Raw genomic sequence first — 57,671 nt, forward strand, 5'->3', positions numbered from 1 at the left:
TCCGTCATTGGAGGTTTCATCTGTATTCTCAGTGCTGCCGGTATTTGAAGCATCATCTGCGGAAGCATCATCTGCGGAAGCATCATCTGTGGAAGCATCATCTGAAGAATCATCAGGCTCTGCTGTGAGAACTCCGCTCTGGGCTGTAACTACAAGCTCCTCGCCGTTCTCTTCCTGAGTTACTGATCCGCTGTTTGACTGCATAAGAGCAGCAAGGCCTGCGTCTCTGATATCTATAGCTGTTGCAGCATCTGCAATCTTACCGTCGGAAAGAACATACAGTGCCTTAACTACTGTTTCACTGCACTCCGCATTGCCCTCAAGGAATGCCTTTGCAAGGCTGAATGCCTGATACTGCTGGCTGATCTCCTGCTTCTTGGCCATAAGACCACTGAGAGCGGATAACTTATTTACAACCTCTGTCACACCGGCGCTGACCTGAGCTGAGCCTGTGGCAAGGGCTGCTGCACTGTTGACGATATCAGCCTGGTCCATTCCTGCCATGAGCTTGTCTGAACCGGCCTTGGCGTTTCCTGCGCCGGTTGCGAGAGCCTCAGCTCCCTCCTGGATTTTCTTGGTGGCAGCCAGGTAATCCCCAAGTCCGCCGTAAAGTGTATCTCCGCCTGCTGAAAGGGTCTTACTTCCCTCTGCCAGGTTCTTTGTTCCGGTTGCCAGTTCTTTGCTTCCATTGGCCAGCTGGGTTGTTCCGTTTGCAAGGTCCTTGCTTCCGGTCTCAAGCTGGGCTGTTCCGTTTGCCAGCTCCTTGCTTCCGCTTGCCAGCTGTGATGCTCCGTTTGCCAGCTCCTTGCTTCCGTCAGTCAGCTGTGCTGTTCCGCCTGCCAGCTCCTTGCTTCCGCTTGCCAGCTGTGAGCTTCCGTTTGCCAGTTCTCCTGTGCCCTGGGCCAGAGTCTTGGTTCCGTCGTATAAAGTTACGCTTCCGTCAGCCAGCTGCTGTGAACCGTCATAGAGCTTTGAAACGCCTTCTCTTAAATCACTTGTTCCGTCCTTAAGAGTTCTGCTGCCATCCACCAGCTTGTCAGAGCCGTCCTTAAGCTCTCCCATGTCATCCTTAAGGTCATTTATCTTGTCAGAGCCTGTGATCTCTGACATTCCAAAATCTGAAAGGATATCTGAGCTTGCCATGGTGATGGTCATTCCAAGTTCGAAGTCATTTACATCTGCAGTAACTTCAAAGTGATCTGAAAGCTTATCCTCGATCATTCCTTCTGAATCAAGCTCTTCCCACTTCTCATCGCTGATATCAAGGCTCTCCTTAAGTCCCGGAACTGCAACACCCATAACTACGATGTTGCCTCCATCTGAGATAACCTTACCGTTGGAAACCTCAACATTGCTGAACTTATCTGAATCAAGCATCATTCCTGATACCATGGCAAAAGGTGTATATACCTCAAAATCCTTGCCATCTACATTGACGATCTGCTTGTCCTTATTCTCATAGTCAAAACGGATGGTTACTTTTCCGCTCTTTCCAGCCAGCTCCTCAGGAGAAATCTCTTTTCCGTCCAGGGTGTAGCTGATCTTCATCTTAACGGGAAGCTCCTTATCGGTGGTTCCCTGATAGTAGATATCTGAACCTTCAGCGTCCCAGGTAACTGTTCCGTCTCCGTTCTCGGTGTAGGTCTCTGAGCCCTTGACGTTTACAATGTTCTGAAGCTGTGTGGAATCCTTGAGCTCCTGTGAAGTCTCTGCATTCTTAAGCCACTCGCTTACGATGACATCCCCAACTTCTCCGTTGGCATTGGCTGTAACATAAACTGTCTCAATCTTGCCCGCGTCTGAAGTAACTGCTCCTGCCTTGTTGGCAACTGTTACTATGGTGTTCTCAAGGGCCTTGTCCCGGGCTGATTCCTGAGTGATTGCTGCTGTTGTATCTGTGGCTGTGGTGGCGCCGCAGGCAACGGTCATAACTGCCAGCATAGCTGCCATAACAACTGTTAAAGTTTTCATAAGATTCTTTCTGATCATAGTTCTCCTCTTTTCCTATGTAACATTTACATATATGTATTTATGAAAAATCAGGCAACCTTGTGTCTGTGAATAAAACCGATGTGATGGTGATCGTCAGAACTCTTTTCATCGGAAAGATGCATTCCGAAGGTGGTCTTAACAATGAGTCCGTCGAAGATCATATACATTGCAGGAAGCACCAGAAGTACGGTAAACATACTGATGATGGCGCCTCTCGCCATGAGGTTACAAAGTGATCCGATCATATCGATGCTGGATATAAGTCCAACTCCGAAGGTAGCTGCAAAAAAGCTAAGGGCACTTACAATTACTGACTTCATGCTGGTTGTAAGGGCAATTCGGGTGGCTTCCTTCTTGTTGTGGCCGCTGTTTCTCTCATTCAGGTATCTGGTGGTCATGAGGATCGCATAGTCAACGGTGGCACCCAGCTGAATGGTTCCGATAACAACGGAAGAAATGAAAGGTATTGTTGTATGGGTGTAATAGGGAAGACCCATATTTACAAAGATCGCAAACTCAATTACTGAAACCAGGATAAAAGGAAGACTGGCTGACTTAAGTACAAAGGCAATGATGAGGAATACCAGTCCGATGGAAACGAAGTTAACAACCTGGAAGTCGTGATTGGTGATATTGATAAGGTCCTTGGTACAGGGCGCCTCACCTACAACCATGGCCTTGGGATCATAGCTTTTAACTATTCTGTCCACCTCAGTTATCTGAGCATTAATCTCGTCGGAAGCTATCTTATAATCTGTGGTCAAAAGAACCATCTTCCACTGGTCACTCTCAAGATCTGAAAGAAGATCATCGGGGATGAACTCTCTTGGGAAAGCAGGTCCTATGATGGAATCTGTGCCCAGAACCGAAAGGATTCCGTCGGTATCCTTAAGCTCTTTTATCATCTGATTCATGGAAGCTGTATCAAGGTTCCTATCAACCAGGAGCATGTAGGCTGAGTTCATTTCAAATTTCTCATCAACCTCATTGGCACCCTTGACACTGTCCAGGGAATCCGGCAGGGTCTGGGTCAGGTCGTAGTAAACACTGGTGTGGTTGTTTCCGTAAACCGCCGGAGTGATAAGGATAAGGAAGATCAAGAAAAATACCAGGTAATGCTTAGCCACAAAGTTAGGAATCTTCACGAATTCAGGCATCAGTGGTTTATGTCTTGTCTTCTCAATAAGCTTGTAAAAAACAAGGATCATGCTGGGAAGGATTGTTACACAGCCGATAACTCCGAATACAACGCCCTTTGCCATTACAACACCAAGGTCAAGGCCCAGTGTAAAGCTCATGAACATAAGAGCAATGAAGCCCGCAACTGTTGTAATTGAACTTCCGATAACCGACTGGAAGGTGGCTGTGATGGCATTGGCCATAGCCTCATTCTTGTCATCATTTTTTTCAAGTTCTTCCTGGAAGCTGTGCCAGAGGAAGATTGAGTAGTCCAGAGTAACCCCCAGCTGAAGCACTGCACTCAGGGACTGGGTGATAAAGGATATCTCTCCCTTAAACACATTGGTTCCCATGTTGTAAACAATAGCCATTCCTATACTAAGAAGGAAGAAAAGCGGGATCAGGTAGGAATCCATTGTCAGTGAAAGAACGATAACTGCAAGAAGAACTGCAATTCCTACATAAATAGGTGTCTCCTTCATGGCCAGGTTCTTGGTATCAGTAACAATGGCGCTCATACCGCTCATAAAGCACTGCTTATCGGAAATCCTTCTGATCTCTTCGATGGCATCCATGGTTCCGTCGGAGGAGGTTCCCTCGTCGAATACCACAAACATCATGGTGGCATCTCCGCTGTTAAAGGCCTCATATACATCCTTTGGAATCATCTCCATAGGAACTGAAATATCAAGAACCGAGTCATACCAGAGAACGTTGGCAACGTGGTCCACATTTTCTATCCTGGCCTTAAGGGCTGCCACATCCTTCTCCTCCATGCCCTCTGCCACATACAGAACAAAGGAGCCGGTTCCGAACTGATCCAGAAGTATATCCTGTCCCTTCATGGTCTCAATATCCTTAGGTAAATAAGTAAGGATATCGTAGTTAACTCTCGTATTGAAGTAACCGATTGCAGACGGAATCAGCAATGCGAAGGCTACTATCAATATGATGTACCTCAGTTTTACGATTAGTTGTGATAGTTTTTTCATAGCTCTGCCTCTTTTTTGAAATTTAAACTTGACTATTGGTCAGTTTCTATAGTATGGTATATCACGTTAATGACCGTTGGTCAATATTATTTTTAAAAAAACATTTCAAAAATACGTAAAACTGATATAATAAATGTATAATTATGAGGAAATTAAAATATGGGAAAAGCAGAACAAAACAAAAAAATTAAAATGGATAACCTGTTAAACACCTCTTTTGAGCTGTTTACCTCCAAGGGTCTGAACAAGACCTCTATATCTGACATTGTAGAGAAAGCAGGCGTTGCCAAGGGAACCTTTTATCTGTATTTCAAGGACAAATACGATATAAGGAACCGTCTTATTGCCCACAAGTCGAGTCTTCTGTTCATGCAGGCATACAAGGCCCTTCAGGAAGCCGCTATTGAGGGCTTTGTGGACAGGATAATCTTTATAATGGATTACGTTCTTGACGAGCTGGCAGCCAATAAAGGTCTTCTTGCATTTATATACAAAGATCTCAGTTGGGCAGTGTTCAAAAAAGCGTTAACAACCCCTATAAGCAGTGATGATGTGGACTTTGAAGAGGTCTACAGAAAAATGTTGGAAGAATCCGGGTTCGAATTCAGAGATCCTGAGGTAATGCTTTTCCTCATTATTGAGCTGGTGGGCTCAGCGGGCTACAGTTCTATAATGTACAACGATCCCGTCTCCCTCGAGGAGCTTAAACCTCATCTGGAACCCACTGTAAGAAGTATTATCCAGCAGCACATAGTCAAGTAAAAAATGCATTTTTATAAATCATTAAAAAATAATAAACTAGCGGAAAAATAAAATTCTTTTTCCGCTAGTTTATTTTGGTTTATATATAAATATGCAAATAGAGCTGATTAAGTGGTGATCTCAAAGCTGTAATCACTAAAGTCAGCCTTGAGAACAGCCTTGTTTTCGCCATTGGTCCATGCGAAGGTCATCACTGTGCCATCCACATCCACCTTGAGGTCTGCGTCAAAGCCAAAGGCCGGATTGGTATTTCTGAAGGTTAAGAGCTCCAGCTGCTTCTTAACCACATCCTTCTTCATGGCTTCTTCTATATCCTCAAGACTTAAGTTGGTCCTGTTGATCTCCTTGTGGCCGCCTGCTCCGGCGCGCTTAACTGCTTCATGGTCATTCTTTCCTGCGAAGAGGTCCAGATACCATACCTGGGGCTTACCGGGCATAAACATCTGAATGGCTCTTGCAAAGAGCATCTTCTTGTCATCCTCACCCAGAGCGCTGTAATAGGTGGCATTTACCTGATAGTACATGTTCTTGGCTCCGTGAAGATCCTTTACGAATCCGCCGCGGCCAACGATGGTATCGATCATCTTCTGGATATCTTCCTCAGGGAGGATTCCCTTCAGGTCAAGAAGCGGGATTCCGTCGTGGCAGCCCAGCATGTTAACTACTCTTATCTTCTTTTCCTGGATCTCCTCGGCCCACTTCTTAAGCAGTTCTCCGGACTTGCTCTCTATAGCGTAGATAAGAAGTCCCGGAAGGAAGAAGTCATAGGTCATGTAGCCCTTATTCGCCACAACCTCATAGATCTTCTCACTGTAGCTGGCGTGGATCTCGGGAAGAAGTGAAACACCGAACTCATCCGCAAGCTTTTTTACCTTTTCAAGAACATCCCAGGTATCGGGCTCATTCAGGAAGTTCTTCTTGCCGGGTTCCTTGGGAGCATAGGCAAAGGCGTCCAGTCTTACGATCCTTGCGCCGTAGCCTGACAGGCTCTTCAAGGTGTTTCTGTAGTGCTCCCAGACAAGGTCTGACTTGATATTAAGATCCATCTGGCCAAGATAGCGTCTTCCTGACTCCAGGAAGTCCACAGTCTTGTCCTTGTATTTCTCATAGCCTGTAAAATCTATCTCTGAAGGCTTCTTGCCCTCATCCAGCGCCTTGCAGACTCTCTCGGAAAGTCTCTGGGCTGAAAGATACTGAATATCCATTACCCCCATAAGATCCTGGGCGTCGGGGCGCTTGTACTGAACCTCCTGATAGAAGGTGTTCCAGTAAGGAATATCCTTGCCGTCGGGCATTCTCACCATAAGGATGGGAAGTCCCGGCTTTCTGAAAAACATGTCCTTGATATACTCCTGCCTGGGCTGGATATACCCTTCCGGAGTCATGTCTCCGCAGCCCTCCCAGAACTTGTTCCAGTTGATAAAAAAGTCTGCGTATTTGGACTTCTCACCGTTTTTTACAAGGTCCTGAAACTGGGGTGAAAGAACAGAAGCGTGGTTCAGGATAAAATCAAGCTTAAGGTCGATTCCAAGATCTCCCAGAGCATCGATGTCCTCTTTGCTTCCAAGCTCCTCATTGATACCGTAGTCAATTACGGAAAAGCCTCTGTCCAGATCGGTGTTGAAGATACTGGGCAGAATGTAAAAGGACTGAAAAACGTCCTCAAATTCCTTTTTGGAAAGAACAGAAACAATGTCCTTCAGAGTGCCGCCCATGCTGTCAGGATAAGCATTGAGCATAGGTCCGTTATCCACAAATTTTTTACTCATTGTCACCTCCTGATAACCTGTCAGTTCATGCCGTAAAGTTTCTTGAAATCGTCATAGCTGATAAGCTCGCCCGCCTTGGTGATGATAACCTTGGCCTTGTGAGCCTGATCCACCAGCTTTTGCTGCTCAAGCTCAAGAACCATCATGGTGAAAGGACTGTCAAGCTTGCCGTCTCTGTTTCTTGATCTTCTGTGCTCAAGGGTCTCCTGAGGAGTGCTGTTCAGAAGAACAGGAACATCAACCTGGCTCATGTAATCACTGTTGCCGTGGGTCCACTCAACAATAAGAACCTGAGTATTGGACATGTCTACCTGATCGTACCAAAGAGAAGCCTCGTCTCTTCCCATCCTCTTAAGGAAAAGATCCTTTGCTCCATCCTTGAAGGCCTTCATGATACTGTCTACTTCTTCGAAATCTGTTTCCTTGGGAGTTCCAAGGTAATCGTTAAGGGCCTTTTTGCCCCCTTCAAGATATGAACTGAACCATGTGTCAGTCTCTGCATGTGCCTTATTTGCGTCATCTTCAGCTATCTGCCACTCTTTTACCTTGGCATAGTTTTCTGAATTCATGACACCTGCGTCAACCATGGCGCGAATGCCTGCAACTCTAAATGTATGAAGTCTTTCAGCGTCATTATACATAGGAATACGGTGGGGATAATTGTCACCGGACATGGTGTAACTGCCTATTCCTGCGCTGTTCAGAAGATATGACAGGCATGACGCAATTTCAGATTTACCAACTCCGGAGCCTCCGCAAACTGCTACAACCGCTCTTGCGTAAGGGTTACTGTTCATGGCAGTTTTAAGCTCTTTAACAAGCTGTGGGAAAATGGTCTTAGCCTTGGCTCTGTGGCTGTCGCCGATCTCCACCTTATCACCGGGCATATCACCGTGGGGGATATCATCCGGGATGGTAATATTGGCAAGTTCCGCTACTGCCTTTTCAAGCTTTTCAAGAACCTGGTCTTTGTTTACTGAGATTTTTTCGTATTGGTTGTTCATAATTCTCCTCTTTTTTTGACAACTAAGGTCACACATGGTATTTTTGAAATAGAAAACTTTTGCGCATAAGCACAAAAAAATTTTCAAAAATGAAGTTTTATTTGAACACAAGATACAATAACTTTTTTTCTTTGTAAAGTCCAAAAAAATTATGATAACGATTAAAGAGATTGCAAGACAACTAAATATGAGCACTACGACGGTTTCAAATGTTATCCACGGAAAGACCGGCGAAGTGTCTAAGGAAACCCAAAAGATCGTCAGGGATTTTTTGAAAAAGGTTGATTATGTGCCAAACATTAGCGCGCGTAATCTCGCTCAGAACCAGTCCAAGATCATAGGTCTCGCCCTGAAGGCCAGGGCCGACAAGTATGAGAACCTTATCATGGATCCCTTTGTATCGGAGCTTATCGGCGGTGTGGAAGAAACCATACGAAATGCCGGATATTTTATGATGCTCTATATCTCCAGTGACATCAATGAGATCATGAGGCATGTTTCCACCTGGAATGTGGATGGTCTTATCCTCTTTGGTATGATCGGAGATGACGGAATCAGGGTCAGTGAGAAGTACAAAAAGCCCATTGTCTGCATAGACACCTACAGTATTGAGGGTCTTAAGCACTTCACCAATGTGGGGCTTGATGACGAACAGGGAACCTATGACATGGTGAACTACCTGATAAGCAAGGGACATCGCAAGATTGCTTTCCTGTCCGATAACACCACCGGCGTTGACCTGGCGAGGTTGACAGGCTACAAAAAAGCCCTGGAGGATGCGGGCATCAAGTTCAGGCAGAGCGACTTTTTGAAAATCAGACCAAGATCAGAGGAACTTCCGGACAGTTTGGAGGAGATCTGTGGCAAGGCCAAAAATTTCGACGCCATCATGTGCGTATCGGATCTCTATGCCGTCACCCTTATAGCCGCCCTCTCGGATCGAGGCATCAAGGTTCCGGAGGATATCTCCATTGCGGGCTTTGATGACAATATGCTGGGGCAGCTCCACCGCCCCGCCCTTACCACCGTTCATCAGGATGTCAAGGAAAAGGGCATAGTTGCAGCAGATACGCTGCTTAAACAGCTCAAGGGACAAAAGACTCCCAACCAGATCAAGCTTCCCACACATTTGGTAATCCGTGATACAGTAAGAGCTTAACCGTTTAAGGAGTCATATGTAAAAGTTGCCCAAAATAGCTTTTGCGCATAAGTAACATATCTTATCATTTTTACGAATATTTATGATATATTTTATAATTTTTTATGAATTTATTTATTAGCTGCAAAGCCGCATAAAATGGCTATTGCAGCTTTTCTTTTATTTTTCTTAATGATTTAATGACTGATTTTCACTTGCCTTTTGTGCATTTTTGTGTTAACGTGAACTTAGCGTACAACTTATGCGCAAAAGGTAATACCAAAACACAAAAACGTTACAGCATTATGCACAAAAGGAGGGTAACAAATGAAAAAGAAACTCATGTCTGTTCTTCTTGCAGGCACAATGGTTATGAGCCTTGCAGCTTGCGGAACAACAGGAACAACTGACACAACATCAACACCTGCAGATACAACTGCTACTGAGGCAGCTCCTGCAGATACACAGACTGCTGACGCAACAGCAGCTACTGAGACAGCTCCTGCTGCAGAGGAAACAGCAACTGCTTCAGTTGGTGCAGTAAGACTTCTCAATGGTAAGCCTGAGATCAACAACCAGATGCAGGATCTGGCTGCCAAGTACAAAGAAGAGACCGGCAACGAGCTCATCGTTGAGACCATCGGTGGTGACACCAATGCTTCTGACGAGCTTAAGAAAATGTTCCAGGCTGACAACATGCCTGACATCTTCGTTATCGAGGCTAACCAGGCAGCTAATTGGGACGGCATGCTTGCAGATCTTGCAGGTGAGGACTGGACCAACAAGACCGGTTTCGAACTTACCAATGATTCCATGGGAACAATCGGATTCCCTTACACTGTTGAGGCTACAGCTCTTGGATACAACGCTGATATCCTTAAGGCTGCAGGTGTAGATCCTGCTTCTCTTACATCTCCCGCTGCTTGGAAAGAGGCTTGCGAGACTCTTGAATCCAAGAAGGATGAGCTCGGATTCACAGCAGTATTCGGCTGGTGCGCAGAGCCTACAAACCTTGGCTGGTCTTCAGGTACACACGTATTTGGTCAGTACCTTGACGCAGGCCTTAAGGCTGACGACACAACATATATCGATCTTCTTAACGACGGCGGAAAGATCGATGAAGCAAGAATGAAGAACTTCGCTGAGTTCATCGGCATGATGAACCAGTATTCAGATCCTGCTCTTCTTATCGACGGAACCTATGACAATCAGGTTGCCGGCTTCAAGGAAGGCAAGTATGTATTCATCACACAGGGTAACTGGTGTGTAACTTCTCCTGACGACATCAGCTTCGAGGCTGGTTTTGCTCCTTATGCATTCGAAGATGGCATCAACACCATCATCGCCGGACCACCTTCATACTGGGTAGCTTATGCTAATGGTAATGTTGATGGCGCTAAGGCATTCTTCAACTGGTGTGCAGGCGACTCTGCTCAGAACATCCTTGTTAATGACGCAGGTCTTGTATCTCCTTTCGATGATTGCCAGTATGAGGCAGTTAACCCCTTCTACAAGAGCATGAAGAGCTACATCGATGCAGGCAACTACTCAGGATGGCACACAATGCTTAAGAAGGACGGTCTTCAGAACGAGACATGTAACGTATTTGCAGATTATGCAAAGGGCAAGCTCGATGCTGACGGATTCGTTTCAACAATGGCTAAAGTTATCGCCGGATACTACGCTCAGTAATTTGTAACATGCAGGCAGGGCATGCATGATGCCCTGCCTGTTTTTAACTGTATTTACCACGTTGCTTATTGTTTTCTTACTTTTTGAGAGGAGGACTACGAATGGGTACATTTTCTACCGGACGTAAGCTTGCATCATTCGGCTGCCTGATTCTGGGCCTGGTGCTTACAATCGCCGGACTTGCATTATCCATAACTAAAGCTGGTGATCTTATCTTATTCACTATACCCATGAACGGAACAGCCACACCTTTTATCTTAGGTAGAGGTGCCATGTTCGTATGCGGTATCATCCTGTTTTTTGTTGGGCTTTATCTTTTCCCTACCCTGAAATACCACCGCACAATTATAAATATTATTTTCCTGTTTCCTCTTCTGTTCGCTTTTGCAGTAACAGTTATCATACCTCTTTTCCTTGGTATCGGTTACTCCTTCACAGACTGGAACGGAATCAAGCTCACAGGCTTTGTTGGTCTTAACAACTACGCAAGAATGTTCAAACAGCCATCATTCCTGTGGTCAACGCTTCTTACTTTCTTATTCGTTGTATTTAACATGATCCTGGTTAATCTGATAGCTTTCCTTTTAGCTCTTCTTTGCACATCAAGGATCAAAGGCCTGGGATTCTTCAGAGCTGCTTACTTCCTCCCCAACCTTATCGGAGGAATCGTTCTTGGTTACATCTGGCAGTTCATTTTCAGTAACGTTGTTACCAAGTTCACAGGCACTTACTCAATGCTTTCGGACACACATACAGCTTTCCTGGCTATTATCATCGTATATATATGGCAGTATGCCGGTTATATCATGCTGATCTACATCACCGGACTTAACACCATCCCCGGCGACGTACTTGAGGCATCTGCGATTGACGGAGCAAGCCCCACACAGACTCTTTTCAACATCAAGCTTCCCATGATTGCACCAACAATCACAATTTGTACATTCCTTACACTTACATCAGCATTCAAACAGTTCGACGTAAACCTTGCTTTGACAAACGGTAAAGGATCAATCGATTTCCTTGGCAACTACATCGCCAACGGTACCGAGATGCTTGCCCTGAACATCTACACCACAGCGGTTATCAATAACGACTACGCTCTGGGCCAGGCAAAAGCGGTATTCTTCTTCATCATCCTTGCTGTTGTTTCAATCGTTCAGGTTCGTATATCAAATAAGAAGGAGGTGGAATTATAATGCATACCAAAGAGAAATCATCCACTATCGTTATAAGAATGATTATCGCAGTAATTATCGCTGCTTATGTATTATTCCCCTTTATTCTCCTTCTGATCAATTCAGGAAAAGAGACAGCTGACATCACCTCCAATCCTGTCAGCCTGGCAGGAGCAAGCTTCAGTCAGCTTCTTACAAACATTAAGGCAGTTATAAACGATCCCAACTTCCTCTTCTGGAAGTCCTTTGGATCATCAGCCCTTATCACTGTTTTGTCACTGGTTATGCTCTCTGTTTTCGGAGCAATGGCCGCATGGGTTATCTGCCGTAACAAGACCGCATGGTCAGCAGTTATTTACTTTACCTTCATCGCATCAATGATCATTCCTTTCCAGGTAGTTATGCTTCCACTTATTTCTACCTTCCGTGATGTAGGAAAATTCATTGGTATTCAGATGCTTCAGTCAGTACCGGGTCTGGTATTTGCTTACCTGGGATTCGGAGGAGCCATGACAGTGTTCATCCTTAACGGTTTCATCAAGGGAATCCCTTATACCCTTGAAGAAGCAGCAGCCATCGACGGATGCAGACCTGAGCAGACCTTCTTCCAGATTATCTTCCCGCTGCTGACCCCTGTAATCACCACAGTAACCATCCTGAACGGTATGTGGATCTGGAATGACTACCTTCTTCCTTCAATGATGCTTGGACAGAACGGTAAGGTAATGACCATTCCCATCGCCATTCAGAAGTTCGTTGGCTCCTACGTAAAGAGCTGGGACAGAATCCTTCCCGCAGCTCTCCTGGCCATCATTCCTATGATCATCATCTTCCTGATCGCCCAGAAGCAGATCATGGAAGGAATGATCGAAGGTGCCGTAAAGGGCTGATTTTTCTCCACTAAAATATTCAACATAATAAGACGCATGGCCAAATGCAGGTCATGCGTCTTTTCTTATATAAATATGATTTAAAGTTCGTATTTGATCTTATCCTGTACGTTGATGGCATCGCCTATCTGAACTTCGATGAGTCTGAGCTCAGTCTCCGCAAAGATGGTGTGCTTTGTTCCCGCAGGCATTTTGATGACATCGCCGGGGGCTACCATTCTCTCCTCACCGTCCACCACAGCCTTTCCTTTTCCGGAAATAACTGTCCAGACCTCATCTCTGTGCTGGTGGCTGTGATAGTTCATGGAGTGTCCCTGGTTAAGGGTTACCTTGATGGTCATGGATTCGTTCTCAACGTCGATGACCTTGAAATTGCCCCAGGACTTCTCCGCAAACATAATCTGCTGCTCAAAGGAATCCACAAAAGGCTTGATATAAGAACTCTGCTCCTTGTCCGATACCAGGATTCCCTCGGGAGATGCGGAAATGACCACATCCTTAAGTCCCATGGCAAGAACCGGAACATCCATCTCATTTACAATGTGAACACCCTCACACTTATCATTCAGGATACCCTTACCGATGACATTGTCTACCATGGCCTCTGTAAGAGTATTCCAGGTTCCCAGATCCTTCCATTCACCGTTAAATCTCATAACCTGGATCTTTTTCTCCTTCTCAACTACAGCGTAGTCAAAAGAGATCTTGGCGAGAGTATCATATTTTGCAAAAAGATCATTATAATCCTTGAAATCAATAAGCTCGTGGGCCTTATCAAGAACATAGGACAGCTTGTAGGCAAATACACCTCCGTTCCAGAGGGCTCCCTGGCTGATATATTCAGCCGCCACATCCGCTGTGGGCTTCTCCTTGAAGGTGTCCACTTCGCTGACCTCAGAGGCATCCTTGGGGATGATATAGCCGTATTTTTCAGAAGGATATGTGGGTTCTATGCCCATAAGTACCAGATTGGCCTCTCCCTTGTCAGCCTGTTCGGAAAGGTCCTTAATGGCCTCAAAATAGTCGTCATTGACGTAAGGGTCCACAGGGCAGACAACCACTGACTCCGAAGGGTCCACCCCCTGAACATCCACAAGATAAGCTGTAGCCAGGGCTATTGCCGGGAAAGTATCCCTTCTGCAGGGCTCTATGGATATTCCCACCTCGTCCCCCAGCTGATTGTGTATGGAGGAAACCTGGGTCTTGCTGGTGGCTATGGTAACTGTGGCTTCCTTGTCCACCTTTTTGATCTGACGGTAAACCCTCTGAACCATGGATTCATAGGAACCGTCCTCTTTTTTGAAGATCTTGATAAACTGTTTGGATCTGATGTCATTGGAAAGTGGCCAGAGACGTTTGCCCGAGCCACCTGATAATAATACAATATTCATATTTTTCAACCTATTATAGACATATAGTAAGAGTACAGACTTCTGTATGTAGCTGCGTTGTAATGAAGTCCGTCTGCCGTTGTAAAGCCAGCCTGCTGCAGATATGTGTATCCGTCGATCCACTGAACTCTTGAATCAAGTCCCGCCTGGAGCTGTGTATTGAAGCTCTCTATCTGGGCATTGGTGACAGTGGCTCCCGCTCCCACGGGAGTAACGGAGGCATAATAAACTGTGATGCCTGCATTGGTCCAGGTGTCCACATAGCTGTTCACAAGACTGATATATTTGCCTGCGTTGGCAAGATCGTTGACGCCGAAATTGATGATCATTTTGGTGCCCTTGCCGGCATAGACGGGAATAAGGGAAAGGGCTGTATTCTTGAACCAGCCGTAGCCCTCGCCGATCTTGGCTATATAAGCCTTGTCAGAGGAGCCCACAGCCATCTGGAGCTGTACAGTTCTTGAATCTCCCACAAATACATAAGGAGTTCCGGGAAGTTCATCCACAATATATTCTCCTTTTATAAAAGCGGTGGTTCCCTTGAAGGATACCTCATACCATTCGTTGTCCGTCTCTCCGGTAACCTCTACAGTGCTGCCCCAGGCCAGCTTGCCCACCTTGTCGTAATCGGTACCTGCTCCGGATCTGACATTGACTGTGTCGCTGGCATATTTGGTAACCGGTTTATCGTACTCCGTCACGGTAAAAACGGTTCTGGTAAGCTCCACCGTAGCCTCCTGCTGAGATACGCTTATGGTCTTGACTATCTCATTTACGTCCGTTTCTGTCTCTGCCACTGCCCTGCCTATATCCTCCGATATGGCTGTGGCCACAGAGCTGCTGGAGAGCTCCAATGTCGAGAAATCTTCAACCTTATCGGCTGCTATCATCCCAATGGCAAGAAAGACAGAAAAGAAAGCTGCGAATGCTATGAGTATGATGAAGTTTCTTTTTTTAGAGGTGATTATCTTCATATCGTAGAAATTTTACATTAGGGTAAAAAATATGTCAAATCAGTCAATTTGACTATTACTTTCCTTATTATTATAATGACTAGTGATTATGCATGAATGTAAATCATAAACAGACGGAGATCATATGTGCGGAATTATAGGTTATATCGGTAAAAAAACTACTAAAGATATCTTATTGGATTCACTGGAGCTTCTGGAGTACAGAGGCTACGACAGTGCAGGCATTGCTCTTTTTGCAGAGCCTTCACAGGGTCCTGTTGTAAGGAAGGTGGCAGGAAGAGTTTCTGCCCTTCGCTCTGTATGCGAGGATCTTCCTTCAGATTCCTGTGCAGGTATCGGCCACACCCGTTGGGCAACCCACGGCGGCGTAAGCGATGCCAACGCTCATCCCCATCAGCAGGGAAGAGTTACCCTGGTTCACAACGGAATCATCGAGAACTACAAGGAACTTATCAAGGAATACAACCTCAAGGACAAGCTTGTTTCCGAGACCGACACAGAGGTTGCCGCAGCGGTTCTTGACACACTCTATGAGGGTGATCCTGAAGCTGCCCTTCGCAAGCTTGTAAGTGTTCTCAAGGGAACCTTTGCTTTTGCGGTTCTTTTCTCAGATAAGCCCGGCAACATCTACGCCATCAGAAACGTAAGCCCCATCGTTGTAGCTATGACAGAGCACGGCGCTCTTCTTGCTTCCGACGTGGCTGCTCTTGGTGTACATGCCAAGGAGTATGCATTCCTTCCCGAATACCAGGTAGCTTGCCTCTCAGCCAAGGGAATCCTTGTTCACGACGAAAAGAAGCGTGAGGTTCCTCTCCAGCTCATGGAGATCGACTGGGATACCAGCCGCGGCGGCAAGGACGGATATCCTTTCTATATGGAAAAAGAGATCCACGAACAGCCCGATGCCATCAGAAATACCATCGAGCCCCATATCGTTAACGGCAAGACCTCTTTTGCAGAGGAGCAGATCCCTGATTCACTTTTCAGAGAGAATCAGAATATCGTGGTTATTGCCTGCGGTACAGCCATGCATGCAGGACTTATCGGCCAGCAGCTGTTCCACACTCTTGCCAACATCCACACCGATGTGGCCATGGCTTCAGAGTTTACTTATACCAATCCTGTTATAAAGCCCGGCACTCTGGTGATCGCAGTTTCCCAGTCCGGTGAGACCATCGATACCTTAGAGGCCATCAAATACGCCAAAAAGCGCGGTGCCAAGGTTCTTTCCATTGTTAACGTCAAGGGTTCAACCATCGCCGATAACAGTGACTACTGCATTTACACCCACGCAGGCCCGGAGATCGCCGTAGCCAGCACCAAGGCCTTTACAAGCCAGGCTTCCGTATTCTATCTCCTGGCAATACACGCAGCAAGACTCAACGGACTTCTTTCTCTCGAGGAGGTAGCAGGTTACCTTGCAGATCTTCAGAAGATCCCTGAGGTCATCGGCAAGATCCTCGACAGGAAGGATTTCATCAAGAGCATGACCAGGAACCTTTTATCCTCAGATCAGTGCTTCATGATAGGCCGTGGTCTTGACTACTCACTGCTTCTGGAAGGCTCCCTCAAGCTCAAGGAGATTTCCTACATCCACTCAGAGGCCTATGCTTCCGGCGAGCTTAAGCACGGAACAATTGCTCTTATCACCGACGGAATCCCTGTTGTGGCTCTTGTTACCCAGTCACTTCTGGCTTCCAAGGAGTATTCAAATATCAGAGAGGTTCAGTCAAGAGGCGGAAATGTGCTTCTTATAACCAAGCAGTCTCTGTATAAGGACATGAATATCGCAGAGGAGGATACCTTTATTCTTCCCGAGCTGGAGGATATGTTCATGCCATTCCCCGCTGCAGTTGTTATGCAGCTGATAGCCTACTATACATCAGCAGCCAAGGGCTATGACGTGGATAAGCCACGTAACCTTGCCAAGGTTGTTACCGTAGAATAAAGCGAAAACCCGTAGATGAAAGTAAACATCTACGGGTTTTCTTTATATTAAATATGCAAATAGATTACGCTGAAATCTCTACTCCCAGCTTATCACTTCTTTTCTTCATTACGTAAGTGATATAGTCTGTGGAGAAATTGTTAAGAGTGATGCCGACAGCCTCATGTCCGCTGAGCTTGAATACTCTTGCAACAGTTCCGGTTACATCGATACGGCCGTTATGTCTGTCCTTATAGAACATAACTCTTACGGTGTCACCAAGATTATACTTGGAGTAGCCACCGGTCATAAATGCAAGTCCGCGAAGAGATATATCATGAATGGTGACACTGGCAGGAACCTTACCATTGATATGTACAGTTCCCTGCGCATTGATCTCGTATCTTGCGGCCTTTCTTTTGTTATTCTCTGTAGTGATCTCGTTTCCTGATACTACGTTGAATTCCGCACCTGCGAAATTGACACTTCTAAGTCTGTCGACTTTGAAAATATGCTTGGCACCGGTTATGCTATCCTCATATTCTACGCTGGCGCTCTTGCACAAATCCACTAACTCGCCGTCACAATATACGGGAGTTATCAAAACGCCGTCCTCATAGTTGGTGAGCACAGTGGCCTCAGCCTTACACATTTTTTCCTTATGAATCATGCTGATGATGATTTTTTTGCCCTGTTTCATCTGCTGTATTTTCATAAGGACAGTTTATAAATGTGCGGTGAACAGTTTGTGTTGTAAATGTGAAAAAAATGTGTTCTTGACGTTTTTTTGAATATTTATTTCATTGGAAACCTTTCCGGCATATTCAGTTCCCATTAAATTTTATATAAATTTCATAATTAGCCAACTTCAAGACCTTCAATCTGAGCTGTATAGAGATGATAATAATCACCCTTCTTTGCCATAAGCTCGTCATGGCTTCCACACTCTGTAATGCCTCCATCATTGATATACATGATCTTATCGCACTTGGTGATGGTGGAAAGTCTGTGGGCTATGATAAAGCTTGTTCTTCCCGCCAGCATGGCGTCAAGGCCCTGCTGCAGCGCTTTTTCCGTCTGAACATCGATACTGGAAGTGGCTTCGTCCAGCACCAGGATGGAAGGATCCGACAAAAGAGTTCTCGCAAATGATATAAGCTGCTTTTGTCCCTGGGACAAAAGTGCACCTCTCTCCTTAACCTCTGTTCTGTAGCCTCCGGACATGCCCTTGATAAAGTCGTGGGCACATACCGTCTTGCTGGCGCGTCTGATTTCAGCCTCTGTGGCGTCCAGCTTGCCGTATCTGATATTGTCCTCAATGGTTCCCGAGAAAATAAAGCTGTCCTGAAGCATGATTCCCATCTGGGAGCGAAGGCTCTTTAAGGTGACCTTGGAGATGTCCTGACCGTCTATGAGGATCCTGCCGCTGTCCACGTTGTAGAACCTGGAAATAAGGCTCACGATGGTACTCTTTCCTGCTCCGGTGGGGCCTACAAGGGCTACACTCTCTCCGGGCTTAACAGTAAAGGATACGTTGTGAAGGACCTCTTTTCCCTTCTCGTAGGAAAAAGATACGTTCTCAAAGGTGACCTCGCCCACGAGCTTTTTCATCTCTACGGCATCCGGAGCATCATCCACGGTAACAGGCTCATCCATGGCCTCAAAGATTCTCTCAAGGTAAGCCATGTTGTTGATAAAGCCGTTGAAGATATTACCAAGGTTCATAATAGGCTGCCAGAACCTTGCTGCGTAGCTGGATATGGCTACGATGGTTCCCAGGGTCTCATTGCCACCGGCGAATATAACCAGACCGAAAATGTATATAGCTGCCCTTACAAGGACTGAAATGATATCGATTCCGGGCCATACCATGGTTGAATAGCTGACAGCTGTCATCCAGGTCTTACGGCAGTTATTGGAAAGTGTTTTGAAGATGTCTGCGTTCTCATCTTCTCTGGCGAAGATCTGTGTGATTCTCGCACCTACGATATTTTCCTGAAGGTAGGCATTTAAGTTGGAGTTCTTGTTGGAAACCGCCTGCCAGGCCTTTCTCTGCTTATTCTTGATCCAGAACATAAATACCATCAGGAAAGGGACACCGGCCAGAACCACAAGGCTCAGCTTCACATCCACCGCGAACATGAAGGCCACAATGAATATCAGGTTGATGATCTCCAGAATGACGTTGATAAGGCCGTTACTGAGCATATCCGACACGGAGTTTACGTAGTTGACCACCCTTACAAGGATCTTGCCGTGGGGCCTGTCGTCGTAGTACTGGAATGGAAGCTTCTGCAAATGCTTGAACAAGTCAGTTCGGATCTGATAAATAATGTCCTGGCTGACATTGACCATTACTCTTGATCTGATGGTGGTAAAAAGGACGCTTATGATATAAAAGCAGGATGCGAAAACAACCAGCCTGTACAGCATCTGTACATCCTTCTGGGGTATTGCCACGTCCAGGGCCTTTCTTACGATAATGGGGCTCACCAGGGCCGCTGCTCCTCCCATAGCTGAAAGGCACAGTGCCAGAGCCATTTTCCCCGCATGTTTCTTGATATATACCCATGCCCTCAGGAGATGTTTTATGTCAAAGGGCTCTTCTAACAGTTCGTCTTCTTTATATGTATTTCGTCTTGCCATTTTTCCTACCTCCTTTCTCAGGCACCGGCCTGGAGCTTAACAAGCTCTGCGTAATAGCCGCCTTGTTTTATCAGTTCCTCGTGGGTTCCACGCTCTGTTATCTCGCCGTGCTGCATGATAAGGATCTGATCCGCATCCTTGGTTGTTGAGATACGCTGAGCGATGATGATCTTGGTGCAGGGGAAGTCCAGATTGCGAAGACTCTCCTGGATCTCTTTTTCCGTCTCAAGATCCACCGCAGAGGTGGTGTCATCCAGGATAAGGATGGCCGGGCGCACCGCCAGGGCTCTTGCCAGGGAGATTCTCTGCTTCTGTCCGCCGGAAAGGCCAACGCCTCTCTCTCCGACAATGGTGTCATATCCTTCGGGCATCTTTGCGATGAAATCCGAAGCTGCCGAGTATTTTGCAAATTTCAGAACCTGCTCCTTGGTAAGCTCACTGTCACCGTAGGCGATATTGCCGTCGATGGTGTCAGAATAAAGAAGTACGTCCTGGGTTGCCAGACCTATATTTTTGCGAAGCTGAGAGAGCTTTAGCTTGTTAACATTGACTCCATCCACCAGAACTTCTCCCTCAATGGGCTCGTAGAACCTTGGAATAAGGTGGATAAGGGAGGTCTTGCCGCAGCCGGTCTCTCCCATGATTGCAATAGTCTGTCCGGGCTTGGCGGTAAAAGAGATATGCTCAAGCACAGGGAGCTTGCCGTCGGAGTACATAAAGGAAACGTTCCTGAACTCCACCTCGCCTCTGAAGCGCTCCGGCATATCCACGGCATCGGGAGCATCCTTGATCTCAGGCTCGGAGTAGTAGATCTCCATAACCTTGGCTGAGGCTGCGGAGAATCGTTGGAACTCGTTCATAACGTTACCAAGCTGTCTCATGGGGTTGGCAATGGCCCAGATAAGTCCTGAAAATGCCACATATTCGCCCATGGAGAGCTGTCCGTTTATAAGGAAAAGACCGCCCGCCAGGATCAGGATAACAGACAGAAGGTTGGCCAGCGTCTCCACGAAGGGATAGAAACGAAGCCATACGTAAGCTGTCTTTTTATTGGTATCTCTGTAGTCCGTATTGCATTCATCGAACTTCTTTATCTCATAATCTTCTCTGGCAAAAGCCTTAACAACACGGTTTCCGGCGATATTCTCCTGAGCCACGGTGTTCATGTAAGCAAGCTTCTCACGAAGAAGGGCATGCATGGGAGCCACCAGAAGCTTAAACACATAGATGATAAAAAAGATAAGCGGGGCCACGATAAGAAGACTGAAGGCCAGCTGCCAGTCCATGGCTATGAAGTACACAGCCGTTGCTGTAACCAGGGAAAAGGCCTCCACTACCATTCTTATAACCCAGGCTACCATGTGTCTTACGGCGTCCAGGTCTCCGGTAACTCTTGTCATCAGATCGCCGGTTCTGTAGGTGGAATAGAACTTCATATCCTGCCTCTGGATCTTGTCATAGAGGAAATTCCTGACACGGAAAAGAACGGACTGGGACACCTTCTCATAGGCCATACAGTCCAGATATACAATGGCGCATCTTAAGACAGTAAGAAATACCATCAGGAAAAGGAGTCTTACAAACTCATCCATGTGAGTCTGAAGGTAGCCCCTGGCCTCTTCTCCGGACAGGAACTTATCAACGATCTGGCCGGAAAAAAACGGCACAGTCAGCTGCATCATGTTGTAGACTACTGTGCCAATTATTGCAAATACATAAAGGAGCCTCGCCCCCTCCATATTGTCCCAGAGCCACTGTAGCCTGGTTCTGGGATACTTCCATTTTGAGTTATTAGTTTTCATAAAAACATGTCTCCCACTCATAGAATTTATGCCCCTTAATAAGGGGCATAACATGATTTTATTACTCGCTTTTATTTAAAACAATTCAGTTTCCGTTTGAAGGCTTCTCATTTTTTGCTCTTCTGTGTCACCACAAATTCATAGGAGGCTGTAGCGCCTTTACCTGCGCGGTCTGTAGCGGAAACTGTAACGGTGAAGCGGTTTTTGGCTTCGTCATAGTCAAGGCAATAGCCCTTCTTTACTGTTATCACACCATTTTTTACGGAGACGTATTTAAGAAGCTCCTCATTGTCAGAGGAAATGGTGTACTTAACCCCTGCCTTGGTGGGCTTATAATCCCTGCCATGTATGGTGGACTTGCAGGTCACCTTAAACTTCCCGGTGGCTGCCTTGCCTGCTGACTTAATGATAGTAGTATCAGCAGAAGTAATCTCGATGGCGGTTACCGGCGCTTTGACAGTAAACTTTAATTTGGCAGCCTTGCCCTCTCCGACAGGATAAGCTGTGAGTGTGTACTTGCCGGGATAGAGCCTCTCACTGTCCGAAAGACTTATAAGACCATTCACGTTGTCGATACCGATGATACTGTTTTTATCCTCTGAACTGTACTTATCCTTTTCGGAGGAACCTTCAATCGTTACCCTGGCAATCCTCCTGCAGTTTGTAGCCTTGGAAAAAGAGGCTGCTGCCAGGGCCACGTTTTTTTCGCCCCAATAGAATGCTTTAGTCCCGGGGCTTAGCTTAAGCTTTTTCTCATAATAACAAGGACTTGTGCCACTGACAGGTATTGTTAATACCTCGCTCTTTGAAAGAACATTGAGAGATACCATATTTCCCGAATTATTGCTAAGGTTGTCCCTGAACTGACATAAAGATATTCTTATCTCATAATTTCCATCGTCAAATCCTAAGAGCCATTTTTGGGGAAGCCAAACTGATATTTCTGTTATGCCTTCCTTAGCTTCATATCTCTGCATTATGTCGGGTCTGTTCATTCCCCAGTCATCTTCCCTGTCAGAAGGATCACGCATCGATACACAGTAATATAGGTTCTTAAGCCCATAAGCCTCCTTTGGACGCAAAGCCGCCAATGTAAATCCTTCATTGGTAATATCAACAATCCCGGCCTGCAACTTGCCAAACTTGGCAGCAACCGGCTCTATGGTATACTTATCACCAATCATATTACCGGCGCTATCCTGGAAATAAAAGTATACAGGATACTCTGAAAGCCTGTTTCCCTTAAAAGTATCGACTGTAACAGTTCTTCTCTCCGGGTCATAGCTAAGGCCTGCATTCTTCTCGCCTGACAAGTCGCAGAAGAACTTAAGATCCCTGTAATCAGCCCCTTTATCTATCGAAACCTTGTAGGAAACACTGCTTCCATAGGTCTGGGAAGCCTTGTTATTCTTAAAGCCCTGAACAGAGACCTTGGTTATAGGGCGATAAATCGAAAAACTTATCTTCTTTTCTTTTTTAAGCCCATCGCAGCTTAAGGCCACAGATATGGTCTTCTTTATGTCGGCAGCTTTGCTGCAGGCAATGGTCACCTTTTTCTTATCCGAAGAAAGCGTTGAAAAGCCCGGGTGTTTGGATAGTCCTGTAACAGAAACCTTATTAATTGGCAGAATATCATTACCCTTTTTGACATATAGCTCATAAACCTCATAGGAAGCTGCTTTAAGACGGGCTGCGGACTCGCAGACAACCTCACTTGCTTTCTTATCGGATACCTTTTGGTAACACAGATAAGAAAGGGCTTCCGAAGATATGGAAATTTCCGTATCCGCCTTCAGTTTAAGAGTCACTGCTCCATCCTTCAGCTTAACTGCTTTACTTCCATCCTGAACTACCTTCGCGGTTTCATACTTATCTTTAGAAGAAACATAGAGCTTAACACTGCTCTGTTTGGGAATCTGATATAAATAGCGCCCCTGCTCCCGTGCTTGATTCTTAAGATAAATCCCGTCTGCCACCGCTCTTACCGATGATATTCCTTCATCCGAAGAGATCTTCACCTCATAGTAATCTCTCTCCTCCCCGGGTTCGTCGGGTTCGCTCGGTTCATCGGGATCTGACAAAGCCTTTATTACCGGCTTGATCACCACGTCCTTGGTAACGTTTTTCAGCACATAGTAACTGTCCTTGCCATCATTTTGGGGAATGAGCTTTTTCCCGTTGCAGGTTACGCTGGTAACCTTTTTCTTTATATAGCTGCGAAGATCTTTGTCATCCACTTTAAAATACAGATCATCGCCATCCAGCACTTCATTTTCTGTATGACCAGATACCTTTCTGTAAGATAGCAATAATGGGTCATATTGATAAAAATCGCAAAAATCTCCGTCGCCGGAAATATCATAGGTGATTGTATGTTTGGGCATATTTATATAAAGATATATGCTTATTGGCAGAGCCTTGGAAACTGCCTTTTTTACATCCTTTCTGTCGACAGCTGCCACATAACTGAATGGGATCCCACTGTTATGATCACGCCAAAATATGTTTTCAACCTTCGCATTACCATATTTGTATACTACCTTGTCAAACTCGTCTTTTTCGTTTCCCTGAACCCCTAAATAAATATAGTGGTAGACACCGCCAGTTGCTTTGGTGGTATAGTACTTTTTTGCCTTCTTGTCATAAGCAAATCCTTCTATAACCGTCATATTGGAAGGAAGCTCAGTAAGCTCTTTATTATTATAAAAAAACTTAACTTCAACAGGATCCAAAACAGGCCCGCTAAACTTCCCGGAGGTGATTTTTACAGTAGTGTCCTTGGTAACCGTCATACTGTACTTAAAGTTCTCATTGGCCACAAGCTCATTTGAATCACAGGTAACCGATCTGACTTCATACCCATCTCTTGTTTCAATTTCAAATACCAGAGGTTTTTCACCTCTCACCAGTACCGTTTTTTCAGTTTCATCGGCAGAGCCATACCCATTTACGTCTACATAGTATATTTGCTTGTAATTGCAGGAAAATGTCACCTTTTTATACTGCCTGACCACAGGGCTTATGACCACATTTCCAATAACCGGATTCCCATCCTTATCCAAAGGAAAATCTACTGAAACCGTAATAATATCATCAAAATCATCGTACCTGGTTGTTACATCGTCCGTTTTGGAACCACTTATTGTAGCACTGACCTGACACTCATATTCATCGTCATCTCTGTAAGGCACATAATATCCTTTTTTCAGCTTATAGGAGAGTGTGACTCCTGTGACATTCTTTCTGACATAGCACTTGTCATTTGCAAATACACAACCATCCAGCTCATAATCTTCGTCAGAAGTGATAAGGGTCATAAGATTTGAGTTACAGGAAACAGTATAGTTGGACTTATCTGAGCCTGTAGTGATAACAACTTTAGCATCAGCCCCGACTACAAGCTTATATTTTCCGGTTTTATCCGGCTTCAATTCCGATGAGCCATACTTGACCGACTTAACTTCGTAACCATCATTAGTTTCTATAGTAAAATAATGCTTGGTACCTTCAAGCCATTTTAAAGCACCATCCTCTTCTTTTACCAATTCAATGGTCTCGCCATCAATCTCAATGTCAGAAACATGTTTGGAATTATATGAAAAAACCATATTTCTGAAGGGCTTGATAACAGGAGCTATAGTTACATTTCCCAGAATAGTATTTGTCTTATCATCTGTAGGAAAGCTGATAGTAACTTCCAAAGTGCTCGTTTCGGCGTCAAAATAACAGTTTACATCTTCGGGCTTAGAGCCTTTTATGGACACATTGGCATCAGCATTACCAGCTTCATCCACAGGAACGCCATAGCCGGATTTCACCTTAAAAGACAAGCTGATTGAACTGTAATCCTTCCTCACATAACACTTACCGTCTATATAAAGACATCCTCCAAGTCCGGAGGTAATAAGGGTCAGATATTTGGTATCCCAGGATACAGTGTAAGGTGATTTGTCTGAAGCAGTGGTAATCTCGATCTTGCCATCACCTGTAACTACAAATTGGTATACATCATCATCCTCATTAGCTTTAAGGACGGATGTGCCATACTTTACTCCCGTTACTTCATATCCGTCTTTTAATTCCAGGTCAAATTTGTGCTCTGTACCCTCCAGCCATTCGAAGGTCTTCTTGTTATCCTCAACAACATTGATGTCTTCATCCACACATATTTCTGATATATGATCATAATTGCAGGAAAAAGTAACTTTTTTGTAGGTTACAAAAACAGGACTTATCACCACATTTCCAATAATAGGCTCATCATGATCATCCCAGGGGAAACTGACATTAATAGATGCCTGCGAGGTTTCTTCATCCGCATCAAAGGAAAAATCACTGGTCTCAACACCGTCTATGGTTACCTTTACCTCAAATTCATCCTCTTTATTCCGGGCCACAAAATACCCCTTACCAAGCTTAAAGGGCAGGGAAATTTCAGAAGCATTTCCGCAGATGTAACACTTGCCGTTTTCATATATTATCCCATCCATATCCTCTGTCGCCGAAGTATCCAATGACATTTTTGAGGAGTCAAAGGAGACTGTATATGAAGTTTTGAGGGAAACAAAGGTCACCTTAATGGAAATATCCTGAAGCACAACTTTTTTGGCTTTGCCAAGTACATCAGAATAATTAAACGAAAACTCTAACTCTTCATCATAATTTTCAAATTTGTATTGTCCGGGTTTAAGGGCAGTGTTACCATACATAACCTCTACCATCTCTTTGCCCTTATCATCCTTTGCAACGGTGTATCCGTTTTTTACACGAAAACCGGCTGATATGCTCCGGTCTTCATAGCCATAGAAATATTTGCCGTCAATCAGAGTCAGCCCCAGGAGGTCTTCCTCATCAGTATCCATGGTCATGACAGTGGTATTTCCGCATTTACCGGAAAAAGAAAAGGTCTTCTTCACTTCTGTTTTGATATCCACTGCAAAATTGCCCAGTATGATGTTATGCTTACTATCCTCGTCGAAGTAATAATTTATTTTGACCCGGTCATCCTCAACCGTAACCTCGATATCAGAACCGGGAATTTTTTTGCCGCCAAGGGTAGCAGAGATATCATAAGCATCTTCGGAAGCATAAGCGAGCATATACTTGGGATCGATCTTAAAAGTAACATCTATTGAATCTGTTCCCTCTGCAATATAGTAGCCTTTTCCGGAAACCTTCACAATGCCATAAGGTTCTTCCTCCGGGTCTATGCTGACGTTGCCGCTATATTTGAATGTGTATTTGCTGGGTGTGGAAGGTGTTTCTTCCTCTCCTTCATCTCCATCATCTTCATCCTCCGCAAATACTTCTTCAGCCTCTATTACAGATTCTGTCTCAAATTCACTTGCATTGGCCGTAAAAGGAATAGACGTCAGAATAGTTGACGCAGAAAGAAAAGCGCAGAAAATGCGCCCAAGAGCCCCAAACGTTTTTTTCATACTGTTCCTCCAAAAATACAAATTCTTCTTCCCCTCGCAGAATTCGCACCATTAGTATATCGTCTATCCCCTTTACCCGCAAGAGTGTTTGCAGGTTGTGCCTTGATAAATGTTATAACTTTTTATAATTTTTTATTGACAAAAATATACCAGCTTTGTTATACTTACAATTGTGACTGATTCAAGTCAAGCTGTTGTAGCACAGTCGGTAGTGCGTCGCATTGGTAGTGCGGAGGTCACGAGTTCGATTCTCGTCAGCAGCTTTGCCGTAACCCGTTTGGGTTACGGCTTTTTTTGTGTTGTTTCCTACCGATTGTTCTTAGATTCTGAGCAGGAGGTTATAACTAGCCACTGCTTTAGCAGGGCTTGCCCTTTACGGGTTCTGGTGGAAACGCTACAATGCTGTTACGCGACGGTGTGCCATTTAGCTGTTCCCATCATCTTCACCGTCGGCAAAACCTGACATGCGTTTCCAGCAGGTTCCGTCAAGGGTGGCGTCCCTTGTCCACAACATAGATGGTTGGTTATCCTGGAATTTATTGAAATGATCCACTAACCCCGTCCCCGTAGCTCACTTCTTTGTAGGTGTAGTTGCCGGATTCGTAATCGTAGCCATCGCCGTCGTCATCATAGAAGGTGTAGGTGGCTGTGGCGCCGTCTTCTGCAAAGCGCTTGTATTCAATGGCGCCAGTCTGCTCCTTTGTAGAAAGAGCTGGCTCTCTAACCGGAACAAGGCTTCCACCACGGACAAAAACTGGGATTACGTCAAGAGGAGCTTCTACATCAGCACTGCTGCCGCCCTCGTACTTCTCGCCTGTATAGAAGTCGTACCAGTCGCAGCCTTCTGGGAAGTAAACGCGTCTAGCCTTAGGCACGTCTCTAAGCTCCTGGCCTTCCTGGTCATAATACATAGGCTTAAGCACTGGGCAGACCATGAGGCTATCGCCAAACATGAACTGATCAGTGATGTTCCAGGTCTTTTTATCCTGTCCAAAGTCAAAGGCAAGGAATTTGATCATGGAGTTATCATCGCGCCAGACCTTGCCTGCCTCGGAGTAGATGTAAGGCATCAGGCTGTATCTAAGCTTATTGGTCTTGCGAAGTGCCTCCTTAAACTTGCCCTCGAAGGTCCAGGGCTCTCTTCTAAAGTCTGTGCCGTGGGCCCTGAACATTGGAAGGAAGGCTCCGAACTGATACCAGCGAACGTAGAGCTCGCAGTAGCCCTTATTATCTGCACAGGCATCGTACCTGCCGTTCCAGTACCAGGTATTGGATTTTTTAACAAAGAATGCCCCGATGTCCATGGTCCAGAAAGGCATTCCGGAAGCGCTAAAGTGCAGTCCAATTGCCACCTGATCCTGGAGCGTCTCCCAGCTTGCCGCCGTATCTCCAGACCACATGACGGTTCCGTATCTTTGCTGTCCGGTAAAAGAGCTACGGGTTAAGTTGCAGACTCTTTTCTCAGGCCCCATGCCCTCTGCCATGGCCTTCCTCTGGTTCTCATAAATGCCCATGGCATGGTACAGCGGATAACTATTGGTATATTCATAGGGAACGCGAAGTCCCATTTCCTTGCAGAAGTCCTGAAAAAGAGTTCCCTCTTCCATCCTGAAGCTATGATTCCACTCAGGAGTTATGGGCTCGCTGCTATCACACCACCAGGCATCAGTGCCGTAACTAAAGTGAGTTCTCTTAAGCTGCTCAAAGTAAAGCTCTCTTGCCTCTTTACTGAGGGCGTTATACACTGTGCAAGCCGGTAAAAAGAGATTTCTTTTTGCAAATTCGTTGTGATTGTCAGTGCCAGTAGCCATGGTGGGCCAGATGGAGATCATGAAATGAACGTTCTCATCATGAAGCTCACTGATCATCTTGGATGGCTCTGGGAATCTTGCTTCATCGTAGGATTTCTGCCCCCATTCATTGTCCTTCCAACTCATCCAGTCAAGAACGATGCAGTCAAGGCCAAAGCCCTCTTCTCTGCACCTGCGTGCCACCTCAAGGATTTCCTCCTGAGTCTCGTAGCGCTCCTGGGACTGAACATAGCCAAAGGCCCACTTGGGTAAAAGAGCTGCCTTTCCAGTCAGGAGACGATAGCCTTTTATAACATTGTTCATGGCTGTGGTGTGACAAGTGGCAGCGGATGTTTCTCTACTATTCCCTGTGCCTAATTCTCCAGCAATGAAATAATAATCAAGCTCCTGATCAGCTTCCACATATATGTAGGTGCCGTTGTGATTGTCATTAAAGATCATGGGGCTGTAGGTATCAACCAGGATTCCGTAGCCCTTTGTGGATGTAAATAGAGAAGCTGCAATCTTCCTGTTGGCCTGGTGGATATAGAGTGTCCTGCCGCGAAGGGAACCAAAGCCCTTCTCCTGCTGCCCAAGGCCGTACAGTGCCTCCTCCTGAAGGTCAAAATGTAGGCGGACATGGTAGTTCTTTCCTGCAAAGACATTAAGGGGTTCCTCCACAACCTCTTTTACACCATCTGCAGTCTGTATGGTTCTGGTCTTCTGCTCCACATCTGCAAGACGGTAGGTGTCAAATTCCTCAAAGTCTCTGGGATCATCCTGATTCTCTGTGAAGATCAACCCCTTTTCGTTGTCGTAATAGCTGATGGCTGAGGTAGCTCTTTTAACATGTACCGTGAGGTTCGGAAGGCATAGCCTGACCTCATCGTCGTCTTCTTCATAGGTCCAATCGGAAAAAGAGCTATCGTAGATAACACCTGGCTTTTCCTTGTCGGATCTTTTGTTCTGAGTTGAAAATGTGGCGCGAACTATTGTCTCAGTCTTAGACTCTAAGAAAAGCGTGCCATAATCTGAAACAAGCGCAAGAACATCTCCCCTTCTCTCAACATGTTTTACTTCTCTGCTGACTGACTTAACTGCTTCTAACATATTCTCCTCCATTAGACTTACATATCACTTATGATACTATGTCCAAAGGCAGAAAAAAAGAGACTTTTACTAAAAACAAAAGGCCCATATCATTTGATATGAGCCTAGTGCATCTAATTTTTTTTGCCACACAATAAACTTGCATCGTATAAATAAGCATCAAAACAAAAAAACAAAGGAGATTAAAAAAATGAGAATTTTAGGAAATATACTTTGGATAATTTGTGGTGGCTTTATTAGTTGGTTTGCATGGATGATCGCAGGATGCATCTGGTGCTTAACTATTGTAGGAATCCCTGTTGGATTACAGTGCTTCAAGCTTGCTTCTATTTCACTTAATCCTTTTGGAAAAGAAGTAGAGTCCGATGGCGGATGCTTTTCATTCATCATGAATGTGATCTGGTTCTTCGTAAGCGGCATTGAGCTTGCATTGATCAACTTTATACTTGGATGCCTTCTTTGCATCACTATCGTAGGAATTCCTTTTGGAAAGCAGTTCTTCAAGATTGCTAAAGTATCACTCATGCCTTTTGGAACAGTTGTAAGAAGAGTTCATTTCGCATAAGATTAAACACATTTATATTATCGTTTTTTAGACTTGCTTTTTTACATCATTAGTTGTTGAATTATGAACTGATATACTTCCTGGTTCTTGGTCTGCCAGTTGTCGCAGATGCTCTGGGCAATCTCCTCTGTGGGAACAGAGAGCTGAAGGTCCATGAGGTTCTGGCCGTTCTCCCTGGCGATGAGGCTTACGGTGTACTCGTTGTCTCCGGTCTTGGTGTAATCGCCGAGAATGGAAGACTCGTTTCGAAGCTTCATGCTGTTGGAGCGAAGGTACTCATCAATCTCATGCTTGATGGCGGGATTGATCCTGTTGCCAAAGAACTTCAGGGTCTCATCCCCCTCCGGGGTGATCTCCAGGTAGGTTCTGTTGGCCATGGTCTTTTCCACGATAAGCTCGGAAGAAGCCAGCTCAGCAAAAACCTCCTGAAGAGTCAGGAAATTGGTATATTCTTTTTCAAGAATGAAATCATAGATCTGGGACTTGCTAAGGGACACCTCGCAGCGCTTCAGCATGTACAGAACTATCATCTTATACAAAGTTAGATATTGTGAACTCACAGATATCCTCCAAATAAATCAAAATCTAAATTACTATTACTTCTGCTGTGCGTAGCAGTCTCTTACTGCAGCTGACACAACGTCTGCAACTCTTGGATCAAAGGCTGCAGGAAGGATGTTAACATCGGAAAGCTCCTCGTCGGGAACAAGGGAAGCTACTGCTGTTGCGGCAGAGAGCTTCATCTCCTCGGTGATCTGAGTTGCGCCGCACTCCAGGGCACCCTTGAAGATTCCTGGGAATACAAGAACGTTGTTAACCTGGTTCGGGAAGTCTGAGCGGCCGGTTCCGATAACTCTTACGCCGGCATCCCTGGCAAGGTCAGGCATGATCTCGGGAACAGGATTGGCCATGGCAAACATGATGGCATCCTTGTTCATGGCTGCTGCCATCTCCTTGGTCACAATGCCGGGAGCAGAAACGCCTACGAATACGTCTGCGCCCTTCAGGGCATCCGCAAGGCTTCCTGAAAGCTGCTCAGGATTGGTGACATCCATCATCTTCTCCTGCATCCAGTTAAGACCCTCGGTGTTCTTGTTGAGGATTCCAACCTTGTCGCAAAGAGTTACGTTCTTAAAACCATATCGAAGGAGGAGCTTGGTAATGGCAATTCCCGCGCTGCCGGCACCGTTGACGATGACCTTGCAGTCCTCTTTCTTTTTGCCCACAACCTTAAGGCCGTTGATGACGCCTGCAAGAACGATGATGGCTGTTCCGTGCTGATCGTCGTGGAATACGGGAATATCAAGCTTTTCCTTGAGTCTTTCCTCTATTTCAAAGCATCTTGGAGCTGAGATATCCTCTAAGTTGATACCGCCAAAGCCGGGAGCAAGATATGTTACGGCTTTGATGATCTCCTCGGTATCCTGGGTATCGAGACAGATAGGCACTGCATTCACGCCGCCGAATTCCTTGAAGAGAACTGCTTTTCCCTCCATAACAGGCATTGCGGCATAGGGTCCGATGTTACCAAGGCCAAGAACCGCGCTGCCGTCTGATACTACAGCGATGGTGTTCTGCTTAATGGTGTATTTGTAAGCAAGGCTCTTATCCTCTGCAATAAGCTTGCAGGGCTCAGCAACTCCGGGAGTGTAAGCCAGGGCCAGATCCTCTTTTGACTTAACCTCTGCCTTGGACTTTATCTCCAGTTTTCCCTGCCATTCTTCGTGCAATTTCAGTGCTTTTTCTGCGTTTGTCATAATGTGCTCCTTATCTTTATTCCTCATGTATGTTCGGTCCTCAAGGTTTCATTTATATGTCTGCAAGCAGCCATAAATGAAACTTTTCGTCCCTATATCACTAAAAATGTTTCCCTACAATATCATACGCAAATGATACTACCTCATTTCGCCTGTCGGTATCAATATATTTAAAGACATTCCAGATAGTTTTTTTATGACCGCCGGTGGTCTGAAGTCCCAGGGCCAGTCCCAGGGCCGCGATCTCATCGCCGGCATCTGTCTGTCTTGAAAGCATAAGAGCATCTATGTGGCCGTTGTTGACCATCTTGGTGTAGGCATAGGCAAAGGCCGCAGCCTGCAGCGCCTCTCCCGAGGTTGAGGAATAACCGATCTCACTGAGGATGATGGATCTCATATTGCCCTCAGCGGTTCTCATGGCATCTGTCTGCATGTAGTTGGTGAGAACCTCGATATTGTCCATGGTGATAACGGGACTGGAATAATCGTGGGTCACGTACTTGGATGCGTTCCAGAAAGCCGTATTTCCGTTGGGGAAGGAATAGGGGTGAGCCGCAAGGCCCCAGTTGATATCTCCGTATTCCTTAATGGATGAGGCAAAAATGTCTAAGACATCCTTGGCATCATAATCTCCGGTCTTGGATGTATTGTAGGTCCAGCGCTGGTCGATGGGAATATAGACCTTGGCTGCTGAATTCTGACTCTTGATGGCGTTGTAGAATACTCTGAAACCTCTGGTAAAAGCGGCTGTGTAGGTATTTACGTCAACGAAGGGCATGTAGTTATACTCTTTTCTAGCGTTAACCTCGTTGGCGATGATCCACATGCTGACGTTGCCATGGCCGGAGCCGGAATAGCGGTTTGCCAAAAAGCTTCCGATGGCTGCCAGGGCCTTGACGCCGCTCTCTGTGTTGGCGTTGAACATACGGTAAGGAGCTGTGGAGCCGCCTCTTGCGTCGGGATGTGATATCTCCGGGAAAGCTGACACGGAAGCATCATTAAGAATGATGGCCGCAACGTCGATTCCCATATTGTTGAGTCTGATAAACAGATTGTCGTAATTGTTGATGATTCCTGCGTTGAAATGGTAGGTAACGCCGCCGTAGCTGTAGGCAATCCCCCCTGAAGTTGTGAGGATATGGGACAGAGGCATGTTGTAGGTGGCATACTCAACACCAAGATCAGCCAGCTCTCCGATTCTGAGAGGGTCAGGCAATATTCCCTTGATGGACTTGTGGGACATACCGCCGTAGCTGTAGCCGGCGCAGGCACCGGGATTGGTGATGTATCTGGGGTGGCTGATGGCGGTGTATTTGCCGTCCAGCTTAACTCCCACGCTGAATTTGGAAAAGAGCCTTGAATCTGCTCCGCCCTTGTTCAGATTGATGGTAAAAGAGGTATCGTCTCCCTTGTAGATCTTGGCGATGGGCTCAGCCTCCTCAGAGAGGTTGTCCTCATAGGTGGGCTGCTGGAAAAGATAGTAGTACTTGTCATCGCTCTTGGGGATACCATCGCTGGTGACATCAATCTTAACCTTGGAGGAATCAACGATAAGACAGTCATTTATCCTGGCAAAGGTTGATCTGTTCTCCGCTGTCATCTCCACTGTGGCGGGTCTTTCGGAAAGGGCCTGTGAAACGGCCTTACCACCGCTGACAATGTGGTTGATGACGTTCTCGTTTATGTACTCTGAAACAGTCTCGGGAACGTAGGGCTCCACAGAGGCCTCAAAGATGGAGGCATCCTCCCGGGCCAAATCTGTTCCTGCGTTCTGTCCGAATATAACCCACAGGAGCATACCCAGAACAAACAAAGATGCTGCTCCTGCGGTAATGCCTGTGATTATCATGGTTCTTCTATTTTTACGGGCTCTGGCCCCACTGTAAACACGTTTCTTTTTCTTCATTTCCCCTGAATGTTCCTTGCTATATTGTCAGAGCCCCTCACTTACCCTCTTCATCCCTGTGACGGCTCTTTAATTTCTTCATATGATCCCTGATCTTTTGCTCATATCCGTTGCCTGTGGGGCTGTAAAATTCCTTGCCGTTGAGCTCATAGGGCAGATACTGCTGTTCCACATAGTGATCGGGATAGTCATGGGCATATTTGTAGCCTATGCCGTGGCCAAGCTTGGCCGCTGACTTGTAATGCGCATCCTGAAGATGAGTCGGTATCGGAAGATTCCCGGTCTCCCGAACTGTCGCCATGGCATCGTCTATGGCGATTATTGCTGCGTTACTCTTAGGTGCAGAAGCTATATAACTGGCTGCCTGGGCAAGAGTTATCCTTGCTTCCGGCATTCCCAGGCGCTCCACCGCAAGAGATGCGGCCACAGCCACCTGAAGGGCCTGCGGATCGGCGTTTCCCACATCCTCTGATGCACAGACCATCATTCTTCTTACTATAAACTTGGGATCCTCTCCGGCGTTGAGCATACGGGCAAGATAATAAACCGCTGCATCCGGGTCGGAGCCTCTCATACTCTTGATAAAAGCGGAAATTGTATCATAGTGGTTGTCCCCGTCCTTGTCATAGCGGGCAACCTTCTTCTGGATACATTCCTCCGCAACCTCTTTTGTAATATGGATAAGACCGTCCTCGCTGCGCTCAGTGGTCATGATACCCAGTTCTATGGCATTGAGAGCGTGACGGGCATCGCCGTCAGCCAGGTCCGCAAGAAAATCTGCCGCGTCAGGCTCAAGAACTGCATTGTAAGCCCCCATGCCTCTTTCTCTGTCAGTGACAGCCCTGTTAAGAAGCTCCTTGATATCATCAGAAGTCAGGGGCCTCAGCTCAAATATCACAGACCTGGAAATAAGAGCTCCGTTAACCTCAAAGTAAGGGTTCTCGGTGGTGGCACCGATAAGGATCACGGTTCCGTCCTCCACAAAAGGAAGGAGGTAGTCCTGCTGCCCCTTATTGAATCTGTGGATCTCGTCTATAAAAAGGATGGTGCGCTTGCCGTACATTCCAAGGTCATCCTTGGCTTTTTTGACGACTTCTTCCATGTCCTTTTTGCCTGCTATTGTGGCATTTATCTGTGTAAACTGGGCCTTGGTGGAATTTGCGATGACTTTTGCAAGAGTGGTCTTACCTGTTCCGGGTGGGCCATAGAAAATAATTGAGCTCAGCTTGTCGGCTGATATTGCACGATAAAGAAGCTTGTCCCTGGCGATGATATGCTGCTGTCCGACGACCTCATCAAGGGTCCTGGGACGCATCCTGGCGGCAAGCGGTGATTCCTTTTCTTTATTGTTTTCTCTCATATATTGAAATAAGTCCATAGTATTCTAATCATACTATTTTTGCTCTAAAAATGCTAGTGCGCATTTCGCTGTCAGCATGTTCAAAACCCGCTTTTTGTCAGTAACCCAGAGGGGTTCGATAAGGAGGGCTCTGGGGCCGTCACCGGTCATGCGATGGACCACAGTTTCTTTTGGAAGAAGGGCCAGGCACTCTGCGATGAGGTCTGTGTACTCCTCCATGGACATGATATGAAATGGAAATTCCGCATCCTCAGGATTTTTGAGATAATCCTCATATTCCCGGGCCATAACGGTGCCCTTGAGGATATTCAGGTTCTGGAGCTTGATGCCGTCAAGGGCCGGGGACAGCTCTGCCAAAAAGCGCACGGTCTCCAGCATATCCTCCTTTGTTTCCCCGGGAAGCCCCAGGATCACATGGACGATCACCGTTATGCCGGCTTCCTTGAGCCTTCTGTAGGTATCCTGAAAAACAGAGAGCTCATACCCTCTGTTTATGTGCTTTGCAGTCCTCTCGTGGATGGTCTGAAGTCCCAGCTCCACCCAGACAGGCTTTATGGCATTCAGCTTTTTTAACATATCAAGGATATCTTCGGAAATGCAGTCAGGTCTTGTTCCGATGGAGAGGATCTCGATATCATCCCGCTCTATAACCTCCTTGTACAGGGCATAGAGCCTGTCAGGGTCCCCATAGGTATTGGTGTAGGACTGAAAATAGGCGATAAAGCGCCTTGCATCGGTTTTTTCCGCAATCCTCGCCTTGGCCTTTTCCAGCTGCCCGGCTATTTCCTCAGGCTCTTTTATCATCTGAGCAAATTCCCCGCTGCCGCCCTCAGAGCAGAAGGTGCAGCCACCGTAGGAGGGCTTTCCGTCAGCCATAATAAGGCTCCCGTCCCGGTTCGGACAGGAGCAGCCTGATGAAAGGGAAAGACGATATATCTTTTCCCCATATGTATTTTTCAGATAGGTCGACAACTTAATCGGCATGGTTACGCCGCCTTTACTATATTTCTCACCCAGACTCCGCTTCTTACCAGGCAGAAGCCCACGGTGCACTTTATAAGCTCAAGAAGGTTCACGATCCAATATACATTGGCCACATTTATATCGGTGTATCTGCTAAGAAGGAAAGCTGCCGGCACTGATACTACCCAGGAAAAGCAGCTGTCAAACAGGAAGGTGATAAGGGTCTTTCCACCGGACCTGATTGTAAAATATGATACGTGAGCATAGGCAAAGATTGGCATGCACATGGACACGATCCTGATATATCTTGTGGCCAGCTCTTTTATCTCAGGCTCAACGTTGTAAAACTGCGGAATTATGGGAGCTACAATTGAAAGAAGAGATCCCATGACTATGGTGCTCATAATGCTGAGGGTTGCCATTCTCCAGGCTGTGCGCCTTGCAGAGACCAGACGGTCTGCTCCCAGTTCCTGTCCCACCACAATACCGGCGGAATTACCTACAGACAGAAATACTTCGTTAAAGATCTGGGATATGGTACCGCTGATATTCATGGCTGCGATAACAGCTATACCTCTTACGGAGTAGGCCTGAAGCAGTGTTGCCTGGGCAAGGCTCCACAAAAACTCGTTGGCAAGAAGGGGCAGGGACTTGGACAGGATGGGCCAGATAAGATCCACCGGGATCCTGAAGTTCCTGTACAGCCCCTTAAAGAACTTGTACCTGCTGTTGCTTCTATGGGCTCCGTAAAGCACGATGAAAAGCTCCACAAATCTTGAGATCACAGTGGCTATGGCTGCTCCGAGAACTCCCATCTTAGGAAAGCCAAAAAGTCCGAAGATAAGCAGGGCGTTAAACACAAAGTTCACTACCATTGCTGTCATGCCCGCGATCATGGGAAGGGAGGTTTTACCGGACTCCCTCATGGCACTGGCATAGCACTGGGTAATGCTGAAGGGAATAAGTCCCACCAGCATGATATGCATGTATTTTATACCGTAGGTCAGGGTGGTGAGCCTGTCAGCCTCCGGAGTGTCTTTTGCAATGTACAGAGAAACCAGATTCCCGGCGTTAAAATACAAAATACAAAGAGCTATGGCCATGATGGTCATGGCTATAACCAGCTTAAACCTGATGGAAGACCTGACGCCCTCCATATCTCCTTTTCCGAAAAACTGCGTACTGAATATACCTGCGCCTCCAAAGGAGCCCCAGATGCACAGATAAAAGATGAAAAGGATCTGATTGACGATGGCCACCGAGGACATGGAGAGGGTTCCCACCTGTCCCACCATGATATTGTCCAGAAGTCCCACCACATTGCTGAGGGTGTTCTGGATGATCATTGGAAGCACTATCATCGCAACCTTTTTATAAAATTCCACATCTCCAAAGAGACATTCCTTCAATGGAAGTTTAACCTTAATTGCCTCTTCTCTGTTTCCTGTTTCTATTATAGACATAAGATATTTCCTGCACTTGCGTTAGTTTTGGGGTCAGACCCCACATTTGATTATAGCTTACTTTCAGGGCAAAAAGAAAGCCCGCGTCACCGCAGGCCTTCTTGAATAATGCTTACTTTTTGGATGTACTTCTGCTGATCTCCAGGATCTCTCGAAGTATACCTTCCGTTGTCTTCATGTCGCTTTCGCAGTCGCGGCTTATCTCAATGCTGGACGTCGCGGAAGCTGCAACCTCCTGAGAAGTTGCAGACAGATTGCTGATGGCATCCATAACCTTGGTGTTGGCATTTACACAGTCGTCAACACTGTCGGAAATCGTGCCGGCTCTGTCTGTGAGCTCTGTTACCTTGGCGAGGATGTCCTCGAATTTAGCTCCCGTCTCAACGATCATCTCGCCCTGCTGATTGGCGGATTCAACGGATTTCTGCATATTTGCAGAGGCTGTATCAACTTTTTCAATAAGATCGTCAATTGTGGATGCGATCTGCTCTGCAGATTCCTTGGTGGTCTCTGAAAGAGCTCTGATCTCATCGGCAACAACAGCGAAGCCTTTGCCCGCTTCTCCGGCTCTGGCGGCCTCGATGGAGGCGTTAAGAGCAAGAAGGTTGGTCTGGCCCGAAATACTGAGGATGGTCTTAACAATATCTTTTACAGTGCCTGCGGACTGCTGGAGGTTGCCGGTCATCTCGGCGGTCTCTGCGTTGATGGCTGAGGACTCCTCGGACTTGGTCCTCAGGTCTTTTACAAGTCTGTTACCGTCATTGATGTTCTCTGTAACCTCATCTGCATTCTTGCGCATAGCCCCTGCCTGGTCCGCGATATTATCAAGAGCCTCGGTGATATTGGAGTTCATCTCGGTCTGAGTCTGGATGGACTCTGCGGTAAGGGTGATGGACTGGGATATCTGCTCAGAGGCCTCGGCACTGGAGGTAACCTTCTCCGCCAGGGCTTCCATGGCTTCATTGGCATCCTCGAGCTTGGCTGCGATCTGATTGCCCACAGAGAGCATCATCTCCGCATCCTTTTGCTGCTGAACCGCTGCGGCCTGGATCTCTTCGACGGATTCCTTGTTGTGTCTGCCGTTAAGGCGCACATAGAAGATTGCCATCAGAGATAACAAAATAGCATATACCAGGTCGGTAAATACCATGTTCTGTCTGTCCGCGGGATCCGGATAATAGGCAAAAAACAGCGGAATATAAATGGCATTTATACCGATTACAATTCCCGAAACCACTACTGTAAGCGTAAGATCGGCATACAAAAGTGACAGTATAAGCAGTGCCGGTCCGAAGGCCCAAAGATAGGGAACGTGGATATTTCCCAGCATAACCACCAGATAACCGAAGCACATACAAATCATCAGAAAATATTTGCCCTTGGCACTTTTGCTGTACAACGCATAGCTTGCAATGGTGCCGACTATGGCCAGTACCTGAAGCACCGTCATGGAAATTGTGGTCATAAAGCCCACACGGCCTGCGCCGTACACATATGTGGATACAAGCTCAAAAACCTGAATGATCAGCGCAAATTTAAAGGCCAGATTATTTCTTTCATAGACATGTCTATCCGCCAGATTCATATCAGTGTTCTCCTTTACTTTAGTTTAATTATTAACTGTTTTTTGGCCACTTTTCAATTAAAAATTCGTAAATTTTGTATCAATTTACGGTTATATAATATTCTGAATATATGCAGATATCCGCTGTCTTGCTACAATATAATCAGAGCCGATGATATGATTTTTCAAAAAAGAGGAAATCTAAATGATAAATACTGTCAGAATAGGCGATATGGACTCTCTTTTCCGTATGATCTCAGAGCAGGAATACAGAGAGGACCTTGGAAGAAACAGAAATCTTTTCGTATACAGAGGGCAGCCCGATGCGGACTTTTCCCTGGTGACAAGCCTTATGCGCAACTGCAAGGACAAAAGGAAGGCCCTGGAGCCCTGCATTCTCCGGAACTTCACCAAATATGCCGCCATGGAGGAGCCCTCCATTGAAAGAAGCGTCTGGTGGCAGATGATCTTTGGCCAGCACCACGGCCTTCCCACAAGGCTTCTGGACTGGTCCTACTCTCCGCTGATTGGCCTTCACTTTTCCACTGCAGAGACCAACATGGACATGATGGATAAGCACGACAGCGTTGTCTGGAGAATCGACATCCATGAACTCCACGACCTTCTTCCGGATAAATATCTCCGGGAGGCGAAAAAAATGAATACCACAGTTTTTTCTGTGGACATGCTGGCGGATGTGTGCGACAGTCTTGAGCAGTATGATGAGGATATGGGTGATAAGGCCATGCTGATCTTAGAGCCCCCGTCTGTGGACCGAAGGATCGTCAATCAGTATTCCTTCTTCTCCGTAATTCCCAGCGACATGAATGACATTGAGGGCTTTTTGAACGCCAATACCCATAAGACCTACAAGTATGTCATCGCCAAGGAGCTTCGCTGGGCAGTGAGGGACATGCTGGATCATCAGAACATATCTGAAAGAATTGTATATCCGGGCCTTGACGGCTTGTCCAGATGGCTTGGAAGACACTATTTTGTCAAACAATAAAAGACCCAAAGGAGTTTCATTACACAAATGGCATTAGACAGAAAAAGAGTGCTGGAGCAGTTCGCCACCTACACAAGAAATTACGATCCAAAGGATCCCAAGATTGCTCTTAAGATAGCACACACCTACAGGGTTGCGGACCACTGTGAAAAGATTGCCCAGTCCCTGGGTTTATCCCCGGAGGAAGTGGATTTTGCCTGGCTTTCCGGGATGCTCCACGATATCGGCAGGTTCGAGCAGGTAAAAAGATACAACACCTTCATAGATTCCCAGTCCGTGGACCACGCGGAGTTCGGGGCAGATCTCCTTTTTAAGGAGGAGCGGCTCATAGAGGCTTTTTCCGATGACAGAACCGCAGATGCGATGCTGGAAAACGTCATCAGACAGCACAACAAGTACCGCATCAGAGAAGACATCACGGGAAAAGAGCTGGTTTTTTGCAATATCCTTCGAGATGCGGACAAGGTGGACATTCTGAAGGTCAACGTGGACACCCCCATGGAGGAGATCTACAACGTCTCCAAAGAGGAACTGGAAAATTCCGGGGTTACCCCCGCTGTCATGGAGCAGGTCAGGCAGCACATAGCTGTTTTCAGGGATGTGATGGAGACTCCCGCCGATCACCTGATAGGACATATCGCCCTGGCCTTTGAGCTGGTCTATCCCAAGAGCTGGGAGATAGCCAAGGCACAGGGATATCTGGAAAAAATGTACAGCTTCCCCACCAAGAATCAATCCATGAAGGAAGCTTTGGCCGAAACTCAAAGAGAGCTTGAAGCTTTTTATCGCTTGTTATCTGATATTAGAAATCGGAATACTTATCATAATATTCTTCAAAGGTAAGTCCCGCATCTTCGGGGTTAAAGTCCACATCCTTAGCATGGGCCTTCGCTTCGTCCTTATCGGAGAAAAAGAAGTAAGCGATGTTATGGACTTCCCACTCGTACACCATGTCATCGACGGTTCTGTAGTTTACCATGTCCCTGCCGTGGATAGGATGCTCATTTATAAGAGCCTGACAGATAATGGTCATGTCCTCAATGCTGTTGATATCATAGGAATCCCTTATCTTCCAGTGGTCCGGAGTGTAGATGGCGGTATACTGCCTGTCATCATAGGTGAAAGTATAGTTTTTTCCATCTGCACTTGAAAGCCCTATATCCTCAATGGAGGAAAGAAGCGGTACTATCTCAGGTTCTGAGGAGCTTTCAGATGCTGCTGCCTCAGCTTCCTGTTCAGCCAGTTCCTTCTGTATGCTCTCTTCCTCAAAGCCTGTGAGCCTCATAACTTCATCAAAAAATTCCTGTTCCTCTTCTCTTCTGTAATCAGTGGAATAGGAAAATTCTTTTCCGCCATCATATTTTACTTCGAATGAGAACTCAATCCTGGTGGCTGGACTCTCAGGGGGTATTTGCTTATGCTTATCCCTTCGGATTTGCGTATACATGCGGCTTGACTGCTCACAGGACAATTCAAAAATAGTCTCAAGAGCGGAAGGATCAATTTCTTTTTCTGAAAGTACTTTTTCCGAAAAATCCTCATAAGTAGCGCTGTATCCGGCACCTTTGGGAAAAATCCTGATAAATCTTGAAACCCGTTCTTCCCCTACATTGGCACTATATAGCTCCATGCTCTCAATATTCTCCGGAGTAAGGAATCCGGAAGCCTCCTCGGCCTTCTTTTCCTTAATTGAAGCGATAAGAAAAATAAGTACGATGACAGCCAGCACAATGGCCAGGTTCCGAAGCCCCTTTATTAATTTCTTAGGATCATACTCTTTGTATTCCATAGGCAATAATTATTTCTTAAAGAACACCTGCAGTGCATGATAAAGGTGAAGCTCCCAGGCCTTCATGTCGTGAACGCCGCCGGGGATAATGAAGAAATCATAGTTCTCGCCGGGCACAAGAAGGTCAGTCTTTTCAACAGCTTTTCCCATGATATCCTTGTGCTCCTCGAAAGCAATGTCCTTATCTCCGTTGCAGCAGAGCATGAACTTAAGGTCATAGCCCTGAGCCTTGCCATCAGCCAGAGTCTTGCAGATGCGCTCCACCTCTTTGTCGTGGTCACCGAAAGGTCCGCAGCATCCGGAGAATGGTCCGTAGTAAGCAAAAAGATCGAAGTTGTTGTAGAATGCTGCTCTGTAGGTGGTCATGGAGCCCAGTGAAAGTCCCGCGAAGGCTCTGTGGTCTCTGGTTGCAATGAGATTTTTCTCGGAAACATCTCCCTTGCTGTAGCCGGCGTACTTGCTCTCAACAGCAGGGATCAGATCATTACGAAGCTCAAATCTGAAATTCTCGCATCTTGACTCGTCGTTTGAATTCTTGTCATCTTCGTCGTGGTAAAAGGTTGGTGTAACAACGATAACCGGCTTGGACAGGCCCTGGGCGATCATGTTGTCAAGAATGGTTACGGTCTCAGGAAAGAGCTTCAGCCACCAGTCCTGTGTGTATCCGCCCCCGTGTAAAAGATAAAGAATGTCATATTTTTCATTCTCGTCATAGCCATAGGGAAGATAAACCCAGGCAGCCTTATGAAGGTCCCTGTTTTCATCATCATATGTCTTGGAATCATACTCCAAAAGCTCTACTGTCCCCTTTTTGTCAGTATCCTCAAGCATTGCCTGAGGCATTTCAAATACATACTCCATCTGTGTTTGCCTCCAACAAACGTTTTTACTTTTTTCTTTTTCTGTCAGCTCCAGGGAGTCTGCTATATAACAGCTAAACCCATTTGCGCTGCAGTAATCCTGTATTTCTGCGGCAAGTGCCTCATCCGTGGTGTACTCAAGAAGGTATATCTTTATCCCCATTTTTCCAAACTTCTCGATGTACTCCGTGAAATACTCATGGTCCTCAGCTTCGGCTCTTGTAAAGGAATTATCATCCCAATTCACCGCCGTAAAGACGCATTCCTGATTGATTCCCGTCACCACGTCGCTGCAGTTACCATATCTATCATAATAGTCATAAAGAAAGTTATCACCACCGTTTATTATGATTTTCTTCTTAGTGGCCTTCAGTGACTTCATGATATTGCAAAGCCCCTGGAAAATCCGCTCTTCCTTGTAGTTGTAGTAAACGTCACAGTTATCTACAAAAAAGCCGTCGATATCTTTTTCCAAAAGAGAAGGTGCCAGAATATTTAGAATAAACTCCTGCCACCTTGTATCTGAGACATCGATCCAGACCTCATCCTCCCAGTGCTCATACACTCCCAGGGAAAGGTCCTTGTAATCATCATAGTAATCCCGGAAATTCTCCAGGGAGCCCACATTGATGTAGCTGTAAACCCTGTGGCCTTCTTTTCTGAAGGCATCTATCTGTTCCTGACTGTAGTACTGAGCATCGATCACCACAGTATCATAGTCAGATAAAAAACTCATATCAGATGTGGAACCTATGAAAACGCCGTAGGTTCCGGGCTCTTCAGATGCGCTTCCACAGCCCGTCAGCAATATGAGCACCTGAAGAAATATTCCGCATAACAGTAATAGCTTGTTGTGATTTGCTCCCCATTTCATAATTTCTGCCTTACTCTCCGCTGCAAACCCTGTCTTTTCCCTGGTTCTTGGCAGTGTACATCAGCTCATCAACACGATTGATGGTCTGAAGAACACTTTCATCTGCATGGTGGCTTGTAACACCAACACTGATGGTAACAGGCCATTCGGATTTATTCTCCTTTTTTACCATAGAAGCTATGGTCTGAGCGATTTCCTCAACTTCCGAAAGAGTGCGATCTTGAACATAGATCATAAATTCCTCACCACCCCAGCGGCCGGCATGTACACCTTTAAGATCTGATATATACCGTGATAAACTTGCGGCCGTACAGCGAAGTATATTGTCGCCCTCAACATGACCACACTTGTCATTTATAAGCTTAAAATCATCCATGTCAAACATTATCAAATGCCAATCTGTAGCTTCGGTCTCATAGATAATTCGCTCAATTGCACCGCGGTTAAGCAGCCCTGTCAGTGCATCATGGGATGCCTTATAAAGAAGGTCGCTTAGCTGCGCATTTTTTTCCATAAGCTCATCTGTAATTGTATTGATAAAAATCGCCAACCTGGCTGTAATAGGCATGTTCTCCGGCTGCTGGATTCCATCGATATCAAGCTCCACCACTTCCCCGGCAGGGCCCTCTCTCATGGCCACTGTCACGATGGAAAGGTTGTTAAGAAGACTTGTGCCCTTGTAACGCTGAATCTCACCAAGAGCGCTAAAGCCCGTGGTTACCATGTGTTTGGAGATCTCTGCGATCTCCACATTCTCTTTTCCTCCCCAGAAAAGCTTGCGGCCCATACAGTTGATAATGCTGACCACCTGGGGCGCGAAATCCCGCACCAGACGGCAGGTCTCCTTGGTGTGCTCAATGATCCTTCTGGGATCTCCGTAGGTCAGTCTTATCTTGCTGCCCTGGGGGATATTGGTGGACATGACGATGGAACCGTCGGGATTCACGGACTTGGCGTGTCTTATATAGCCTGTGTTCTCGTTGGCCTCCACCTCCCAGGGAAATTCCAGGGCGTCATAGAAAAAGTTCCTGCCCTGCTTTATCTGAAGGTAATGATTGTAAACATCATAGGCGGGCTTGCCGTCCAGCTCGTAAACCACCGGTCCCTGGGACCTGGTTACTTCGATTGGGTATCCTATGGCCTTCCAGCCAAACATTCTGTTGGTCTGGATGTGAAGCTCGGGGCCGCAGTAAAAGACCGCGGCAGAGCCGTTCATACTAAGCTCATAGCCATCTGCAAACACAAAGGAAGGGTACGTCTCATCCCCCACCGCAACACCGCCAAAAATCTCAATATTCTCAGGCAGCTCATCTATTACTTTTCCCATATTCTCCAATGGCTGATAGGGAGCAGCGGTGATGATCTCGATTCCCTTAAGATCGGGCATATTCTTGGCATAGCTCAAAAGCCACTGGGAATCTATCTCGGCGCTTCGCTTGTAATAGGGCATGATCTCAACTCTCGTGCTCTTTTCCTCAAAAAACATAAGAGTGACCACCAGCTCCTCATCGCTCATGCGGCCCTCATAGATCTCTCCGGTGGAGCTGCAGCCGATAACGGGAGTTCCGGGCATCTCTGCGGCAAGGATTGCCCTGACTTCATCAAGACTCTCCCTCAATTCCTCATGATCATAGGGTATATAAACGTGAAAAAGGGCGGCGTGGCCATTGTTTTCAAGGTCACGCGCCCATTTTTTTATCGTATCTGAAAATTTATCATTATATGCTGTCTGAAGTAACTTCAACGTAGTATCTCCTAATACTTATACTGATGCTACTATTATAATCTATCTGACTATCTTTTCAAAGTCATCCTTTCCATGCTTGCATATAGGACAGATGAAATCATCGGGAAGCTCTTCTCCCACATACTCATAGCCGCAGATAGTGCAGCGCCATACGGTCTCTCCCTTGGGAGTTGTGCCCACAGCCTGGGGCTTTGGCTTGATATCGCTCTGGTAGAACTCATAGGTGCAGGAAGGAGCGTCGTCCAGCACCCTCATAGCAAGAGGCTCGCAGATAAAAAGAGTGTGGGATCCAAGATCCACTTCCTTTTCCACCTTGAGAGCAAAGGCAGCGTTGGTACCGCTGGTGATATAGGGCACGCCGTCCTCTGAGGTGTTATAGGTAAAAACTGATGTATCTGCAAATTTATCCACGTCTCTTCCGGACTGGAAGCCGAAGTGTTTAAAGAGGTCAAAGGTGGCCTTTTTGCTGATGACAGAGATATTGCATCTGCCGGTCTCTTTGATCATGTCGTGGGTGTAATTCGCCTTGTTTACAGCGATGGAAATCCTGTTTGGATCAGATGCCACCTGGATCGCAGTGTTGATGATGCAGCCGTTTTTCTTTTCACCCTGCACCGCAGTGCACACAAACAGTCCATAGGATAACTTGTACATTGCCTTCGTGTTCATCTCTGCCATGGTCCTACCTCCTTGAGTAGTGTTCGGTTTATCGTATGGTTATATTATAACTCATAAACCGAGAAGAGGCCTTACTTTTTCCATGACTCAGAGTCAACTTTTAACGAATCTTCGGTAACTTTACACTGGAGGAAAAGAACCTTTACTCCTGCCGCAACAGCCTCCTCAAAGGCCTTTGCAAATTCAGGATCCGTGGCGGTATTGGGCCTAACCTCCTCAATGCCCTCTCCCTGTATAACGAAGGCTATGACCGGCTTGTAGCCCTCCTCAATGGAATGGGTCAGCTCCCTAAGGTGCTTGGCGCCCCGCTCCGTGGGAGCATCGGGGAAATAGCCCACGCCATCCACAAACAGCGTGCAACCCTTCACTTCCATGAGATACTTCTCATCACCTTTTTCCATGTAAAAATCTATTCTGGAGTCCCCATACTTGTGCTCGGGCTTCACCAGATCGTACTTCTTTTGTGATAGGAGCCACTCCTTCACCACTATGTTCGGTGCCTGGGAATCAATGTTAATGATCTTCCCGTCCTTTTCTACAGCCACAAGATCATAAGGTGTCTTTCGCTCAGGATTGGCGGCCTTTTCCATGTATACTTTTGCCCCGGGAAGAAGGAGTTCTCTGCATCTTCCGGTGTTTTTTACATGAACCGCCAGCTCCTTGCCATCCACTTTTACAATGGCGATGAACCTGTTGGGCCGGGATATGAAGGTTGCGGGAGTGATGGCGTTATATTTCATAGTTGCACCTGCCTATAAAAACATCTGCTTGTCATTTAAAAATATACTTATATTTCCGACGCATTTGCATGATTACATCAAATACACGTTTCTTCACTTCTTCATCATAGATTGCAGCAGCATCGATGATAGTTTTTGCCGTCTTTTCATCATATGAAAAGTGAATGCACTGACCAAACAGTTTTTCTGATATTTCCAACTGTTCTTCAAAGGAATCACAGAAAGTTGCAGCTTTTACCTTATCTATATAAGTAAAACAGTCTCTGTCCAACGGGTAATCCATCTTTGTATCCGATAATAGTGCCGCACCATTATCAAATATCGGGCATAATCGAAATTCCTTTTTATCATTCATCATAACCGCTATATTATGTGTATGTCGGTCCTCATTAAGAAACAGCGCATCAATGGTCAAAATTTTGTTCATGTATAAACCAAAATTTTCAATTCCTGTCACTCGTTCAACCTGATAAACCAGTTGTCTTAACCTTTCTGAATGATCTTCAATACTGTAAATCATTTTATTAAGAGATTTTCCAAAAAACGTCTTAAAAAGACGCTCAAGTGTGATCAGCTTCCATCCCTCCGTAAAATCACAGCTCTTGCATCCGGGATAAATAATACCGTTGTACTCGATTTCTTCAAGTTCATAGCCTGCAAATTCATCCGCAGCAAGATCCGAGTGTTTAAGGAGGTTTGCCACAACATATTCAGACAGACCTTCATATCCCATGTTATCTGCTTTATACCATATGCCGTCTCTTTCAAATTTAAGCTGGTTGCCCTTTGAGGATTTTCTGTCTATGGTCTTTCTATCAGTATCAAATAAGCTGATCATCCCTATAATTCCTCTCAATCTTTATCCAAAAATCATCATCCGCCATTCGTCCATTTGTTTTTTCTATTATCATAATAGGGTCATAAAACGGAATGTCCAGCCGCTTAAGTTCTAGTTTTAGTTTGTCTCTGGTCTCCGGAATGCACCTTGATTCCAGAAACTCCTCATAGTCTTCATAAGAAGGTTCAGTATTGATTCCAAAAGCTCTGTAGAAGGGATTGGTAAAATAATTATGAATGCAGATTTTTCTTTCTAATTCATCAATATCGATTATCGTACACACAAAATCATGATACATGTACCAAAGTCTTAATCCATACTGCATTTTGGGAACTCTGAGAGACTCGGGATAATCATTCTTCTTTATCAAAAGATCCACCAACGGTACTATCGGTCCGGTTATCTGTTCATCGCTGCTCTCCCAGCGTTCAACAGTACGCTTGGATGTATTTACAAAAGAAGCAAATTCCTTCTGAGTCATTCCCAGAACACTTCTTATAAGCTTAATATCATTTCCTGAAATATAATCCGGTGTGACATATTCTCCCATATCTTCATAAATCTCCTTATAAAATAATTAAATCACATTTTTGTCGGTCAATCAACGCATTTTAGCCGACGAAAATGTGATTTAATTATCAGTTATTCTTTCTATTAACGATTATGATTCCGGCGGACACAAGAAACAAGGATACCGCGCTTACAACGCTAAAGGCCTCGGTCTGCTCTCCCAGAAAAAGAGCGGATAAGAGGACTCCCATTATGGGATTGATAAAGCCAAAGACCGATACTCTGCTGACGGGATTGTACTTAAGGAGCACTCCCCAGAGGGTATAGGCTCCTGCGGAGATAAATCCCATATACAAAAGGTTCCAGACGCAGCCTACGCTGTAAAAATGTAGACTTCCGCCGGTAATAAGTCCGATTAAAAGAAGCACCGCGCCTCCCAATGCAAACTGATAGCCGCTGAGGACAACGGGATTCTCACTTTTGGAAAAGATCTTGATGCTGCATCCGGACGCCGCATAAAACAGCGCTGCCATAAGCATTGCTCCCTCCCCCTGAAGGGTCATGGTTCCTTCCGTCAAGGCAGCTCCGCCCCCTAGAAAGAGGATGATTCCGATAAATCCCACAAGGCAGCCCAAAAGCTTTTTTACCGAGGGCTTCTCCAGCCTGAAGATAAAAATGGCGAAGAGGGGAGCCAGGAAATTACCGGAGGCGTTGATGATGGAGCCTCTTACTCCCGATGTGTGGGCCAGGGACATAAAAAAGAAAAAGTACTGGCCTATGGTCTGAAACAGCGCCAGCACCGCAATGCTCTTTATGGATTCCGGCTTTGGAATAAGGAGCTTTTTGGCCAGCGCCGAACCGAAGGCAATGGTCATAACTCCCGCCAGGACAAATCTCGCTCCCGCCAGCATCAGTCTGGAGGCGGTATCATCCGCAGGGATCCTGAAAAGTTCGTATGCTATCTTGATCGCCGGGGATGCACTCCCCCACAATACGCAGCAAAACAGCGCTGTCAGAAATACTATGGAAAGGTAGGTCCAGGGGCTCTTGGTTTTAGCGTTATCCATGTTCACCTCAAATATATTAAACATCAAAATTGTGAATATTAATTTGCATTTTTTAAAATTAGTGGTATTATACTTTGTCGGTAAATAAATAAGTTTTAGAGGAAATAAAGTTTCAAAGGAAGTAGTGTTATATGGAAATTATATTATTAAATATAGCAATCTTTTTAGCTATATACCTTTTACTCTGCGCAATATTTGCAAGATCCATGGGTCTTGTTAAGTGTATCGATCCACACGTTGCATATTTTAAAGAAAACCGCAGACATTTTCTTGATGGTTACAAGAAATGGAAATGTGAAGAATACACCATAAAATCTTTTGATGGTTATGAGCTTAGCACAACCTACATTCCTGCAGCCACTCCTTCAAAAAAATTCGTCATCCTGGTTCATTCATCAACTTATTGCAGGATCGGAGGAGTTAAATACTTTAACATATTCAGAAAAATGGGATATAACGGTATTCTCTTTGATCTTCGTGGCCATGGTGAAAACAAAAAAACTCCATCAACCTGGGGAATCAAGGAGAGCAAGGATCTTCTCAGTGTAATCGATGATACTGTTAATCGCTACGGAGATGATATCAAGATCGGCGTTCACGGTGAGTGCCTTGGGGGCGTAACCGCTCTTACCGCTCTGAAGTATCATCCTCATATCTCTTTTGTTATCGCTGACAGCTGCTATAACTCACTTTATTCACTCCTTTGCAAGCTTGCCCAGCAGATGGCACATGTATCACCTCAGCTTTTTGATCCGGCAGTAATCTTTTTTAAGTTTATGTTCGGATTCTCTTATAAAACGATTTTTACAAAAGACAGCCTTAAGGGCAATACAGTTCCTATATGCTTTATTCAGGGCGACAGCGACTGCGTTGTCCCTGTAGATGATACAATGGCACTTCAAAATGCAACTAAAGGCTATTCCGAAATCCACATATTTGAAGGCGCGGATCACACCCGAAACATCCTGGCTGATGAAGAACGCTATGAAAAAATAGTCAGGAATTTCCTGTACAAAGTAAAGTACATGGAAGTTGCAGCTTAAAAGCCTGCGGTCACCTGTACCGGATTACTCTGGGCGCCCTTCTCGTAATTGTTGTAGGTCCTGCAGACAATCACCGGATTGGTGGTTCCGCCGGGCACCTTCACATTAAAGGACTGGGTGGCCTTGGTTCTGTCCCACATCTGCAGCGGGCAGAAGGTCTTGCCGCCGTCATAGCTGTAGCTGAAGTATATTACAGGACTCTGCTTATCCGAGGTGGTCATCTCCACAAGAACGTTTCCGCTGGGGGTGTCATAACCAAGAACCTTGATGTCGCAGGTATCAGGGCCTGTCTCATCCTGATACAGAACTTTTCCGGGCTTTTTCACAGATGCATAGGAAAAAGAGGAATAGTCGGCCCCGGTCTTGGAGGATCTGAGTTTGTAATACTTGGCAATGGCTGTTGCATCTGCCACAGCAAGCTTGTTAACAAAGTCCGCACTTTTTATAAGAGAAGTGTCATATACATGATCAAGATAAGCATGTTCCAGGATTACACAGGGCATGCTCCTTGCAGCGCACTGTCTGATGATTCCGTAGTAGTCTGAACCGGAAGATCCAATCCTTGTTTTTACCCCCTTCTGATAAAGCCCAAGCTCGCTCCACTGGGCCTCTACAATGTTTCCAAAATTACAGCCGGCCACATAATAATCTCCGAAAGTTGATGTCCAGACCTCCGAGCCATAGAACTCATGGCCTGAGGATGCATTGAAATGAATGCTGAAAACAAAGTCTGCACCTACGCTCTTGGCAAACTCTGCCCTGTCCTCGAGAGACACCACAGTGTCCGTGGTTCTTGTGGTGTAAACTGTGATCCCATCATATTTTTCCAGCTCTGCCTTCAGGGCATTGGCCAGCCTTAAGGTCAGCTCCTTCTCAGATAAACCGTTGTACTGGGCTCCCAGATTCCTGTCTCCCGTGCCTCCATGGCCCGGATCTATGACAACCACCACATTTCTGGCTGCTGCCGCTTCAATTGTTGTTCCATGAAAACAGACTGCAAATGCAGCAAGAAATACTAAAATATAAGACAATACTTTTTTCATAATGCCCCCTTTAAATCATAATTCCATTATATCTTCAGGCCGGCACTTTAGCGCCTTTGCTAAAGCAATTATCTTTTCGAACGAAGCCTTGTTAATATCCTTATCTCTTATCTCATATTGCTGCAAAGTCCTAACGTTAACGCCGGAATCCTCAGCAAGTTCTCTCTGAGAAAGGCACAAACGTTTACGATATTCCTGAATCCTTGCAACCTGAGAACTGCCATAATTCATTCGGTTCTCAATCTCAATAAATGCCCTGTGCTCTGATACTGTATGAAAAGCAGGATAAAGCACTTCCAGATCAGAAAAAGATACCTTATTAAGTATATCAGAAAATCGGCAGCTCTTCTCCCACTGAACATAGGCCAGAATGTAACCATACCAGTACTCCGCCTCGGTATCATATTTGACAAGGGCCGGCGGCCACTTCCTATATTCTCCATAACATTTTTCCATTATTCTGTGGTGGAGCTCGGTTCCTGACATCCCACTGACCACTGCAGGATCACCTTTTTCAAACCTTGCAGCCAAGCCACTTATAGTAAACATCTTAAACAATTCATCCAAAGTGATCTCAGGAGTCACAAGCGCAGTATACTCCGTAAGTTCACCAAGGTTATGCATTGCATCATCCAGATATAATCTTGAATATGCCGGAGTCATCATCGATTATCTCCTTTCTCATGATATCACTCAGATATAATCCGGTTCTGTCCTCTTTTTCCAATAGTTCCTGGAATGCAGTTCTCGCCGCACGATCCCTGGCCATTCGTTTTGGATAATACTCATTACCATCCACCGGATATGAACAAGTGAAACTGATAGATGAAAAAGCGCTTTTACTTCTGAGCATAACCTGCAATCCCAAGTCACCGTATTTCATGGCATGAGATAGCTGTTGCAAGGTTATGGAATTACTTAGAAAAGCTCTGGAAAAAGAAAAGTAAGAATCATCCGCACGATAGCCTACGATCACATCGGCGTTTTCTATATCAGGAAGAAAATGTGTAATGACATATTCTAGTCCACGTTTCTCCACCGGACTGGTTACTCTGACTACGCGATTATTCATTAAAAGCGCAAGCCAGTTGAGAATATGGTAATCACCATTGTTAAGATAAATTATATTCAAAGAGTCGGTATCTAATTCATATTCATTTACAAAGCCTCCTGCAATGCCGGTTGCAGCCCATTCCCCGGCAAGCTCTATATCTTCTGTGCAATAAAAGCCACTGCCATAGTCGTTATCCGGTCTGCCTACGCCATATGAAGGCTTGTCAACTATTATGTTTGAGCCATGAAAAATAACCATATATCACCCCTATACTTCTGTGGAAGTATAATAATTATACTTCCACAGAAGTATATCGTCAATGTATGACTAACGCTCAGATGCTGTTTTGTCCGTACACTTCTATCTGAGTCAGTGCAGGGAACGGGCTTGGGTCATCTGCTTTGATGAGATTCCCCAGTTTCAGCCGGGTTATGCTTTCTCTGGAAATCTTGAACACGTGCGGCTCAGCGACCTTTCTATCCATATGGACAGTTTCGCTCGTGCCATCGGAGAAAGTGAAGGTAGCCTCTACCCACCAATTGTCATGCGGAAAATCCGCTCTGGTGTACAGCCTGATCTCATCAAAGCTCACGGGTCTTCCGAAGTCCAAAGTAAACTCCGCATCGTCCTGCCTGTTGATGCCCCAGGACTCATAGGGCCACTCGCCGTGGGAAAGGGTTGCGATGCAGCCGTCGATGGCATTTCTTGCAGCAAAGACCGCTTCTCCTCTGGTCTCCACATTGGCGCTGGCATGTGGATATACTCCGCTTACTTCGTGCTGGTCGAAGGGATTGAGTGCCAGATTTCTGTATGAATTTATCTCGAAGTCATGGGCCTTCCTGATGGTGACAACGTGGCGGTTACCGAAGAATGCCAGCGGGTTGTAGCTCGTTTTTTTCTCATAAAAAGGCACTGTGAACAGAACCGTCTCATGCGTGATATATACGAAGGCCTCATCCACTGCGGCGTCCACCTTGGCCACATAGAAAGCATCCGGTGTCAGCCCCGAAAATTCGATGATGTCGCCTTTTCTGTATTCTCCGTCCCAGGCAAGGACTGCTTCTTCTGCGCCTGCTGCCTCTGCCTTGGGGATATGGTCCCAATCGTTATAAACTGAAATTTTCATGATTCATCCTCGCATCTTTTTTAATACCTGAACACCTCAGCCACCGGCACTTCACTGTCACCACTTTTCAGACGGCTATTCTTTATCCGATCTTTACTTTTTTACCTTCAAAGGCAAATCCATAGTGATGAATGTTCTTCTTGTCTATTCCTCTTTTAAGCAGCTGGGCGTCATATTTTTTCTCTTTTATCTGTTCCAAAGCCTTTTTAACAGTATCATCAAGAGTTGCCTCATCATCAGGATCATGCACTTTAAACTCAAGGACATAAGCAGGTGCCCCCGCCTTCTTAGGTTCCAGGCAGACATCATATCTTCCAAAGCCGCTCTCCCTGTTGGAAGTTATATAATACTCAGAAGCCAGTTCCACAATAAGCCCCAATACAAATCCGTGGTAGAACCTCTCCGGCTGTGTCATGTCTGATGGCCTGTTTCCGGTGTCAAAGCTTGAAAAAGTGTTAAGCGCAACGTCATTCATATAGTAGTTCATGTACTTAACATCATTCTGAAGAAGCGCCTTGATAAAATCATTGTATCTGATATCGTCACCCTCAAACCACCTTTTGATCATATCCTCAAAGGTATGCCTTACCTCAAGATTGGTGAGGGAAACCAGCATTTTTTTACGAACCCCGAGGCTTTCCTCCAAGGGTTTTTCCGCCTTTAGATAGCCTGCCGCCAAAAGAAGGCTGAAGATTCCCGATTCATTCCTGTCTATGAGGTTAAGCACTATCTCATCATCAATAAGTGCCGGCACTGCTTCGCCGTTTAAAAGGCTTTCCATAGCTTTTTTCACATCAACGCTGCCTTGCCTGATGAGCTTCTCCACTATGGAATTCTCACTTGTGTTGGCCCAGTAATTGTCAAGTACCCCCACATCAAGGTACTGTGTCACAGACCATGGATTATAGATCTCCGATGCAGAGCCGATTCTGAAGCCATCGTACCACTCTTTTACATCGGCAAATCTGTCCATCCGGCCATATACCGAAAGAGCCTCTTTTACCTCAGCTTCCGTGAAACCAAAATCCGTATCATATTTAGCTCCGGTCAGAGTATCAACCTTGAGATTATTAAGATCCGAGAAAATTGATTCCTTGCTGATTCTGGTAATTCCGGTAAGAATCGCCCTTTCCAGATACCTATTGGTCTTAAATGTGGCGTTGAAAAGATTCCTGATGAAACCGGTCATCTTATCCCAGAAGCCGTCTGCGTAAGCCTCGTGAATAGGCGTATCATATTCATCAAGAAAAATGAGCACTTTCCTTCCGTAGTATTTACTCATAAGTTCGCAGAGGAACTTAATCGAAGAAGCAGCTGTTGCGTCGTTCATATCGTAACCGACCATATTCCAGAACTGCCTGTCCATGTCCGTAACAAAATCTGCACTTATAAGGTTATCGTTATTGCGATACAGAGAGACTATTTCCTGTATGATCTGTTGCCTGGCAGTCTCATAGTCAGTTCCCTTCACTGAGGCAAAACTGATAAAAAGCACCGGGAACTGCCCCTGGAGGCTTCGATAGTTACTAACATTCCAAATATTAAGCTTGTAAAAGAGCTCTGCGCTGTTCTCATGTTTGTTGGAAAAAAAGTAATCCAGCATGCTCATGTTAAGTGTCTTGCCAAATCTTCTCGGTCTGGTGATAAGAGTTACCACATCAGCACTTTCCCACCATTTCCTGATAAACAGAGTCTTATCGATATAGAAAAAACCGTTCTCTATTATGGCTGCAAAGTCCTGATTTCCTATGGATATTTCCGGATGCCCGATTGTATTCCCATTGCTGCCATCCATAAGAACTCTCTCAAGTGCCTCAATAGTCTCTATCCGCGGGGATGCAATTTTTCCCCCGATTACCTTCTGAACTGTGCTGAGCGGAAGCCCTGACATGCTTGCGATGGCTTCATATGTAAGCTTTCGCTGAGTCTTTTTTTTCTTTAATTGATCAATTCTCTCATTGGCCATATCAATCTCTCCGTCATAATTGCAATTTGATGCAAGAAAATAGCAATATATTGCTATTTATCTGATATAAATATAGCATTATATTGCTATTTTTTCCATTGTAAAATTGCAATTTCACCTTATTTCTTGGAAAGAGCCTCGTGGATAGCCTTGGCGATAACCTCACTCATCCACCACTCCTGTCACCGCATCCGCATTGTTTTCCCGTTTCAGTGCAGCGCCCGGCCTCTTTTATCATGTCGTGGGTGTAGTTGGCCTTGTTTACAGCAATTGAGATGGTGTTGGGATCCGATGCAACCTGGATCGCAGTGTTGATGATGCAGCCATTTTTCTTGTCTCCAAAGGCCGCGGTGCAGACAAAAAGGCCGTAGGATAACTTGTACATTGCTTTCGTGTTCATCTCTGACAAAGGGGTCCTCCTTCTTATGAGTTCATTCATGTTTTTAATACTTCTTTAGCTTACCTTTTGCTGTGTAGTAGACCACAACATTGTCAACTATTATGTTTGAGCCATGAAAAATAACCATATATCGTCAATGACTGCTTGGATGAGGCATATACTGATACAGATTCATGGCAAGGGCATTGATAGGCATGGTCTGAAGCCATATCTTACCGGGGCCTGTAACAACTGTGTTAAACAGACCTTCTCCGCCAAGGACCACATTGGCAAGCCCCTTTACAGTTTCGATCTGCATACTGCAGCTGGCTTCCATTGCTGCTACGTAGCCACTGTCTATAACCATCTGTTCACCGGCAGCAAGAGTCCTCTCCTGCACCGCTCCGTCTATCTCAAGAAATACATAGCCCTGTCCGGAAAACTTCTGCATCAAAAATCCTTCGCCGCCAAAGAAGCCTGCGCCGGCTCTGTGCTGCAGGAAAATATCCATGTCTACACTCTCATCGGATGCAAGGAAGGATGTCTTCTGTGCAATAATAGGCATTGCTCCAACGTTAAAAGCGATAATATCGCCGGGAGAATGCTTTGCCAGTGTCAGCTCACCTGCCTGCTCAGCAATATAGTGGTTAAGTGCAATTGACTCACCCACCAGAGCCTTCTTAAAAATTCCTCCAAGTCCTCCGGTCTTGGTCTCCATCCTGATTCCTCTGGACATCCACGCCATAGCACCGCTCTGGCACTTAATAGCTTCTCCCTGCTCCATGCGAAGAGAAAGCACTGTAAACGGTTGACTGCTTATCTGGTATTGCATGACTTTTTACCTCCTTAATCACATTGTTCCGCACTTACACTATATTTCAAAAAGAAATCTCTTTATCTGTTTTAATGACTTCTTTACCTCGTTTATCCGCATTTTATCGCCATTGTGGAAATCATTTCCTTCGATCAGTTCATCCAAACGTTTAAAACAATGATCTATTCTTTCTATCGCATCCGTGACAGCGGTATTCTTGTCCGGAGACTTAATCGTATCTTCTGAAAAATAACAGCTGCTTAACTTTTCAATAGAGTAAAAAACATTATCCGAAGTGTTCTTTTTGTTAAAATTGGCCAACGCTCTCTTGGCGCCTGATAAAGTATAAGTTTCCTCAAGCCTTATCACATCCTTGTTTCGATTGAACACTCCTTTATTCCCCCGAAACATAACACTACCATCAAAAACATCCAGGCATCTTATAACATAGCCCATCTCAATCAATAGTTCTTCATCACTCTTTTTCTTCACCTTGTTATATACTCCGTTTTACTTATTATTTCTTCCCTAAAGGTCCCTTGTAACTTGCTATGCCACCGATGCTCACAGCATTCTTGTAACCCAACATCTTCATCTTGCTGACTGCCTTCTTACTTCTTGTCCCCCTCAGGCAATAAACAAAAATCTGCTTGTCGTGATCCGGAACGATGTTCTCAACTTCTAGAATATCATCTAATGGGATATTGATGCTGCCCGGGATGTAACCTTCTGCGTATTCTTCCTTGGTGCGGACATCGAGAAGGATTGCGTCAGGGAGGGAGCGGTATTTTACTAGTTCATCGTTGATGTTGGTTGATTTGAAAATGTTAAGGAAGGTCATAAAGGTTCTTTTCCTCTTTTGTGATGGTTGATGGAACCTAT

Annotated in this window: 44 protein-coding genes, 1 tRNA gene and 1 pseudogene (1 of these 46 running past the window's edge); 11 read left to right on the plus strand and 35 right to left on the minus strand. The window is 45.6% G+C overall.

Annotated elements, in window-relative coordinates; translation table 11 throughout:
• Both T359_RS0104705 and T359_RS19340 read right to left on the minus strand, forming a co-directional pair.
• Positions 1 to 1,989, minus strand: the 5' portion of a protein-coding gene (locus T359_RS0104705; protein ID WP_026516474.1) for a hypothetical protein. 1,272 nt of this gene lie to the left of the window's left edge; the window shows 1,989 of its 3,261 coding nt (coding positions 1-1,989); the start codon lies at positions 1,987 to 1,989; the stop codon falls past the left edge of the window.
• 50 nt (positions 1,990 to 2,039) lie between these two features.
• Entirely contained in the window at positions 2,040 to 4,163 is a 2,124-nt protein-coding gene (locus tag T359_RS19340; protein WP_051544930.1) for an efflux RND transporter permease subunit, read from the minus strand.
• Positions 4,164 to 4,322: 159 nt separating this feature from the next.
• On the opposite strand from T359_RS19340, the gene T359_RS0104715 reads away from it, so the two are divergent.
• Positions 4,323 to 4,925: a TetR/AcrR family transcriptional regulator gene (locus tag T359_RS0104715; RefSeq protein ID WP_026516475.1), complete on the plus strand. Its 603-nt coding sequence runs from the start codon at positions 4,323 to 4,325 to the stop codon at positions 4,923 to 4,925.
• Positions 4,926 to 5,032: 107 nt separating this feature from the next.
• Here the strand turns inward: T359_RS0104715 and T359_RS0104720 are convergent, their stop codons facing one another.
• Together T359_RS0104720 and T359_RS0104725 are read right to left on the minus strand one after the other, a co-directional pair.
• Positions 5,033 to 6,694, minus strand: a complete 1,662-nt coding sequence (locus T359_RS0104720) for an alpha-amylase family glycosyl hydrolase (RefSeq protein WP_026516476.1) — start codon at positions 6,692 to 6,694, stop codon at positions 5,033 to 5,035.
• 20 nt (positions 6,695 to 6,714) lie between these two features.
• Positions 6,715 to 7,698, minus strand: coding sequence for an adenylylsulfate kinase (locus T359_RS0104725; RefSeq protein ID WP_081795372.1), 984 nt, complete (start codon positions 7,696 to 7,698; stop codon positions 6,715 to 6,717).
• 151 nt (positions 7,699 to 7,849) lie between these two features.
• Here T359_RS0104725 and T359_RS0104730 point away from each other — a divergent pair, with 151 nt between their 5' ends.
• From T359_RS0104730 to T359_RS0104745, 4 genes are all read left to right on the plus strand, one after another.
• Positions 7,850 to 8,857 (plus strand): LacI family DNA-binding transcriptional regulator, encoded by a 1,008-nt coding sequence (locus T359_RS0104730; RefSeq protein WP_026516478.1) that lies wholly within the window; start codon positions 7,850 to 7,852, stop codon positions 8,855 to 8,857.
• Between the two features lie 306 nt (positions 8,858 to 9,163).
• Entirely contained in the window at positions 9,164 to 10,528 is a 1,365-nt protein-coding gene (locus tag T359_RS0104735) for an ABC transporter substrate-binding protein (RefSeq protein WP_026516479.1), read from the plus strand.
• Between the two features lie 101 nt (positions 10,529 to 10,629).
• Entirely contained in the window at positions 10,630 to 11,727 is a 1,098-nt protein-coding gene (locus T359_RS0104740; RefSeq protein ID WP_026516480.1) for a carbohydrate ABC transporter permease, read from the plus strand.
• Complete coding sequence (locus tag T359_RS0104745) at positions 11,727 to 12,596, plus strand: carbohydrate ABC transporter permease (RefSeq protein WP_026516481.1); 870 nt, start codon at positions 11,727 to 11,729, stop codon at positions 12,594 to 12,596. The genes T359_RS0104740 and T359_RS0104745 overlap by 1 nt, the downstream gene beginning before the upstream one ends.
• Positions 12,597 to 12,676: 80 nt before the next feature.
• Here the strand turns inward: T359_RS0104745 and T359_RS0104750 are convergent, their stop codons facing one another.
• Both T359_RS0104750 and T359_RS21310 read right to left on the minus strand, forming a co-directional pair.
• The gene (locus T359_RS0104750; RefSeq protein ID WP_026516482.1) at positions 12,677 to 13,987 is read right to left on the minus strand and encodes a sugar phosphate nucleotidyltransferase; all 1,311 of its coding nucleotides are present in this window, start codon (positions 13,985 to 13,987) and stop codon (positions 12,677 to 12,679) included.
• A 5-nt stretch (positions 13,988 to 13,992) separates the two neighbouring features.
• Positions 13,993 to 14,961, minus strand: coding sequence for an SH3 domain-containing protein (locus T359_RS21310; RefSeq protein WP_026516483.1), 969 nt, complete (start codon positions 14,959 to 14,961; stop codon positions 13,993 to 13,995).
• A 124-nt stretch (positions 14,962 to 15,085) separates the two neighbouring features.
• Here T359_RS21310 and glmS point away from each other — a divergent pair, with 124 nt between their 5' ends.
• The gene (gene glmS / locus T359_RS0104760; protein WP_026516484.1) at positions 15,086 to 16,909 is read left to right on the plus strand and encodes a glutamine--fructose-6-phosphate transaminase (isomerizing); all 1,824 of its coding nucleotides are present in this window, start codon (positions 15,086 to 15,088) and stop codon (positions 16,907 to 16,909) included.
• A 64-nt stretch (positions 16,910 to 16,973) separates the two neighbouring features.
• On the opposite strand, the gene T359_RS0104765 is transcribed toward glmS, so the two are convergent.
• From T359_RS0104765 to T359_RS0104780, 4 genes are all read right to left on the minus strand, one after another.
• Positions 16,974 to 17,588 (minus strand): PilZ domain-containing protein, encoded by a 615-nt coding sequence (locus T359_RS0104765; RefSeq protein ID WP_026516485.1) that lies wholly within the window; start codon positions 17,586 to 17,588, stop codon positions 16,974 to 16,976.
• 158 nt (positions 17,589 to 17,746) lie between these two features.
• On the minus strand, positions 17,747 to 19,534 hold the full coding sequence (locus T359_RS0104770) for an ABC transporter ATP-binding protein (protein WP_026516486.1): 1,788 nt from the start codon (positions 19,532 to 19,534) through the stop codon (positions 17,747 to 17,749).
• A 17-nt stretch (positions 19,535 to 19,551) separates the two neighbouring features.
• On the minus strand, positions 19,552 to 21,336 hold the full coding sequence (locus tag T359_RS0104775; RefSeq protein WP_051544932.1) for an ABC transporter ATP-binding protein: 1,785 nt from the start codon (positions 21,334 to 21,336) through the stop codon (positions 19,552 to 19,554).
• Positions 21,337 to 21,443: 107 nt separating this feature from the next.
• On the minus strand, positions 21,444 to 26,774 hold the full coding sequence (locus T359_RS0104780; protein ID WP_026516488.1) for a cadherin repeat domain-containing protein: 5,331 nt from the start codon (positions 26,772 to 26,774) through the stop codon (positions 21,444 to 21,446).
• 190 nt (positions 26,775 to 26,964) lie between these two features.
• On the opposite strand from T359_RS0104780, the gene T359_RS0104785 reads away from it, so the two are divergent.
• Positions 26,965 to 27,037, plus strand: a tRNA-Thr gene (locus T359_RS0104785).
• A gap of 273 nt (positions 27,038 to 27,310) precedes the next feature.
• Here T359_RS0104785 and T359_RS0104790 read toward each other — a convergent pair.
• On the minus strand, positions 27,311 to 29,674 hold the full coding sequence (locus T359_RS0104790; RefSeq protein ID WP_026516489.1) for a glycoside hydrolase family 31 protein: 2,364 nt from the start codon (positions 29,672 to 29,674) through the stop codon (positions 27,311 to 27,313).
• Positions 29,675 to 29,864: 190 nt separating this feature from the next.
• On the opposite strand from T359_RS0104790, the gene T359_RS0104795 reads away from it, so the two are divergent.
• Positions 29,865 to 30,239 carry a YccF domain-containing protein gene (locus tag T359_RS0104795; RefSeq protein ID WP_026516490.1) on the plus strand — a complete coding sequence of 125 codons (375 nt, stop codon included), beginning with the start codon at positions 29,865 to 29,867 and terminating at the stop codon, positions 30,237 to 30,239.
• 41 nt (positions 30,240 to 30,280) lie between these two features.
• On the opposite strand, the gene T359_RS0104800 is transcribed toward T359_RS0104795, so the two are convergent.
• The 7 genes from T359_RS0104800 to T359_RS0104830 all read right to left on the minus strand — a co-directional run bounded on the left by T359_RS0104800 (position 30,281) and on the right by T359_RS0104830 (position 39,273).
• On the minus strand, positions 30,281 to 30,799 hold the full coding sequence (locus tag T359_RS0104800; protein WP_026516491.1) for a DUF4364 family protein: 519 nt from the start codon (positions 30,797 to 30,799) through the stop codon (positions 30,281 to 30,283).
• 36 nt (positions 30,800 to 30,835) lie between these two features.
• Positions 30,836 to 31,996, minus strand: coding sequence for an NAD(P)-dependent malic enzyme (locus T359_RS0104805; RefSeq protein ID WP_026516492.1), 1,161 nt, complete (start codon positions 31,994 to 31,996; stop codon positions 30,836 to 30,838).
• A gap of 100 nt (positions 31,997 to 32,096) precedes the next feature.
• Positions 32,097 to 33,902 carry a DUF5722 domain-containing protein gene (locus tag T359_RS0104810; RefSeq protein WP_026516493.1) on the minus strand — a complete coding sequence of 602 codons (1,806 nt, stop codon included), beginning with the start codon at positions 33,900 to 33,902 and terminating at the stop codon, positions 32,097 to 32,099.
• A gap of 37 nt (positions 33,903 to 33,939) precedes the next feature.
• Entirely contained in the window at positions 33,940 to 35,280 is a 1,341-nt protein-coding gene (locus T359_RS0104815; RefSeq protein WP_026516494.1) for a replication-associated recombination protein A, read from the minus strand.
• Positions 35,281 to 35,295: 15 nt separating this feature from the next.
• On the minus strand, positions 35,296 to 36,246 hold the full coding sequence (locus T359_RS0104820; protein ID WP_026516495.1) for a TIGR01212 family radical SAM protein: 951 nt from the start codon (positions 36,244 to 36,246) through the stop codon (positions 35,296 to 35,298).
• A 2-nt stretch (positions 36,247 to 36,248) separates the two neighbouring features.
• Complete coding sequence (locus T359_RS0104825) at positions 36,249 to 37,688, minus strand: MATE family efflux transporter (RefSeq protein WP_051544933.1); 1,440 nt, start codon at positions 37,686 to 37,688, stop codon at positions 36,249 to 36,251.
• A gap of 112 nt (positions 37,689 to 37,800) precedes the next feature.
• The gene (locus T359_RS0104830) at positions 37,801 to 39,273 is read right to left on the minus strand and encodes a methyl-accepting chemotaxis protein (RefSeq protein ID WP_026516497.1); all 1,473 of its coding nucleotides are present in this window, start codon (positions 39,271 to 39,273) and stop codon (positions 37,801 to 37,803) included.
• A 184-nt stretch (positions 39,274 to 39,457) separates the two neighbouring features.
• On the opposite strand from T359_RS0104830, the gene T359_RS0104835 reads away from it, so the two are divergent.
• Both T359_RS0104835 and T359_RS19350 read left to right on the plus strand, forming a co-directional pair.
• On the plus strand, positions 39,458 to 40,261 hold the full coding sequence (locus T359_RS0104835) for an FRG domain-containing protein (RefSeq protein WP_026516498.1): 804 nt from the start codon (positions 39,458 to 39,460) through the stop codon (positions 40,259 to 40,261).
• A 27-nt stretch (positions 40,262 to 40,288) separates the two neighbouring features.
• Positions 40,289 to 41,104 carry an HD domain-containing protein gene (locus T359_RS19350; protein WP_051544935.1) on the plus strand — a complete coding sequence of 272 codons (816 nt, stop codon included), beginning with the start codon at positions 40,289 to 40,291 and terminating at the stop codon, positions 41,102 to 41,104.
• Here T359_RS19350 and T359_RS0104845 read toward each other — a convergent pair.
• From T359_RS0104845 to T359_RS0104880, 8 genes are all read right to left on the minus strand, one after another.
• The gene (locus T359_RS0104845) at positions 41,064 to 42,050 is read right to left on the minus strand and encodes a hypothetical protein (RefSeq protein WP_026516499.1); all 987 of its coding nucleotides are present in this window, start codon (positions 42,048 to 42,050) and stop codon (positions 41,064 to 41,066) included. The genes T359_RS19350 and T359_RS0104845 overlap by 41 nt on opposite strands.
• Positions 42,051 to 42,059: 9 nt before the next feature.
• On the minus strand, positions 42,060 to 43,784 hold the full coding sequence (locus T359_RS21315) for an endo alpha-1,4 polygalactosaminidase (RefSeq protein WP_051544937.1): 1,725 nt from the start codon (positions 43,782 to 43,784) through the stop codon (positions 42,060 to 42,062).
• Positions 43,785 to 43,794: 10 nt separating this feature from the next.
• Positions 43,795 to 45,528 (minus strand): sensor domain-containing diguanylate cyclase, encoded by a 1,734-nt coding sequence (locus T359_RS0104855; RefSeq protein ID WP_026516500.1) that lies wholly within the window; start codon positions 45,526 to 45,528, stop codon positions 43,795 to 43,797.
• Between the two features lie 42 nt (positions 45,529 to 45,570).
• A complete protein-coding gene (locus tag T359_RS0104860; RefSeq protein WP_026516501.1) occupies positions 45,571 to 46,200 on the minus strand; it encodes a flavin reductase in 630 nt (209 codons plus the stop codon).
• Between the two features lie 80 nt (positions 46,201 to 46,280).
• Entirely contained in the window at positions 46,281 to 46,949 is a 669-nt protein-coding gene (gene sfsA / locus T359_RS0104865) for a DNA/RNA nuclease SfsA (protein ID WP_026516502.1), read from the minus strand.
• 31 nt (positions 46,950 to 46,980) lie between these two features.
• Entirely contained in the window at positions 46,981 to 47,787 is an 807-nt protein-coding gene (locus T359_RS0104870) for a hypothetical protein (RefSeq protein ID WP_026516503.1), read from the minus strand.
• Positions 47,771 to 48,337 (minus strand): helix-turn-helix domain-containing protein, encoded by a 567-nt coding sequence (locus T359_RS19360; RefSeq protein ID WP_035783556.1) that lies wholly within the window; start codon positions 48,335 to 48,337, stop codon positions 47,771 to 47,773. The genes T359_RS0104870 and T359_RS19360 overlap by 17 nt, the downstream gene beginning before the upstream one ends.
• Before the next feature lie 88 nt (positions 48,338 to 48,425).
• On the minus strand, positions 48,426 to 49,364 hold the full coding sequence (locus tag T359_RS0104880; RefSeq protein ID WP_026516504.1) for a DMT family transporter: 939 nt from the start codon (positions 49,362 to 49,364) through the stop codon (positions 48,426 to 48,428).
• 131 nt (positions 49,365 to 49,495) lie between these two features.
• Between T359_RS0104880 and T359_RS0104885 the strand changes: the two genes are divergently transcribed.
• Positions 49,496 to 50,407: an alpha/beta hydrolase gene (locus T359_RS0104885; protein WP_242839042.1), complete on the plus strand. Its 912-nt coding sequence runs from the start codon at positions 49,496 to 49,498 to the stop codon at positions 50,405 to 50,407.
• On the opposite strand, the gene T359_RS21320 is transcribed toward T359_RS0104885, so the two are convergent.
• The 9 genes and pseudogenes from T359_RS21320 to T359_RS0104930 all read right to left on the minus strand — a co-directional run bounded on the left by T359_RS21320 (position 50,404) and on the right by T359_RS0104930 (position 57,630).
• A complete protein-coding gene (locus T359_RS21320; protein ID WP_026516506.1) occupies positions 50,404 to 51,450 on the minus strand; it encodes an N-acetylmuramoyl-L-alanine amidase family protein in 1,047 nt (348 codons plus the stop codon). The two genes, T359_RS0104885 and T359_RS21320, sit on opposite strands and share 4 nt — an antisense overlap.
• A 15-nt stretch (positions 51,451 to 51,465) precedes the next feature.
• Positions 51,466 to 52,116, minus strand: coding sequence for a helix-turn-helix domain-containing protein (locus T359_RS0104895; RefSeq protein WP_051544942.1), 651 nt, complete (start codon positions 52,114 to 52,116; stop codon positions 51,466 to 51,468).
• The gene (locus T359_RS0104900; RefSeq protein WP_026516508.1) at positions 52,079 to 52,762 is read right to left on the minus strand and encodes a DUF3990 domain-containing protein; all 684 of its coding nucleotides are present in this window, start codon (positions 52,760 to 52,762) and stop codon (positions 52,079 to 52,081) included. Before T359_RS0104900 ends, T359_RS0104895 begins: the two co-directional genes overlap by 38 nt.
• Before the next feature lie 76 nt (positions 52,763 to 52,838).
• Complete coding sequence (locus T359_RS0104905) at positions 52,839 to 53,630, minus strand: DUF7402 domain-containing protein (protein WP_026516509.1); 792 nt, start codon at positions 53,628 to 53,630, stop codon at positions 52,839 to 52,841.
• Between the two features lie 82 nt (positions 53,631 to 53,712).
• Positions 53,713 to 55,596, minus strand: a complete 1,884-nt coding sequence (locus T359_RS0104910; RefSeq protein WP_242839043.1) for an AAA family ATPase — start codon at positions 55,594 to 55,596, stop codon at positions 53,713 to 53,715.
• 214 nt (positions 55,597 to 55,810) lie between these two features.
• Positions 55,811 to 55,996, minus strand: a pseudogene (locus T359_RS0104915) (flavin reductase); the annotation flags it as partial.
• Positions 55,997 to 56,129: 133 nt separating this feature from the next.
• Entirely contained in the window at positions 56,130 to 56,807 is a 678-nt protein-coding gene (locus T359_RS0104920) for a TIGR00266 family protein (protein WP_026516512.1), read from the minus strand.
• Between the two features lie 39 nt (positions 56,808 to 56,846).
• Positions 56,847 to 57,281: a hypothetical protein gene (locus tag T359_RS0104925; RefSeq protein WP_026516513.1), complete on the minus strand. Its 435-nt coding sequence runs from the start codon at positions 57,279 to 57,281 to the stop codon at positions 56,847 to 56,849.
• A gap of 25 nt (positions 57,282 to 57,306) precedes the next feature.
• Entirely contained in the window at positions 57,307 to 57,630 is a 324-nt protein-coding gene (locus T359_RS0104930; RefSeq protein WP_026516514.1) for a rhodanese-like domain-containing protein, read from the minus strand.
• Between the last annotated feature and the right edge of the window lie 41 nt (positions 57,631 to 57,671).

Source organism: Butyrivibrio sp. MC2021, assembly GCF_000621605.1.
Taxonomy (GTDB): domain Bacteria; phylum Bacillota; class Clostridia; order Lachnospirales; family Lachnospiraceae; genus Butyrivibrio.

Excerpts from the sequence above, each read along its gene's own strand:
- T359_RS19340 (WP_051544930.1), bottom strand. The coding sequence starts at position 4,163 with ATGAAAAAACTATCACAACTAATCGTAAAACTGAGGTACATCATATTG.
- T359_RS0104715 (WP_026516475.1), top strand. The coding sequence starts at position 4,323 with ATGGGAAAAGCAGAACAAAACAAAAAAATTAAAATGGATAACCTGTTA.
- T359_RS0104720 (WP_026516476.1), bottom strand. The coding sequence starts at position 6,694 with ATGAGTAAAAAATTTGTGGATAACGGACCTATGCTCAATGCTTATCCT.
- T359_RS0104725 (WP_081795372.1), bottom strand. The coding sequence starts at position 7,698 with ATGAACAACCAATACGAAAAAATCTCAGTAAACAAAGACCAGGTTCTT.
- T359_RS0104730 (WP_026516478.1), top strand. The coding sequence starts at position 7,850 with ATGATAACGATTAAAGAGATTGCAAGACAACTAAATATGAGCACTACG.
- T359_RS0104735 (WP_026516479.1), top strand. The coding sequence starts at position 9,164 with ATGAAAAAGAAACTCATGTCTGTTCTTCTTGCAGGCACAATGGTTATG.
- T359_RS0104740 (WP_026516480.1), top strand. The coding sequence starts at position 10,630 with ATGGGTACATTTTCTACCGGACGTAAGCTTGCATCATTCGGCTGCCTG.
- T359_RS0104745 (WP_026516481.1), top strand. The coding sequence starts at position 11,727 with ATGCATACCAAAGAGAAATCATCCACTATCGTTATAAGAATGATTATC.
- T359_RS0104750 (WP_026516482.1), bottom strand. The coding sequence starts at position 13,987 with ATGAATATTGTATTATTATCAGGTGGCTCGGGCAAACGTCTCTGGCCA.
- T359_RS21310 (WP_026516483.1), bottom strand. The coding sequence starts at position 14,961 with ATGAAGATAATCACCTCTAAAAAAAGAAACTTCATCATACTCATAGCA.
- glmS (WP_026516484.1), top strand. The coding sequence starts at position 15,086 with ATGTGCGGAATTATAGGTTATATCGGTAAAAAAACTACTAAAGATATC.
- T359_RS0104765 (WP_026516485.1), bottom strand. The coding sequence starts at position 17,588 with ATGAAACAGGGCAAAAAAATCATCATCAGCATGATTCATAAGGAAAAA.
- T359_RS0104770 (WP_026516486.1), bottom strand. The coding sequence starts at position 19,534 with ATGGCAAGACGAAATACATATAAAGAAGACGAACTGTTAGAAGAGCCC.
- T359_RS0104775 (WP_051544932.1), bottom strand. The coding sequence starts at position 21,336 with ATGAAAACTAATAACTCAAAATGGAAGTATCCCAGAACCAGGCTACAG.
- T359_RS0104780 (WP_026516488.1), bottom strand. The coding sequence starts at position 26,774 with ATGAAAAAAACGTTTGGGGCTCTTGGGCGCATTTTCTGCGCTTTTCTT.
- T359_RS0104790 (WP_026516489.1), bottom strand. The coding sequence starts at position 29,674 with ATGTTAGAAGCAGTTAAGTCAGTCAGCAGAGAAGTAAAACATGTTGAG.
- T359_RS0104795 (WP_026516490.1), top strand. The coding sequence starts at position 29,865 with ATGAGAATTTTAGGAAATATACTTTGGATAATTTGTGGTGGCTTTATT.
- T359_RS0104805 (WP_026516492.1), bottom strand. The coding sequence starts at position 31,996 with ATGACAAACGCAGAAAAAGCACTGAAATTGCACGAAGAATGGCAGGGA.
- T359_RS0104810 (WP_026516493.1), bottom strand. The coding sequence starts at position 33,902 with ATGAAGAAAAAGAAACGTGTTTACAGTGGGGCCAGAGCCCGTAAAAAT.
- T359_RS0104815 (WP_026516494.1), bottom strand. The coding sequence starts at position 35,280 with ATGGACTTATTTCAATATATGAGAGAAAACAATAAAGAAAAGGAATCA.
- T359_RS0104820 (WP_026516495.1), bottom strand. The coding sequence starts at position 36,246 with ATGCCGATTAAGTTGTCGACCTATCTGAAAAATACATATGGGGAAAAG.
- T359_RS0104825 (WP_051544933.1), bottom strand. The coding sequence starts at position 37,688 with ATGTCTATAATAGAAACAGGAAACAGAGAAGAGGCAATTAAGGTTAAA.
- T359_RS0104830 (WP_026516497.1), bottom strand. The coding sequence starts at position 39,273 with ATGAATCTGGCGGATAGACATGTCTATGAAAGAAATAATCTGGCCTTT.
- T359_RS0104835 (WP_026516498.1), top strand. The coding sequence starts at position 39,458 with ATGATAAATACTGTCAGAATAGGCGATATGGACTCTCTTTTCCGTATG.
- T359_RS19350 (WP_051544935.1), top strand. The coding sequence starts at position 40,289 with ATGGCATTAGACAGAAAAAGAGTGCTGGAGCAGTTCGCCACCTACACA.
- T359_RS0104845 (WP_026516499.1), bottom strand. The coding sequence starts at position 42,050 with ATGGAATACAAAGAGTATGATCCTAAGAAATTAATAAAGGGGCTTCGG.
- T359_RS21315 (WP_051544937.1), bottom strand. The coding sequence starts at position 43,784 with ATGAAATGGGGAGCAAATCACAACAAGCTATTACTGTTATGCGGAATA.
- T359_RS0104860 (WP_026516501.1), bottom strand. The coding sequence starts at position 46,200 with ATGAACACGAAGGCAATGTACAAGTTATCCTATGGACTGTTTGTGTGC.
- sfsA (WP_026516502.1), bottom strand. The coding sequence starts at position 46,949 with ATGAAATATAACGCCATCACTCCCGCAACCTTCATATCCCGGCCCAAC.
- T359_RS0104870 (WP_026516503.1), bottom strand. The coding sequence starts at position 47,787 with ATGATCAGCTTATTTGATACTGATAGAAAGACCATAGACAGAAAATCC.
- T359_RS19360 (WP_035783556.1), bottom strand. The coding sequence starts at position 48,337 with ATGGGAGAATATGTCACACCGGATTATATTTCAGGAAATGATATTAAG.
- T359_RS0104880 (WP_026516504.1), bottom strand. The coding sequence starts at position 49,364 with ATGGATAACGCTAAAACCAAGAGCCCCTGGACCTACCTTTCCATAGTA.
- T359_RS0104885 (WP_242839042.1), top strand. The coding sequence starts at position 49,496 with ATGGAAATTATATTATTAAATATAGCAATCTTTTTAGCTATATACCTT.
- T359_RS21320 (WP_026516506.1), bottom strand. The coding sequence starts at position 51,450 with ATGAAAAAAGTATTGTCTTATATTTTAGTATTTCTTGCTGCATTTGCA.
- T359_RS0104895 (WP_051544942.1), bottom strand. The coding sequence starts at position 52,116 with ATGATGACTCCGGCATATTCAAGATTATATCTGGATGATGCAATGCAT.
- T359_RS0104900 (WP_026516508.1), bottom strand. The coding sequence starts at position 52,762 with ATGGTTATTTTTCATGGCTCAAACATAATAGTTGACAAGCCTTCATAT.
- T359_RS0104905 (WP_026516509.1), bottom strand. The coding sequence starts at position 53,630 with ATGAAAATTTCAGTTTATAACGATTGGGACCATATCCCCAAGGCAGAG.
- T359_RS0104910 (WP_242839043.1), bottom strand. The coding sequence starts at position 55,596 with ATGGCCAATGAGAGAATTGATCAATTAAAGAAAAAAAAGACTCAGCGA.
- T359_RS0104920 (WP_026516512.1), bottom strand. The coding sequence starts at position 56,807 with ATGCAATACCAGATAAGCAGTCAACCGTTTACAGTGCTTTCTCTTCGC.
- T359_RS0104930 (WP_026516514.1), bottom strand. The coding sequence starts at position 57,630 with ATGACCTTCCTTAACATTTTCAAATCAACCAACATCAACGATGAACTA.